The 55,000-nt window shown below is 40.3% G+C and carries 40 protein-coding genes, 2 rRNA genes and 1 pseudogene (1 of these 43 cut by a window edge); 24 read left to right on the top strand and 19 right to left on the bottom strand.

Annotated features, from left to right (window positions below; translation table 11 throughout):
- The 3 genes from ATE92_RS00220 to ATE92_RS00210 all read left to right on the top strand — a co-directional run.
- A 23S ribosomal RNA gene (locus tag ATE92_RS00220) occupies nt 1–2,632 on the top strand; it begins 212 nt to the left of the window's first position.
- A gap of 209 nt (nt 2,633–2,841) precedes the next feature.
- Nucleotides 2,842–2,949, top strand: a 5S ribosomal RNA gene (rrf, locus tag ATE92_RS00215).
- A gap of 1,111 nt (nt 2,950–4,060) precedes the next feature.
- A complete protein-coding gene (locus tag ATE92_RS00210) occupies nt 4,061–7,369 on the top strand; it encodes a VCBS repeat-containing protein (protein WP_198515577.1) in 3,309 nt (1,102 codons plus the stop codon).
- A gap of 5 nt (nt 7,370–7,374) precedes the next feature.
- Here ATE92_RS00210 and ATE92_RS00205 read toward each other — a convergent pair whose 3' ends face one another.
- The 12 genes from ATE92_RS00205 to ATE92_RS00150 form a co-directional block, all read right to left on the bottom strand.
- A complete protein-coding gene (locus ATE92_RS00205; protein ID WP_100801789.1) occupies nt 7,375–7,596 on the bottom strand; it encodes a DUF6095 family protein in 222 nt (73 codons plus the stop codon).
- Nucleotides 7,580–8,404, bottom strand: a complete 825-nt coding sequence (gene murQ / locus ATE92_RS00200) for an N-acetylmuramic acid 6-phosphate etherase (RefSeq protein ID WP_100801788.1) — start codon at nt 8,402–8,404, stop codon at nt 7,580–7,582. The genes ATE92_RS00205 and murQ overlap by 17 nt, the downstream gene beginning before the upstream one ends.
- A gap of 38 nt (nt 8,405–8,442) precedes the next feature.
- The gene (locus ATE92_RS00195; protein ID WP_100801787.1) at nt 8,443–9,249 is read right to left on the bottom strand and encodes a DUF4249 domain-containing protein; all 807 of its coding nucleotides are present in this window, start codon (nt 9,247–9,249) and stop codon (nt 8,443–8,445) included.
- Nucleotides 9,250–9,252: 3 nt separating this feature from the next.
- Nucleotides 9,253–11,619, bottom strand: a complete 2,367-nt coding sequence (locus ATE92_RS00190) for a TonB-dependent receptor domain-containing protein (RefSeq protein ID WP_369819729.1) — start codon at nt 11,617–11,619, stop codon at nt 9,253–9,255.
- 61 nt (nt 11,620–11,680) lie between these two features.
- Nucleotides 11,681–13,909, bottom strand: a complete 2,229-nt coding sequence (locus ATE92_RS00185) for an NADP-dependent isocitrate dehydrogenase (RefSeq protein WP_100801785.1) — start codon at nt 13,907–13,909, stop codon at nt 11,681–11,683.
- A gap of 572 nt (nt 13,910–14,481) precedes the next feature.
- Nucleotides 14,482–14,832, bottom strand: a complete 351-nt coding sequence (gene rplS / locus ATE92_RS00180) for a 50S ribosomal protein L19 (protein WP_100801784.1) — start codon at nt 14,830–14,832, stop codon at nt 14,482–14,484.
- Nucleotides 14,833–15,050: 218 nt separating this feature from the next.
- Nucleotides 15,051–15,728, bottom strand: a complete 678-nt coding sequence (trmD, locus tag ATE92_RS00175; RefSeq protein WP_100801783.1) for a tRNA (guanosine(37)-N1)-methyltransferase TrmD — start codon at nt 15,726–15,728, stop codon at nt 15,051–15,053.
- Nucleotide 15,729: 1 nt separating this feature from the next.
- On the bottom strand, nt 15,730–16,224 hold the full coding sequence (locus tag ATE92_RS00170; RefSeq protein WP_100801782.1) for a tetratricopeptide repeat protein: 495 nt from the start codon (nt 16,222–16,224) through the stop codon (nt 15,730–15,732).
- Between the two features lie 42 nt (nt 16,225–16,266).
- Entirely contained in the window at nt 16,267–16,707 is a 441-nt protein-coding gene (locus ATE92_RS00165) for an N-acetyltransferase (RefSeq protein ID WP_100801781.1), read from the bottom strand.
- Nucleotides 16,708–16,715: 8 nt separating this feature from the next.
- Nucleotides 16,716–18,347, bottom strand: a complete 1,632-nt coding sequence (locus ATE92_RS00160; RefSeq protein WP_157809508.1) for a cadherin repeat domain-containing protein — start codon at nt 18,345–18,347, stop codon at nt 16,716–16,718.
- A 95-nt stretch (nt 18,348–18,442) separates the two neighbouring features.
- On the bottom strand, nt 18,443–19,891 hold the full coding sequence (locus ATE92_RS00155; protein ID WP_100801779.1) for a glyceraldehyde-3-phosphate dehydrogenase: 1,449 nt from the start codon (nt 19,889–19,891) through the stop codon (nt 18,443–18,445).
- A 137-nt stretch (nt 19,892–20,028) separates the two neighbouring features.
- The gene (locus ATE92_RS00150) at nt 20,029–21,423 is read right to left on the bottom strand and encodes a trypsin-like peptidase domain-containing protein (protein WP_100801778.1); all 1,395 of its coding nucleotides are present in this window, start codon (nt 21,421–21,423) and stop codon (nt 20,029–20,031) included.
- A 135-nt stretch (nt 21,424–21,558) separates the two neighbouring features.
- Between ATE92_RS00150 and dapF the strand changes: the two genes are divergently transcribed.
- The 4 genes from dapF (at nt 21,559) to ATE92_RS00130 (ending at nt 25,032) form a co-directional block, all read left to right on the top strand.
- Nucleotides 21,559–22,332, top strand: a complete 774-nt coding sequence (gene dapF, locus ATE92_RS00145; RefSeq protein ID WP_100801777.1) for a diaminopimelate epimerase — start codon at nt 21,559–21,561, stop codon at nt 22,330–22,332.
- Complete coding sequence (locus tag ATE92_RS00140) at nt 22,329–22,853, top strand: GNAT family N-acetyltransferase (protein ID WP_100801776.1); 525 nt, start codon at nt 22,329–22,331, stop codon at nt 22,851–22,853. Before dapF ends, ATE92_RS00140 begins: the two co-directional genes overlap by 4 nt.
- A gap of 145 nt (nt 22,854–22,998) precedes the next feature.
- The gene (gene mltG, locus ATE92_RS00135) at nt 22,999–24,042 is read left to right on the top strand and encodes an endolytic transglycosylase MltG (protein ID WP_100801775.1); all 1,044 of its coding nucleotides are present in this window, start codon (nt 22,999–23,001) and stop codon (nt 24,040–24,042) included.
- 345 nt (nt 24,043–24,387) lie between these two features.
- Nucleotides 24,388–25,032 (top strand): peptidoglycan-binding protein LysM, encoded by a 645-nt coding sequence (locus ATE92_RS00130; RefSeq protein WP_100801774.1) that lies wholly within the window; start codon nt 24,388–24,390, stop codon nt 25,030–25,032.
- Nucleotides 25,033–25,038: 6 nt separating this feature from the next.
- Here ATE92_RS00130 and ATE92_RS00125 read toward each other — a convergent pair whose 3' ends face one another.
- Genes ATE92_RS00125 through dnaA form a run of 4 tightly spaced genes read right to left on the bottom strand, consistent with a single transcriptional unit; the run spans nt 25,039 to nt 29,120 of the window.
- Nucleotides 25,039–25,752, bottom strand: a complete 714-nt coding sequence (locus ATE92_RS00125) for an SAM-dependent methyltransferase (protein ID WP_100801773.1) — start codon at nt 25,750–25,752, stop codon at nt 25,039–25,041.
- A 9-nt stretch (nt 25,753–25,761) separates the two neighbouring features.
- Nucleotides 25,762–27,150, bottom strand: a complete 1,389-nt coding sequence (locus tag ATE92_RS00120; protein WP_100801772.1) for a PQQ-dependent sugar dehydrogenase — start codon at nt 27,148–27,150, stop codon at nt 25,762–25,764.
- 50 nt (nt 27,151–27,200) lie between these two features.
- On the bottom strand, nt 27,201–27,653 hold the full coding sequence (locus ATE92_RS00115) for a low molecular weight protein-tyrosine-phosphatase (protein ID WP_100801771.1): 453 nt from the start codon (nt 27,651–27,653) through the stop codon (nt 27,201–27,203).
- A gap of 39 nt (nt 27,654–27,692) precedes the next feature.
- Entirely contained in the window at nt 27,693–29,120 is a 1,428-nt protein-coding gene (gene dnaA / locus ATE92_RS00110) for a chromosomal replication initiator protein DnaA (RefSeq protein ID WP_100801770.1), read from the bottom strand.
- A gap of 206 nt (nt 29,121–29,326) precedes the next feature.
- Between dnaA and ATE92_RS00105 the strand changes: the two genes are divergently transcribed.
- Nucleotides 29,327–29,725: a thioesterase family protein gene (locus ATE92_RS00105; RefSeq protein WP_100801769.1), complete on the top strand. Its 399-nt coding sequence runs from the start codon at nt 29,327–29,329 to the stop codon at nt 29,723–29,725.
- 5 nt (nt 29,726–29,730) lie between these two features.
- Here the strand turns inward: ATE92_RS00105 and ATE92_RS00100 are convergent, their stop codons facing one another.
- The 3 genes from ATE92_RS00100 to ribD are packed head-to-tail and all read right to left on the bottom strand — an operon-like array spanning nt 29,731 to nt 32,269.
- On the bottom strand, nt 29,731–30,348 hold the full coding sequence (locus ATE92_RS00100) for a YigZ family protein (protein ID WP_100801768.1): 618 nt from the start codon (nt 30,346–30,348) through the stop codon (nt 29,731–29,733).
- Entirely contained in the window at nt 30,348–31,220 is an 873-nt protein-coding gene (locus tag ATE92_RS00095; RefSeq protein ID WP_100801767.1) for a DMT family transporter, read from the bottom strand. Before ATE92_RS00095 ends, ATE92_RS00100 begins: the two co-directional genes overlap by 1 nt.
- Nucleotides 31,217–32,269, bottom strand: a complete 1,053-nt coding sequence (gene ribD, locus ATE92_RS00090; protein ID WP_198515576.1) for a bifunctional diaminohydroxyphosphoribosylaminopyrimidine deaminase/5-amino-6-(5-phosphoribosylamino)uracil reductase RibD — start codon at nt 32,267–32,269, stop codon at nt 31,217–31,219. The genes ATE92_RS00095 and ribD overlap by 4 nt, the downstream gene beginning before the upstream one ends.
- Nucleotides 32,270–32,421: 152 nt before the next feature.
- On the opposite strand from ribD, the gene ATE92_RS00085 reads away from it, so the two are divergent.
- The 16 genes and pseudogenes from ATE92_RS00085 to ATE92_RS00005 all read left to right on the top strand — a co-directional run.
- Complete coding sequence (locus ATE92_RS00085) at nt 32,422–32,907, top strand: GNAT family N-acetyltransferase (protein ID WP_100801765.1); 486 nt, start codon at nt 32,422–32,424, stop codon at nt 32,905–32,907.
- Nucleotides 32,908–32,990: 83 nt separating this feature from the next.
- Complete coding sequence (prmC, locus tag ATE92_RS00080) at nt 32,991–33,848, top strand: peptide chain release factor N(5)-glutamine methyltransferase (protein ID WP_100801764.1); 858 nt, start codon at nt 32,991–32,993, stop codon at nt 33,846–33,848.
- Entirely contained in the window at nt 33,841–34,431 is a 591-nt protein-coding gene (locus tag ATE92_RS00075; RefSeq protein WP_100801763.1) for a TIGR00730 family Rossman fold protein, read from the top strand. Before prmC ends, ATE92_RS00075 begins: the two co-directional genes overlap by 8 nt.
- Before the next feature lie 244 nt (nt 34,432–34,675).
- Nucleotides 34,676–37,282 (top strand): T9SS type A sorting domain-containing protein, encoded by a 2,607-nt coding sequence (locus ATE92_RS00070; RefSeq protein ID WP_100801762.1) that lies wholly within the window; start codon nt 34,676–34,678, stop codon nt 37,280–37,282.
- A 109-nt stretch (nt 37,283–37,391) separates the two neighbouring features.
- Nucleotides 37,392–39,386 (top strand): NAD-dependent DNA ligase LigA, encoded by a 1,995-nt coding sequence (gene ligA / locus ATE92_RS00065; protein ID WP_100801761.1) that lies wholly within the window; start codon nt 37,392–37,394, stop codon nt 39,384–39,386.
- Nucleotides 39,387–39,444: 58 nt separating this feature from the next.
- Nucleotides 39,445–39,960: a hypothetical protein gene (locus ATE92_RS00060; RefSeq protein ID WP_100801760.1), complete on the top strand. Its 516-nt coding sequence runs from the start codon at nt 39,445–39,447 to the stop codon at nt 39,958–39,960.
- Complete coding sequence (dapA, locus tag ATE92_RS00055; protein ID WP_100801759.1) at nt 39,961–40,836, top strand: 4-hydroxy-tetrahydrodipicolinate synthase; 876 nt, start codon at nt 39,961–39,963, stop codon at nt 40,834–40,836.
- A 136-nt stretch (nt 40,837–40,972) separates the two neighbouring features.
- Nucleotides 40,973–41,794: an outer membrane protein assembly factor BamD gene (locus tag ATE92_RS00050; RefSeq protein ID WP_100804290.1), complete on the top strand. Its 822-nt coding sequence runs from the start codon at nt 40,973–40,975 to the stop codon at nt 41,792–41,794.
- Between the two features lie 4 nt (nt 41,795–41,798).
- Complete coding sequence (locus ATE92_RS00045) at nt 41,799–42,134, top strand: DNA-directed RNA polymerase subunit omega (protein ID WP_100801758.1); 336 nt, start codon at nt 41,799–41,801, stop codon at nt 42,132–42,134.
- Between the two features lie 5 nt (nt 42,135–42,139).
- A complete protein-coding gene (gene coaBC, locus ATE92_RS00040) occupies nt 42,140–43,351 on the top strand; it encodes a bifunctional phosphopantothenoylcysteine decarboxylase/phosphopantothenate--cysteine ligase CoaBC (RefSeq protein WP_100801757.1) in 1,212 nt (403 codons plus the stop codon).
- Nucleotides 43,344–44,234: a DUF4835 family protein gene (locus ATE92_RS00035; RefSeq protein WP_100801756.1), complete on the top strand. Its 891-nt coding sequence runs from the start codon at nt 43,344–43,346 to the stop codon at nt 44,232–44,234. Before coaBC ends, ATE92_RS00035 begins: the two co-directional genes overlap by 8 nt.
- 91 nt (nt 44,235–44,325) lie before the next feature.
- Nucleotides 44,326–45,978 (top strand): DNA repair protein RecN, encoded by a 1,653-nt coding sequence (gene recN, locus ATE92_RS00030; protein WP_100801755.1) that lies wholly within the window; start codon nt 44,326–44,328, stop codon nt 45,976–45,978.
- Between the two features lie 75 nt (nt 45,979–46,053).
- Entirely contained in the window at nt 46,054–46,872 is an 819-nt protein-coding gene (locus tag ATE92_RS00025) for an enoyl-ACP reductase (RefSeq protein ID WP_100801754.1), read from the top strand.
- Between the two features lie 171 nt (nt 46,873–47,043).
- Complete coding sequence (locus ATE92_RS00020) at nt 47,044–50,502, top strand: PA domain-containing protein (RefSeq protein ID WP_157809507.1); 3,459 nt, start codon at nt 47,044–47,046, stop codon at nt 50,500–50,502.
- A gap of 176 nt (nt 50,503–50,678) precedes the next feature.
- Nucleotides 50,679–53,840, top strand: coding sequence for a PA domain-containing protein (locus ATE92_RS00015; protein WP_100801752.1), 3,162 nt, complete (start codon nt 50,679–50,681; stop codon nt 53,838–53,840).
- A gap of 563 nt (nt 53,841–54,403) precedes the next feature.
- Nucleotides 54,404–55,000, top strand: a pseudogene (locus ATE92_RS00005) (glycosyltransferase family 2 protein); the annotation flags it as partial.

Here is a 55,000-nt window from a genome sequence, read left to right as displayed (position 1 = left end):
TAGTGATTCCGTCAGTAGCGGCGAGCGAACGCGGATTAGCCCAAACCATAGTTGTTACGGCAATTGTGGGGTTGTAGGACCACGAGATTTGATGCACAATGAATTAGAACACTTTGGAAAGAGTGGCCATAGACGGTGATAGCCCGGTATAAGTAAAGCGTGTTATTGATAGTGGTATCCTGAGTAGTGCGGGGCACGTGAAACCCTGTATGAATCAGCCGGGACCATCCGGTAAGGCTAAATACTCCTGAGAGACCGATAGTGAACCAGTACCGTGAGGGAAAGGTGAAAAGAACCCTGAATAAGGGAGTGAAATAGAACCTGAAACCATACGCTTACAAGCGGTCGGAGCGGCTTTAAGCTGTGACGGCGTGCCTTTTGCATAATGAGCCTACGAGTTACTGTTGCTAGCAAGGTTAATCCTTTAAGAGGTGGAGCCGTAGCGAAAGCGAGTCTGAATAGGGCGATATAGTTAGTAGTAGTAGACGCGAAACCGTGTGATCTACCCATGGGCAGGGTGAAGCTGTAGTAACATACAGTGGAGGCCCGAACCCGTTGACGTTGAAAAGTCTTGGGATGACCTGTGGGTAGGGGTGAAAGGCCAATCAAACTCGGAAATAGCTCGTACTCCCCGAAATGCATTTAGGTGCAGCGTTGATTTATAGTTTTATAGAGGTAGAGCTACTGATTGGATGCGGGGGCTTCACCGCCTACCAATTCCTGACAAACTCCGAATGCTATAAAATGTTGATCAGCAGTGAGGGCATGGGTGCTAAGGTCCATGTCCGAGAGGGAAAGAACCCAGACCATCAGCTAAGGTCCCCAAATGTATGTTAAGTTGAAGCAACGAGGTTGGATTGCACAGACAGCTAGGATGTTGGCTTGGAAGCAGCCATTCATTTAAAGAGTGCGTAACAGCTCACTAGTCGAGCGATCCGGCATGGATAATAATCGGGCATAAACATACTACCGAAGCTATGGACTTACATCCTTGAGATGTAAGTGGTAGGGGAGCATTCTATTTGCGCTGAAGGTGAACTGCGAGGTTTGCTGGAGCGGATAGAAAAGAAAATGTAGGCATAAGTAACGATAATGCGGGCGAGAAACCCGCACACCGAAAGACTAAGGTTTCCTCAGCTATGCTAATCAGCTGAGGGTTAGTCGGGACCTAACGCGAACCCGAAAGGGGTAGTGGATGGCCAACAGGTTAATATTCCTGTACCTGCTCACGTTAAAAGTGACGGAGGCGAAAAGATGGTGCGTGCTGACGGAATAGCACGTTGAAGCCAGTGGTAACACGGCGATAGTACACTAAGGCTACGGCTGCGGTGATAATCCATTGTATCGACTTCCAAGAAAAGCGAGTGAAGCAGCCCGTACCCTAAACCGACACAGGTAGTTGGGATGAGAATTCTAAGGTGCTCGAGAGATTCATGGCTAAGGAACTAGGCAAAATCGACCCGTAACTTCGGGAGAAGGGTCGCCCTCATTAAGTTGAGGGCCGCAGTGAAGAGGTCCAGGCGACTGTTTATCAAAAACACAGGGCTCTGCAAAATCGAAAGATGAAGTATAGGGCCTGACACCTGCCCGGTGCTGGAAGGTTAAGAGGAGATGTCATCCGACTTGTCGGAGAAGCATTGAATTGAAGCCCCAGTAAACGGCGGCCGTAACTATAACGGTCCTAAGGTAGCGAAATTCCTTGTCGGGTAAGTTCCGACCTGCACGAATGGTGTAACGATCTGGACACTGTCTCAGCCATGAGCTCGGTGAAATTGTAGTAACGGTGAAGATGCCGTTTACCCGCTGTGGGACGAAAAGACCCCGTGCACCTTTACTATAGCTTAGTATTGACTTTGGATAAGTAATGTGTAGGATAGGTGGGAGACATCGAAGCAGCGTCGCCAGGCGTTGTGGAGTCACTGTTGAAATACCACCCTTTACTTATTTGAAGCCTAACCCATGAATTTGGGGACAGTGCTTGGTGGGTAGTTTGACTGGGGTGGTCGCCTCCAAAAGAGTAACGGAGGCTTCTAAAGGTTCCCTCAATACGGTTGGCAATCGTGTGTAGAGTGCAATGGCATAAGGGAGCTTGACTGAGAGACCTACAAGTCGATCAGGTACGAAAGTAGAGCATAGTGATCCGGTGGTTCCGCATGGAAGGGCCATCGCTCAAAGGATAAAAGGTACGCCGGGGATAACAGGCTGATCTCCCCCAAGAGCTCACATCGACGGGGGGGTTTGGCACCTCGATGTCGGCTCGTCACATCCTGGGGCTGGAGAAGGTCCCAAGGGTTGGGCTGTTCGCCCATTAAAGTGGCACGCGAGCTGGGTTCAGAACGTCGTGAGACAGTTCGGTCTCTATCTACAGTGGGCGCAAGAAATTTGAGTGGATCTGACTCTAGTACGAGAGGACCGAGTTGGACTGACCTCTGGTGTACCAGTTGTTCCGCCAGGAGCATTGCTGGGTAGCTACGTCGGGAAGGGATAAGCGCTGAAAGCATATAAGCGCGAAACCCACCACAAGATGAGATTTCTTTAAAGGGTCGTGGGAGACTACCACGTTGATAGGTCACAGGTGTAAGTGCGGTAACGTACGTAGCCGAGTGATACTAATAACCCGTATGCTTATGTACGTCGTTTCCCTCCAATCTAGGTTGGGGGGAAGCTAACTCTTTTGCATACCTATAATGAGGATCAATTACCTTATTTACATGCATTTTCTTATTTCTTTTTTCAATATGTTAAGATATTTGTCCGCCAATAGCGGACAGTGAATAGTGAACAGTGAACAGTGAATCGAAATTACGACTCACACTTCACCACTCACCACTCACTTACAACTAAGGTGGTTATAGCGACGGGGCTCACCTCTTACCTTTCCGAACAGAGAAGTTAAGCCCGTTTGCGCCGATGGTACTACACTTGTGGAAGAGTAGGTCGCCGCCTTCTTATAAAGACTCAATCATGTAAATGGTTGGGTCTTTTTTTTTGGAGTAAATTTATGCGACGCTTCCACAAGGGGCGTGGTAGTCAAAATTGCCAAAGTGATAGTTTTAAGATACCACTTTGGCAATTTTGACTGTTTTAGTACTATTGAGCCGTCATCTATTTATCCTCATCATTTATTTGATGAGGGTCTTTTTTTTTTGACCCCGTGTCACTTCGACTATGCTCAGTGCAGGCCAGCACGGGATGACAGGACTAACTTCCACAAGTGGTGTGGTAACCAAAACCTTTAAAATTGTACATTCAAAACTACAATTTTAAAGGTTTTGGTTGTTTCATACTATTGAGCCGTCATCTATTTATCCTCATCATTTCATTGAAGAAGGACTTTGAATGGATTCTGAGTCAAGCTCAGAATGACAAAACATCATTGCGACTTCCTGTGAGAGGGATTTTGTACGCTAAATAAGTTGCAAAATCCCTGCTTTTAGCGTTTTATTCTATTGAGCCGTCATGTATTTACCCTCATCATTTATTTGATGAGGAACTTTTTTGTTCCCGTGTCACTTCGACTACGCTCAGTGCAGGCCAGCACGGGATGACAAGACTAAATTCCACAAGTGGCGTGGTGCCAAAATTCTGAGTTTTGTACATTTTATAAGATACAAAACTCAGGATTTTGATGTTGTATATTATTTAGAGCCGTCTACCCTCTTCGGGTTCGGGATGACAAACGTGTCACATCGACTTCACTTCGGCTACGCTCAGTGTGGCAGCTCAGTGTGGCAGCTCCTTGCAGGCAAGTGCGGGATGACGAGCGTATCACTTAGTTCCTAACTCACGGCAAAGGCAGGGCAGTTCATTTTGCAATAGGGATAGCAGCGACATCCCCCCAACTTGATTGGGGGATATAGCGAATAGCCCGACGCTTCGAAGCCGAGCTACTTGGGCGAAGGAGGCCGGCGAAGAAGGGAATTGCCCAAAACAAAATATTCATATCTTTATCATCCTTAAGAAGAAATCGACAAAATCGTCTTATAAGAATAAATTAGTTGCTTCTATTTCCCTATTTTTAGGCTTCAGTTTATGGATGAGATATCTAACCAAACAACTTATGAAAAGAATACTCTTACTTTTATCAATCTTGTGCATCATTTCTTGCGGTGAAAAAAGGTCGGAAGCTAATTTGAATAAAAATGCAGCAACCACCGAGGATGCTATAGCACCCCTTTTTGCGTTTCACGATTCGAACGCCACCAATCTCACCTTTAAAAACACGGTAGTAGAAACCATGGATGCTAATTATTTAAACTATGAGTTTATATACAATGGCAGTGGAGTGGCCACCGGAGATATTAACAACGACGGGTTGCCCGATATTTATTTTGCAGGAAATTCATCGGATGATAAATTGTACATAAATGAAGGGAATTTAAAATTTAAGGATATTTCTGAAACTTCGGGAATAGCCAAATTACAAGGTTGGAGCACGGGTGTGACGATGGTAGATATTAACGCCGATGGTTGGTTGGATATTTATGTATGCCGTTCGGGACCTTCAAAATCAGTGACAGACCTTACCAACAGATTATATATTAATAATAAAGACAACACTTTTACTGAGGCAGCAGCCGAATATGGCCTTGCCAGCGCCGAACATTCCATTCAATCGGCTTTTTTCGATTACGATCTCGATGGAGATTTGGACATGTACTTGTTAAATCATCCTCAGCCCGGTTTTAAGGCTAAAGATGCCAAGGCACATATGATGGAAATTAAATCGGGTAAAATTCAAACCGATGTCTTTTACGAAAATGTGAATGGGAAATTTGTAGACAAGTCTAAAGAAGCCGGTTTGGTCAACTTTGGGTATCGTCACGGAATTGCGATAGGAGATATAAACAAGGACGGTTACCCTGATATTTACATCAGCAGTGACTTTGAAGAACCGGATTTGTTGTGTATCAATCAAGGTAATAAAACCTTCAAAAACGAAATTGATAGTTATTTTGATCATATTTCCTTTAACAGTATGGGAAATGAAATGGTCGATATTAATAACGACGGCCTGTTGGATATTTATGTGGTAGATATGGCCCCCGATGATCATTTTAGATCCAAAGCCTATATGAAATCCATGGATGTTGTAAAGTTTCACGGTCTAAAGAATAATGGCTACCACTCTCAGTATATGTTCAATACTATGCACGTAAATAATGGGAATAATCGGTATAACGAAGTTGCTCAATTTTCGGGAACCGCGAAAACCGACTGGAGTTGGGCCCCACTATTTTTTGATATGGATCACGACGGAGATAAGGATTTGTTTATCACCAACGGAATCAAGGAGAATTTTCTTTTTAGAGATATTCAAATCGAAGTAAATAAGCGGGAACGCTCCGGCTTGCAAACCAGTCTTCAGGATTTATTGCAAATTGTGCCCAGTGATATCTCCGAGAATATTTTTTATCAGAATGATGGAAATGCGCATTTCGAAAATGTTTCAGGAAAATGGGCCCCACCAAGCCTATATAACTCCAACGGGATTGCCACTGCCGATTTCGACAATGACGGGGATTTGGACTTTGTGACCAATAACATGGGAACGGAAGCTACCTTGTACGAAAGTCTCGCAGCGAATTCTATAGGGAAAAACAGTATAAAACTCCGGTTAAAAGGCCCTGCGTTAAACCCTCAGGCGCTAGGCGCTAAAGTTGAAGTAACAACAGAGGTAGGAAGTCAGTGGCAGGAACTATACACCACTCGTGGATATCTTTCTTCTGTAGATCCGGCTATGGTATTCGGACTTAAAGACGCGGCAACTGCTTCGGTTACAGTAATCTGGCCCGATGGAAAAGTCACAACAATTCCTTCGGTAGAAGCCAATAAAACGCATGCTATTGATTACACTTCGGCACAAAAGAGCACAACTAACCTCGCTTCAAATACAGCTTCATTGTTGAAAAACGTTACAAATTCGGGTATTGGATTTCAACATATTGAAGACCGGTTCGATGATTATGCCAAGCAAATATTGTTGCCGCATTCGCAATCTAATGTGGGGCCGGCAATCGTAAAAGCAGACGTAAACGGGGATGGGAATGAAGACCTTTTTATTGGCGGAGCGGCCGGTCAGGCCGGAGTGTTATACATCCAATCTTCTAACGGGTTTTCTGAAAAAACGGGCGATTGGAAACAGGATGCAGCGTATGAAGATACGGGTGCAATTTTCTTTGACAGCGATGGTGACGGCGATATGGATTTATATGTGGTGAGTGGAGGGGCGCATCTTCCGGAAGGAAGTCCCAATTATCAAGATCGTTTATATTTAAATGATGGTGCCGGTAATTTTAAAAAGGCAATTGATAGACTACCTGCCCTTGCAGTGAGTGGACAAGCGGTAGTAAGCTCCGATATTGATGGCGATGGAGATATCGATCTGTTTGTGGGAGGAAGAATTATCCCCGACAAATATCCTTACGCTCCAAAATCCTATTTTCTTATGAATGAGAATGGGCGCTTTACTCAAAAAGAATTAGCAACCAATCAATTAATTGCAGATGCACTTTTCTCAGATTATGACGGTGATGGCGATGAAGATTTAATTGTAGTTGGAGAATGGTCACCCATCAAAATATTTAATAACAATAAAGGAGAATTTACCGAAGCAAAGATTGATGCATTGGCTAACACAACCGGACTGTGGTTTGGCCTGGCACAAAACGATATTGACGGTGACGGCGATATGGATTATTTTGTTGGAAATCTTGGGCTCAATGCAAAATTTAAAGTGAGTGACAAGAAGGAATTTCATATTTATGCCTACGATTTCGACAACAACGGAACCAATGATGTTGTCCTCAGCGGAACCTATCAAGGAAAGTTAGTTCCTTCTCGAGGGAGAGAGTGTTCCTCACAGCAAATGCCGTTTATTAAGGATAAGTTTTTGGATTACCGCTCATTTGCAAATGCAACACTGGAAGATGTTTATGGAGAAAAGCTGAAGGAAGCGCTTCATTACAAGGCAGATATGATGTACAGCGTATTCCTGGAAAACAAAGGAAACGGAAACTTTGAAATTAAGAAGCTTCCTTGGCAGGCACAGCTCTCACCTCTTAGTGGCTTTGCCTTTGCTGATGTGAACAATGACGGAAATAATGAAATAATCACCGTTGGGAATTTATACAATGTTGAAGTTGAAACCGTGAGATACGATGCTTCAAAAGGGAGTGTATTATCCTACGCCAACGGAAACTTTTCGGCAATTCCATTTAAAGAGTCGGGCTTTGCAACCTCCGGGGATGCAAGGGAAGTAATTACCATTAAAAATAAAGAAAGAACCTTGTTGGTGGTGACAAACAATAACGGAAAAGTGGATGTTTTTAGTCTGAATGGAAAAGGGAAGGAAAATCAAAGCATATAAGGATTCTATCCAAACATAGATTTTATAATGGTATTAATTCCTTTAAAACATAGATAAATAGCACCTGCTCCGGCAATAAGCCCCAAAATAAGAGCCAGATAGAACATATAATTATCCTTGTTTAAAAAGGAGAGCGTAAGCAAATACGGACTTAAAAACAGCAATGGCAGGGCCAAAGCCATTTTCTTAATTCCTTTAAGTAATAAGTCTTTATCGGTGTGTTTCATTTTGGTATGCATTTATGGCAGCACGCACATTTTTATGTGTATCCAGTAATTGTTGCGCCGCTGATTCTGAAATTCGGAGCTCATTCATTATCATTCTAATACCGCGATCTACCAGTTTATTATTGCTCAGTTGCATGTCTACCATCTTATTGCCTTTCACTCTTCCAAGCTGAATCATGGTAGCGGTGGATATCATGTTTAAAACCAATTTTTGTGCAGTTCCGGCTTTCATTCTGGAACTTCCCGTGACAAATTCGGGACCTACGATAACCACGACAGGAAATGTTGCGGTGAGTGCTAACGGACTTCCTTCGTTACAGGTTATACAGCCTGTTGCAATATGGTTGTCATTACATTTTTTAAGCGCCCCAATAACGTAGGGAGTAGTACCGGACGCAGCAATACCAATAACAATGTCTTTTTCTGAAATGTCATACTTTTTAAGGTCTTCCCATCCTTGCGTTTCGGAATCTTCGGCAAATTCGACCGCTTTACGTATAGCTCTATCACCCCCGGCGATGATCCCAATAACAAGCTCATGTGAAACACCAAAAGTAGGAGGGCACTCACTGGCATCCACAATTCCTAATCGGCCGCTGGTACCCGCACCAATGTAGAAGAGTCGGCCGCCATTTTTCAATTTTTCGGTAACTTTTTCCGTTAACGCGGTAATCTGAGGTATAGATTTTTCAACCGCAAGCGGAACAGTCTTGTCTTCCTTATTAATATGTTGAAGCAACTCAGGAATACTCATCTTTTCCAGATGATTAAAATTTGAATCTGCTTCGGTGGTTTTGGTAAAACTCATATACAAATTTACGATTCTTTGCAGAATAAGTAATCAATTTATTGAACAGTGTAGGTAAGTGTGGACACTTCAGAAATTCGAAAATAACCCAACGGGAAATTATCGGGCTGCGTCGTATTCACCAGATTTCCGCGAACCGTTGCAGCTTGCGTCTCGAACGGACCATCACTTTGATCAGAACTTTGTTGCAAGAGGACAAACATAAAATTGTAAAAAGAGGCATCTACGCCGTGAAGATAGAACGTTACTTCATCTCCCGCTGAAAGGTCTTCGACCAAATAGTACCCAAAAATGGTATTGCCATCAAAGAACTCATCGTTAAAGGTATCATAGAAATCTCCGCGTTCGCTTAGTCCTTCAAAAAAATAATAATTGTCTGTATTGAGAGGATCGGTAAAAAAAGCTTTCAATTCAATGTCTTCTCCCGAAAATCCACCATCGTTGCGCTGTTCCACGAAGTCTAAAGAAGCGACAGGTTCTAACATTTCTGTAGCGATATATGATTCTCCATTAAAGATTACTTCCAGGGTATACGCAATTCCTGGTTCCACGTTGAAAGGTTCAATCCCGTAATACCCATTTCCCGATCCGGGAAGCACATATACTACTCCGTTATCGTCGGTAATGGTCACTGAAGCATTATTCACATCGGTTGGGCCATTATCAAAGAAAGGTTTGGTGGTTGTGAGACGTACTCTGGCTACAGCATCATTGGTCTCAATATTTTTAGTTACAGACGCATCGATCACTAATTTTGGGGCGCTTTCATTTAGATCGATTTCGATCACCTCTTCGCAGGCGGTAAGGCAAAAAAATACAAGAAGTATAAAGAGGAGTTGCTTCATGATCTAAAATTTAAAATTATATGTGATAGCAGGGATAATGCCGAAAATTGACAAGCGTACCGCCTCATTTTTGTTGATGTTTGTATTCTCTCTGAAAGAAATTGAAGCGGCGTTCTTTCTATTGTAGACATTGTAAATGCTAAAGACCCACTCGCTCTTCCAGCTTTTCTTCGAATAGGGTTTGGGAACCCAGCTAGCCGACACGTCCATATGGTGATAGGAGGGCAACCTGCTGCTGTTACGTGCTTCATAAACCGGAACTACAATATCGTTGTAAACGTATTGCCCACTGGGAAAAGTAGATGGTTGGCCTGTTTGGTAGACCATGTTTGCTCCAAAGGACCATTTTTTAGATAGCTCGTATTGGGTCGTCACGCTAATGTCGTGTGTCTTGTCCCATGGAGAATTGTACCAGGCACCGTTATTAATTCCTGTTTCTGAAGGTGTTCTTCCGGGGGTTCGCTGCTCGCTCTTTGAGAGTGTATAAGCAATCCAACCTTTTAGTTTGCCTTCGGTTTTCCTGAAGAGCACCTCCAAACCGTAGGCCCTCGCCTTTCCTTTCAATAATATTTGTTCGACGGCATTATTAGCGATGAGATTGGCGTCGTCTACATAGTCCAATCGATTCTGCACAGTTTTATAGAAGCTCTCAACTTCCAGTGAGTATGACTCGAATGTTCTGAAATAACCCACTGCAACCTGATCGGCTAACTGCGGATCGATGTATTTCCCACTGGGGGCATAAATATCGAAAGGGGTGGGAGAAGTAGTATTACTAATAAGATGGATGTACTGCGCCATTCGGTTATAACTTGCTTTCACCGATGCGTTTTCATTTAATTGATAGGCGACGGCGAACCGCGGTTCCAGTTGTGCAAATGCTTTTATGGTAGTGCCTCGGGAAAAGGAAACTGTGTCTATAGGCGTGGCTTTTTGGTAAATCTTTAGAGCGTCGTCGTAGCGTATTGGATTGTCGTCTGCATAGATGTTTAACGCCTCCTGTCCCAGTCTGTTGAAGGTGGAAAGCCGAAGCCCCGCCTGCACTGCCAGCCTATCTGATATTTCAATTTCGGCATCTGCGTAAAGGGCATTCTCAAAAGCATACTTGTCTGTTAGTTTGAAGGGATTGATTCCGGAATCTTCGGTAGTGGGTTTTATATCACCGGGATTGAAGGCGTAGTAAATACTGTTAAGACCATAGCGAAGATCTATTTTTTCTGAAAGAAAATGGGTAAAATCATATTTTAGATTCATGTTTTGGATTCCACTGTCGAAATCGAATTCTACGAATTTAAGTTCCAGCCCGTAGAAATAATCCGAATAGATAAGCGAAAGGTTGCTAAACAATTTATCTGAAAAAAGATGATTCCATCGCAGGTTGAAAGTGGCATTTCCAAAACTATTCGCAAAGCTGTCTGCGATGCTGAAAACATCCCTTCCGAAGTAACCCGAAAGATATAATCTATTATTTTTATTAAGGTTATAGCTTATTTTAGTGTTGAGATCATAGAAATAGGCTATATTATCATTGTTGAATAAGGGTAAAAACAAATGCGCATAACTGCTTCTTCCTCCTACCAAGAAGGAAGCAGAATCTTTTTTTATTGGCCCCTCTAACAGTAATCGGCTTGCTACAAGTCCGATTCCACCATTGGCGCGAAACTCTCGTTTACTGCCGTCCTTCTGATAAATATCCAATACCGAAGAAATCCGTCCACCATAACGGGCCGGAATTCCGCCCTTATACAAGGTAAGGTCCTTAATAGCATCGGGATTAAATACCGAGAAGAACCCGAAAAGATGGGATGAATTATAGAGCGTGGCTTCATCCAGTAAGATCAAATTCTGATCGGCCGCACCACCTCGAACGTTAAATCCACTCGCACCTTCTCCGGCATTGGTCACACCCGGCAATAGCGTGATGGATTTAATCACGTCTGTCTCGCCCAAAACCACCGGGATTTGCCTGATAGTCTCCATGGAAAGCGAGTTGACACTCATCTGGGGTTTTTTGATGTTGAGTCTTTCCACATCAGTTTTTAGGATTACTTCATCCAACTCTTCAGTGTCTATTTTCAAATCGATATTCTGTTGGATATTTTGTCGTAGAGGGAGTGTTATTTTCTGGGTGGCAAATCCTAGGTTGCTATAGAAGATCTCATAATCGCCTTCGGGAAGGGTGATAGAATAAAAGCCATACTGATTTGTTACTGTACCGGTTTGCAGGCTTGGGATGAGTACATTTACACCAATAAGTGTCTCACCCGTATCCGCTTCAGAAACAGTGCCGCTCAAGGTATATCGTTCCTGGGCATGCAAAATTATAGTTCCGAAGCATACCAATACTATAAGAATTTTCTTCAATGCAATTTTTTCTTAAAATAACAATTAAAAAAAGCCTCCGAAGTTTCCGAAGGCTTTTTAACAATGCTTATTGAATAGCGGACAATATCTTATTAAAGGTCTCACTCGGGCGCATCTCCGCATAAACTCGCGATTCATCCGGCCAATAATAACCTCCAATGGAAACCGGATTGCCTTGTGCCAATTTTAATTCTTCAAGGATGCGCCCTTCATTTTCAGCCAGTTGTTGGGCGATAGGTTCGAAGCGTGCTTTTAATGTTGCATCCGTGTTTTGTGTCGCCAATGCCTGAGCCCAATACAATGCCAGGTAAAAGTGACTTCCACGATTGTCCAGTTCATAAACTTTACGCGACGGACCTTTTTTGTTTTCCAGTAACTTTTCGGTGGCTTGGTCTAAAGTTTCAGATAATAGAATTGCTTTCGGATTGTTAAAAGTAGTACCTAAATGCTCCAGGGAAACTGCAATTGCTAAAAATTCACCCAATGAATCCCATCGCAAATGCCCTTCTTCTAAAAACTGCTCCACGTGTTTGGGAGCAGAGCCTCCCGCACCGGTTTCAAATAAACCGCCGCCATTCATTAATGGTACTATAGATAGCATTTTTGCACTGGTTCCCAATTCGAGAATAGGGAAGAGGTCGGTTAAATAATCCCGCAACACATTTCCGGTGACTGAAATAGTATCTTTTCCTTCTCGTACACGTTCCAGGGTATATTCAGTAGCCTTTTCGGGAGAAAGAATTTTTATATCCAGACCATTTGTATTGTGATTTAGAAGGTATTTTTTTACTTTTTTAATGATTTGTGCATCGTGCGCCCTGTTTTCGTCTAACCAAAAAACAGCCGGATTTCCGGTAGCTCTTGCGCGGCTCACAGCAAGTTTTACCCAGTCCTGTATGGGTAAATCTTTTACCATACACATTCTCCAGATATCACCTTTTGAAACCTCATGTTGCATAAGGACCTTTCCATTTGCATCAATTACTTGTACTTTTCCATTTTCAAGGATTTCGAATGTTTTATCGTGCGAGCCATACTCTTCGGCTTTTTGGGCCATAAGGCCTACGTTGGGCACGGTCCCCATAGTTGTGGGATCGAAGGCTCCGTGTTTTTTACAAAAATCAATGGTGGATTGATAAACCGCCGCATAACTGCTATCGGGAATCACAGCCTTGGTATCTCTTTTATTACCTTTGGCATCCCACATTTGTCCCGAATTGCGAATCATGGCAGGCATGGAAGCGTCGATAATCACATCGCTGGGGACATGAAGATTGGTAATTCCCTTGTCACTGTTTACCATCGCCAGATCGGGATTGGAGGTCATTATTTTTTGAATTTCGTCTTCAATGGCCTTTCTTTGGTCTGAAGGTAATTCTTCCAACTTACTGGTTAAATCTCCAAAACCATTACGAACATCAACGCCTAATGCTTCAAATGTAGCTTGGTATTTATCAAACAATTCAGCAAAATAAACCTTTACGGCATGGCCAAAAATAATGGGGTCGCTCACTTTCATCATAGTCGCTTTCATGTGCAGTGAAAACAAAACCCCTTTGTCGTTGGCATCTTTTATCTGTGCTTTTAGAAAGTCTATCAAGGCCTTTTTACTCATTAGGGATGCATCGATAATTTCACCTTGCAATACGGCAACCGATTCTTTTAGTACAATTTCATGACCGGCATTGTCATGCAGAATAATTTTCACTGCACCTTCATTTTCAATAGTAACCGATTTCTCGTTGTGCATAAAATCACCATGGTCCATTGTGGAAACATGTGTTTTAGAATCGCTACTCCAGGCACCCATACTGTGTGGGTTCTTTTTGGCGTAATTTTTTACCGCTTTTGGTGCGCGACGATCACTGTTACCTTCTCGAAGTACCGGATTTACGGCACTCCCTTTAATTTTATCGTATTTGGCTTTTATAATTTTTTCATCCTGTGATTTTGGATCTTCCGGATAATCGGGCAGGGCGAAACCCTGTGATTGCAATTCGGTTATCGCTTCGGTGAGTTGCGGAATAGACGCGCTTATATTCGGTAATTTAATGATATTGGCTTCCGGTTTTTTGGCAAGTTCCCCTAGTTCGGTCAAGGCATCGGGTACTTTTTGTGCGTCGGTAAGGAATTCAGGAAAAACAGCGAGAATTCTTCCGGCCAATGAAATATCACGCGTTTCTATAGTAATATTGGAAGGGCCGGTAAAAGCTTTTAAAATAGGAAGTAAGGAGTGAGTTGCAAGAAAAGGAGCTTCGTCTGTTTTGGTATAAATTATTTTGGCGGTTTTTGTCATTGAGCTATTTTGTTTTTAGGGAATCTGCTTTGTCTGAGCTTAGGTATTTTGAGTTGCAAATATAACGATTTGCAAAGGGTTTTAAAAGCCGCATCGGATGATATTTTAAGAACCTCTTTTAAGCAAGAAAAGCCATAACACTGTATTGCTACATTGCTATGGCTTCTTGTGAAACACATCGTTACCAACTATCCGCCGAAGGCGAATCTAGGCAAGTTTATTATACCCTTGCAGTTGTGATTTGTTTCAAAGAGATTTGTTTTTTCAGAACGGCTAACCGAAGTTAACACTAGTCTCAAAATACAGTCTCCAACTCCTTTTAATCTCAACCCTAACCATTACAAGAATCGTTAGCGTCTCAAACAATTAAAAAAAGCATATAAAGAACGTTACTTTATTGTCAATCCGGCTGTAACACCATTTTGATATTGCTAATGTAATACAGAAACCGTAAAATGCAAGTTTTATAAGCCGGTAAATATTAACGATTTATAAACGAGGGTTATTAACATTTGTTCATAAAAAAAGCGGTCTGTGTAAGACCGCTTCTTTGTAGACTATGATGCAAAAAATTAGCTTCTTTTCTCTCTAATTCTCGCTTTCTTACCGGTAAGACCTCTAAAGTAATAGATACGTTTTCTACGAACGCTTCCGGTTTTATTGATTTCAATTTTTTGAAGTGCAGGTAAATTCACTGGGAAAATACGTTCAACACCTACTGTACCCGACATTTTTCTAATTGTAAAGGTCTGTGAGGATCCGGTTCCTTTAACCTGAATTACAACTCCTCTAAAGAACTGTGTTCTGGTTTTTTCGCCTTCACGAATTTCATAATACACAGTGATGGTATCCCCTGCGCCAAATTTTGGAAATTCTTTTCTCGCTACAAACTCGTCTTGTACAAATTTTATTAACTCTTCCATGATACTTTGATAAAGATTTATTTAAAACAACATTCACGTATCTCGCCAGTGGTTGAATTAAATCGGTTGCAAAAATAAGCAATTTCTACTATGATGCAATCTTTTAATTACTTTTTTTAGAGCGTTTCCTTGCATTGCTTTAGACAATGTAAGGACCAAGCTTTCGGCTGTATCTCCCAAGCAAGTTGGGAGGATGCCGCCTCTATCTTTAACGCATCTTAATCATCCAGTAAATCGGGGCGACGTTTTTCGGTGTGCTTATGGGCCTCATTTTCACGCCAGGCTTCAATTTTTGCAGTGTTTCCGCTTAGTAAAATTTCGGGAACCTTCCATCCTTTGTATTCGGCCGGACGCGTATAAATAGGCGGTGCCAGTAAATCGTCCTGAAAACTATCGGTCAAAGCGCTGGTTTCATTTCCCAACACTCCGGGAATAAGTCTAATAATCGCATCGCAAACCACTGCTGCAGCCAATTCGCCACCACTTAGTACAAAATCACCTACCGAAATTTCCCGGGTAATAAAATGATCCCGCACCCGTTGATCCACGCCTTTATAATGCCCGCAGAGTATGATTATATTTTCCTTCAGTGATAGCTCATTGGCAATCCCTTGAGAAAATGTAGAACCATCGGGCGTCATGTATATAATTTCATCGTAGTCTCTTTCAGCCTTTAATTGAGAAATGCATTTGTCGATAGGCTCAATCATCATCACCATTCCCGCACCACCCCCAAACTGATAGTCGTCAATTTGCTTGTAATTATTCGTAGAATAATCTCGTAAATTGTGGGTGTGTACTTCCACGAGTCCCTTTTCGATAGCGCGTTTTAAGATAGACGCCTCAAACGGACTTGCAAGTAATTCGGGCAAAACGGTAATGATATCAATTCGCATATTATAAAAATTCCTGTTTCATCTTACAACGCTCAATAGAGCCTTTAGCACGTTCCAAAACACTTTTATCCAAGGTGTTCATCGCCGCCTTTTTGTAATAATCAATGGCTTCGTTCAACTTGCCTTGTTGTTCATACATGATGGCGTATTCGTTATACATTGTGGATTTTGTGATCCCGGGAATATTAATGGCCTGATCCAACAATTCTTTTAATTCGTCATATTTTCCAAGTGTGGACAATAAAATAGAATAGTTATAATAGACAGCGGGATACATCGGACTCTTTTCTAGGCAAAGTTTATAAAGGGTTTCACCCTTTTCGTATTCCTTAAACTTTACTTCATACAAATACCCTAAATGGTTATAGGCTTTCCCAAAATTGGGGTCTATTCCTATTATTTCTTCAAGTTTGTTGGTCGCTTCGTCATAGTGACCATTTTTGATGTCGGTATTGGCTTGGTCCAATAACTCTTCCAATTTTGTAAGGTGATCCATAGTGCGAATTTTAGAATGTAAAAATACAAGAATTAACGTTAATTATACCTCCCATGTAAAGTGATTAACAGCCACATCTTTTTTCCAGCCCAGACGAGTATACAGTTTTTGCGCGGGATTGTCATGATCTGTTTCGAGCGTTAATCCTCTACTGCCTTTTTCAACAGCAAACTCTTTTGCTTTGTTCATCAATGCTTCACCAACTCCCTGTCCGCGGGCTTCAGGACTTACAAATAAATCATTTAGAATATAAGTGCGTTGCATGGCAACAGAAGAATAGCTGGGATATAATTGTGTAAACCCCAATCCGTTATTTTTTTCATCTAAAGCCAAAAAAATAACCGAATCATTTTTTTGAAAGCGTTCACCTAAGTACAATTTTGCGGCTTCGAGGTTGGACTGCTTTTTATAAAAAATTCGGTAGCCATCAAACAATGGAACTAGTTTGTCGATATGGGTTTGGGAGGCTTGGATGATTTTCATAAAAAAATTTATAAACTGCAGTTTCCATCTATGATGTCCTGTCGAGAAGGATTATATGCGTTATGCTGAAAGTGGTAATCTTCTCCCAAGCCATCTCCAATAAAAAGAGTAGTTAAACCGCAAAAATCGGATAATGAACTATTGGAAGTAATATTCAGATCTCTCTCAATGGTCGTTAGATTTTGAAATCCATTCAAGTTTGTTAAACTTGTATTATCACTTATTTGTACATAGCGCGCTGATTTAAGATTGGAAAGCGCATTAATATTGGTCATCACATCATTTCTGGATATAATAAAATTTTCTAATACCCAATTGAGGTTTGAGAGGCCGTCAAGATTTAATAAAGCTTGATTGTTAACTATAATCATTAAACTGACCGTACTAATTTGATTTAACTCGGTTAATTGCAAAACACCTGTAGCTGAAATCGAAATATAGTTAACAGTAGTAATATTTTCTAGACCTTGAAGATTAGTCAAAGCAGGAGTTTTGTTAATACTAAGATGTTCAACAGTTGAAATGTTGCTAATCCCTTCAAGACTATTCAATGAAATCAAATCATTCAAAAAAATATTGAAGGGTTGAATAAATTCATTAATATTTAATAGGACATCAACATTGGTAATTAGTGGGTTTTCTGCTAAAGCAAAATGATCCCCAATTGTTTGGAGATTAAATAATCCATTGATATTTGTCAATGAACTACATTCGCTGATTGTAATACCCCCTACTAATGAATTCAGATTACCCAATCCATCAATATTTGTCAATGCATTGTTCGAATCAATTACTATAGAATATACGTCTTCCAGACTAGATAGACCATTTATATTTTGCAATGAATGATTACGCATAATTGTAACGCGCCTTGCTGACCCAATCCCCGTCAGACCGTCCACATTTTCTAAACTTGGATTGTAATTAAGATATAACTGATTCTCTAAAGTAGTTATATTTTCCAGACTTGAAATTTCTATAAGCGCATCATTATGATCTATAAATAAGGTGTTTATTCCACCAGAAATATTTTCAAGTCCATTTAGTGATTTTAAATTGTTTGTGTAGCTAATAATTATGTTTTTTCCAACTCCTGTCAATGAGTTCAAGGGGCTTAGATCTGTAATGTCTGTATATGTCGAGTTTAACCAACCCCCAATACCCAAAGTTCCTGTGATATGTGTATAATTATTTGCGCCAAATTGTTCTATTTCTTCTTGACTTGTTAAGTGGATGATGCCTTCATACACATTATCTTCATTAATATCGTTCAATGAAATTGAAATGGTTGCATTTTGAGAAATAGCTCCATTAGCAATTTTGATGATACCGGTTATCAATGGATTTACTTCAAAATCAAAATGAGTTGCATTAAGCACTGAAACAACACCGGTAGATGAATCAATTGCGAAAGATTCACTTGGTGTTTGTTGAACGATAGAAAAAGTAACACTGCCTTGATTTGTAGATCCTACTACAGTTCCAATAATTTGACCATTTATGGGATTCTCATTGATCGTAATATTGAGATCGGCAGTTGAAACTACTACTTCTGTTTCTGAATCTTTACTGCATGAAAACAATATTACTGATAAAAAAAGCGTCAAAAATTTAAGACTATAGAAGAGAGCAGACTTCATAAAGATTATTTTTTAATTTTTGGGTACGTAAGATATTAAAATAAAAAAGCCCATCGTTTTTTCAATGGGCTTTTTTTAAGTTATTGAAGAAACTACTAATAATACGTGTATCTTCTTACCTTCGATATATACTTCGCCAATCTAATTACCTGATGGCTGTAGCCATATTCGTTGTCGTACCAAACATACAACACCACATTTTTCCCGTCATTGGCAACGATGGTTGCATTGCTGTCGTAGATAGAAGGAGCCGAAGACCCTACAATATCACTTGATACCAATTCGTTGTTTAAAGAATATTTAATCTGCTCGACCAAATCCCCTTCCAAAGCGTATTTCTTCATCACCGAATTAATCCCGTCGATAGAAGTTTTCGCCTCCAGTTCCAGTTTTAAGATTGCCAAAGATCCGTTGGGAACAGGAACCCGAATAGCGTTCGATGTTAACTTACCTTCAAAAGATGGCAATGCCTTAGATACGGCACTTCCTGCACCGGTTTCGGTAATTACCATGTTTAATGCAGCAGCACGTCCACGGCGGTATTTCTTGTGCATATTGTCGACCAAGTTCTGATCGTTGGTATAGGCATGGATAGTTTCCAAATGTCCTTGAACCACACCAAACGAATCTTCAATCGCTTTTAATACAGGCGTGATGGCATTGGTGGTACAGGATGCGGCCGAAAAGATATCTACCTTGTCCGGGTTGTGCTCCTTATGATTTACACCATGCACAATGTTAGGCACTCCTTTTCCGGGAGCAGTTAACAATACTTTGGAAGCACCTTTGGCTACCAAATGCCTGCTCAAGGCTTCGTGATCTCTAAAAGCACCTGTGTTGTCAATAATTAAGGCATCATCAATTCCGTATTCGGTGTAATCGATGTCTTCAGGCTTATCTGCCGAAATGATATGAACTGTAGTCCCGTTAATTATTAAGGCTTTATTTTCTAAATCGGTACGCACAGTTCCCGGGAAATCTCCGTGAACCGAATCGTACTGAAGCAAAGAAGCTCTTTTTTCTAATATTGTTTGATCAATAGGCCCACGAGTAACTATAGCGCGTAATCGCATCTGATTCCCTTGTCCGGTACGGGTCATTAATTCTCTTGCCAGCAAACGACCAATACGCCCAAAACCATATAAAACCACGTCTTTTGGTGTAATGTTATTGGTTTGCTTTGCATCTTTTAATTTATCACTCACAAAGGCGATAGCATCAGGGTATCGGTTGTCTTCCAAATGATACTCAAAGGTTAATTTACCTATGTCCAGCTTTGCAGGAGGTAAATCCAGAGTCTTGATTGCTTGCGCGATTTCTACAGAATCGAAGATAGAAATGGGCTTTTGTACAAATTCGCCGGCATATTCGTGAAGGTTTAAAATTTCACTTACGTTTCTATCAATTAATTGATTTCTGAAAAGCACCAATTCGATGGATTTGTCGTACCATAGGTCACTAACAATCTTAATAAATTCTACGGTTGCTTTTCGGCGGTCGGTTTGAAAAGACAGTTCTTTTTCATAAACGTCATCAAAACTCATAGTTGTGTGGTTTAAAGGGGTTAAAATTTTTTGCAAAAGTAACTATTTCCTGTATCCTACTGAAGCATATTTGTAAAAATAAATACCCCTCTATAAAATTGATTTAAAGAGGGGTATCTTCTTCAGAAAGAAACAGACTACCTGAAGATGAACGAGTTTAATTGTCCTTGATTATCCACAAAGGTCATTTTAATAGGGGAGTTGTAATCCCTATTACTAATAATGCGCCGTACATCGTCTATATTGTTTACGTTTTCATCGTTTATTTTGGTAATTACAGTCCCGGTTAGGTTGTACTGTGACATTTCACGGGTAATGGGTCGGGTTACAATAACTCCGTTTGAAAGGCCACGATTATTTAACTCGGAAGCGTTTGCATTTTTTACTTCCAGGCCTAAATCGTCAATTTCCAATGTTTCCAACTTAATTAGGGTTACAGGAATGTGTTTTACCTTTCCATTTCGCAATACGGTAACATCGACCACATCGTTAGGGCGCTTGGATCCTAAATAGCCCGAAAGATCGGAGAATTTACTCACCTTATATCCATCCAATTCTGTGATAATATCTCCTTCCTTAAGACCTCCTTTTTCGGCACCACTTCCTTTTTCAACGCCACCAACATATACACCTTCGGTTTCATCTACACCTATCTGATTGGCCACAGCCGAATTTAAAGTACCTCCTGTAATACCCAGAATTCCGCGTTGTACATTACCATATTCCATAATGTCTTCAATCACTTTTCGAGCATTGTTAGACGGCACAGCAAAGGAGTAACCCACATACGATCCGGTTTCGGAAGTAATGGCTGTATTAATCCCAATTAATTCTCCCCGGGTATTAACCAGGGCACCTCCGCTGTTACCACGGTTTACCGCCGCATCGGTTTGTATAAAGGATTGCGGATTGCCGTCAAATTCATTTAAATCGCGAGCTTTGGCACTAATAATTCCGGCAGTTACTGTTGAAGTTAAATTAAAAGGATTCCCTACGGCCAGTACCCATTCGCCTAATTTTACATCATTGGAATTCCCGAAAGGTACATAAGGAAACTCTTCATTGCTCTTCAACTTAATTAAAGCGATATCGGTTTTTGGATCGGTTCCCACCAATTCGGCACTGTAGGTTTTATTATTATTGAGGGTGACAGACAACTCCGAAGCATTGGCAATCACATGATTGTTGGTTACAATATATCCATCGGCGGAGATAATTACGCCACTTCCCGAGCCCACCATCTCTCTGGGAACACCTCTTCCGCTAAAATATTCCATCATACTTCTGGGCTGGGTGGTAATAGTTTTGTTTTTTACGTGAACAACCGCATTCACTGTTTTTTCGGCAGCTTCTGTAAAATCGATACCGGCAGAGGACATAGCATTATTCGAATAATTAACGGGGATAAACGATGGGGTTTCTGTTTCAGAAATTATTGAAACGTCATTTGATTCAACAAAAAGTTTATAACCTCCCAATGTTAAAATGCCGGCGAGAGCGGCGACCATAAATAATCGAAGTGTTTGTTTCATCTTAATATTACTTTACATTATACATTACTTAACTTATTAATAGACGATTCTATTTTATGAATATTTCATATTTAACGTGCTTTTAACAACCTTAAAAAAACGAAACTAGCCGCGGCTTTTCATACCTTTGCCTACATGGAGTTCGGCTTTTTTAAATATCAAGGAACCGGGAATGACTTTGTCATACTCGATAATCGTCTGCAAGTATTCCCCAAAAATAATACCAAATTGGTGGCACAGCTTTGCGACCGCAAATTTGGCATAGGAGCAGATGGCCTTATCCTGCTGGAAAAGCATCCTACGGCTCATTTTACAATGGTATATTACAACGCCGATGGCAACCCAAGTTCCATGTGTGGGAATGGTGGACGCTGTATTACGCATTTTGCAAAATATCTAAATATTATTGATAAGAAGGCAGTTTTTGAAGCAGTAGATGGAATGCATGAAGCGACTATTGATAATGACATTGTATCGCTTAAAATGAACAATGTTCCCTTTGTTTCTGTTGCCGATGGTTATACTTTTCTCGATACAGGATCTCCGCACCATGTACAAATTGTCAGTAATTTAGATACTTTCAATGTTTTTTCTGAAGGAAGAAGACTGCGGAATGATCTCTACGGAAAAGAAGGAGCCAACGTAAATTTTGTGGAAGCCATTAAAGATGACATTTTCGCCGTACGTACTTACGAAAGAGGCGTGGAAGATGAAACGCTATCCTGTGGGACAGGAGTTACTGCCGTGGCAATTGCATTGTTTGAAACAGGTATAGCTTCAGCAAATAAGGTACAATTGCAGACACCGGGTGGAATCCTTACCGTAACATTTACCAAGACCTCCTCGGGATACGAAAATATATATTTAATAGGACCGGCAGTACAGGTTTATAAAGGAACCTGGTCATGAAAACATTAACCGGAAAAAAGATTATACTACGTGCGTTGGAGCCAACCGATTTAGATTTCCTGTATATTTTGGAGAACGACGAAGAGGTCTGGGAAGTTAGTAACACAACAACTCCGTATTCAAAATTCGTTTTAAAACAGTATCTGGAGAATGCTCATCGTGATATTTATGAAGTAAAACAATTGCGATTGGCAATTTGTATGACAGCATCAGAACGTCCGTTAGGGTTTGTCGATTTGTTCGATTTTGACCCTAAACACAATAAGGTAGGAGTGGGAATAGTTGTATTTGGAGAAGAAAACAGACGAAAAGGTTTTGCGTGCGAAGCGTTGCAGCTTATCTGTAATTATTGCTTTACGCATTTAAATATGCACCAGGTCTATGCCAATATTACGGAAGATAATAAAGGAAGTATCGTGTTGTTTGAAAAGGCAGGCTTTGTACAATCCGGCGTAAAAAAAGACTGGATTCTTTCGGAAGGATCCTACAAAAACGAACTGCTTTTTCAATTACTTCGTTAAAAGAAATTGATAAAAAAGAATGATATTCTTACCGGTTAAGTGTTAACTTTTACTTTTTTCGTAAATCGTAAATCGTAAATCGTAAATCGTAAATCGTAAATCGTAAATCGTAAATCGTAAATCGTAAATCGTAAATCGCAATCGCATGTATTTAAAAAAAATTATTTGGGGAATTGTACTGCTGGGATTGGTTGCCATGGCTGCCTTCGCCTACTTTGTATACAGTAGTGTATTTGTCTCAAATACAGGTTTTAATAATGAAGAGGCACATGTTTATATAGCCACGGGTTCTCGCTTTAGTGATGTGATAGACGAATTACGCCCCTTAATAGACAACCCAATTACTTTTGAAGCGGTTGCAAATAGAAAAGGTTATCCGGCCAATATAAAACCGGGGCATTTTATCATCACCAAGGGAATGAACAATAACGATATTGTAAATACCTTACGATCCAAGAACATTCCTATAAAGGTGAAGTTTAACAATCAGGAACGCTTAGAAAATCTGGCGGGTCAAATTGCCAATCAGATAGAAGCTGATAGTATTTCTTTACTTGAAGCCATGCGGGATACAACCTTTCTGAAGGATACCGGTTTCAATGAGCATACCGCATTGGGGATGTATATTCCCAACACCTATGAGTTTTATTGGAATACTTCAGCCGAAGGATTTCGCAATCGTTTGCGTACAGAATACAACGCGTTCTGGACCGAAGAACGGTTACAAAAAGCAAAGGCTATTAATCTCACCAAAGATCAGGTGTTGTCCTTGGCAGCCATTGTTCAAAAGGAAACTGCCAAGGTTGAGGAACGCCCTCGTGTTGCCGGTGTTTATATCAACAGACTAAAAACGGGAATGCTCCTACAAGCCGACCCTACAGTTATATATGCCAAAAAGAGAGCAGAAAAAGACTTTGATCAGATTATAAAACGTGTTTTGTATGTCGATTTGGAAATTGACTCACCCTACAACACCTATAAATATCCGGGAGTACCACCCGGTCCCATTGCAATGCCCGATATCACTTCCATAGATGGTGTACTTAATTACGAAAAACACGATTATTATTATTTTGTAGCCGATGTTACCAACTTTGGATATCATAAATTCGCTAAAACGTATGCCCAACACAATGTAAACAAAGCCGAATATGTGCGATGGGTAAATGCCAACGGGGTGAATAGATAATAAATACCTCATTGTCAACGATTATATTGCAATAGGTTTTCAACAAAATTATAAGTGACTTTTCTTTCGGGTGGGTTCTGACTTCCATTTATCTCACCTTTTCACAAATCTTCAGCAATTTTATACTTTAAAAATTTTGTTAATTACTCCCTACTTCCTTTTGAAAAACAGACAGCTTTTTTTGTAAATTGTATTAACAAATTGTTAAAGAAATTAGAATATTAACCCAATTTATTGACGTTTTAACAATATTTAACTACTTGGGTAGTTAATCTTTAAAAAAAGCCGTACTTTTGCAGGCTAAAATCTAAGGTGTAAGAAATTACCCCGAAATTTTGTAAAATAATGAAACAAAGTCATTTACGCGTTACCGTTTTACTGCTCGTTGCGTTTTTTGTTGCAACAGGTTTCTCGTTTAACAAACGAATGGACCTTTCTCATTACAGATTAAATGGCATGGAACTTTGCTTTAATGTTCCCAATGAATTTGATCTTATTGAATTGAGAACATCACCTGTTTCCTACAACTTATTTTTAGGAAAAACTTATGTGGGTTTTAAGGAAGCTCTGGGCTTTAAAGAATCGAGAGGTGATTATGCTATCATAAACCAATTTGGTTATATGGGTAAGTATCAGTTTGCAAAAGCAACTTTGCAAATGATAGGGATTAAAAATTCGGAAAATTTTCTTGAAGACACCTATATGCAGGAAAAGGCTTTTGAAGCCTATACTTCTCGCAACAAATGGATCTTGCGCAAGGATATTAAGCGATATAAAGGTCGTACAATTGGTGGTGTATATATTACCGAATCGGGAATTTTGGCTGCTGCTCATTTAGCAGGCGCCGGTAATGTGAAAAAATTCTTGAGAAGTGAAGGCGCTGAAGGTTTTGCCGATGCAAATGGCACTTCAATACGCTATTATCTTAAGAAATTTTCGGGATACGATACCTCCTTTATAAAGGCAAACAAAAAAGCCAGGGCGATATAAAAAATTTTATTTCTGAATAATAAACAAGGTGGGTCTTTTATTAAGATCCACCTTTATTTTTTTCCAGAGGGCAATGGTTGTTGTTTTTATAAATTCAGTTGGCAACGTTATATCACAGGCAATACACAGTCTTGTGTCGTCATGCAATACCGCTGTTAGACTTTCCAACATCTGATTGTTTCGGTAGGGAGTTTCAATAAAAAGCTGAGATTGATTACTTTCCGAGGATAGTTTTTCCAATCGTTTTATTTCGTCCTTCCTGTCCCGTTTATCAATAGGAAGATAACCGTTGAATGCAAAATTCTGCCCGTTAAATCCGCTGGCCATCATGGCCATTAAAATGGATGAAGGTCCAACCAATGGTACAACTTTAATACCATTTAAGTGTGCCTGTTCCACTACGGATGCTCCGGGATCGGCAATACCGGGACATCCCGCGTCCGATATCACGCCCACATCATAGCCTTCGAAGCAGGGGCTTAACATGGCCGGAATTTCTTCCGTATTGGTGAATTTATTTATAAGCTGAAAATGTAAACCGGGTTGCGACTTTTTCGGAACAATACTTTTTATAAAATGTCTGGCACTTTTTTCATGCTCAACAATATAATGGTCTATATGTTCCACCGCCTTTATTACCAATAATGGCAGTACTTCAAATGGAGAAGTGTCACCGAGCGTACAAGGTATTAGATAGAGATTACCCTTTTTAAGCTTCATTGAAACACATTAATTGATCACCAATTTCTTAATGCTCAACGCACCGCTTTCGGTGGTAACTTTTACCAAATATATTCCCGGAGAGTATCCCGAGGTTGAAATATTTTTTTCTGAAGTATTGCTATTATTTTCAGAATAAAGAACACTTCCTTTCAAATCCATAATTTCAATAGAAATAATTTTATCTTCCGCTGTACTGAAGGTAACGTTATCAGTAGCCGGATTGGGAAACATTACTATGGATGCTTCGTCAAAATCGGTTGTGCCTATTATTACTGTTGTTCCATCCACTTTATAAATGCTGCCACCAATGTCCACAATATACATTTGTTCATTACTATCAACTCCAAATGACACCCAGGAACCGTTAAAGCTCCCGTGATTTATCAAATTATCTGTTGCCAGATCATAGGTAAAAATCCTTCCGCTACACACATCTGCAAAATAGTAAATTCCATATTCGTCCGGCCAGTCCGGACTTCTATTAACTCGTCCGCCGGTCACCGAGCAGTTGCCGCTTCCGGTTCCGGATGAATATTCGGTAACAGGAAAGGTTAGTAAACCAGGATCCGGACATCCTGCGGTGTTGTAAGGAACAGAGCCTTCATAGCATCGCCATCCGTAATTGAGACCCGCCTCAGTTAAACCGGCATGATCTATTTCTTCAACATCTCCCTGACCCACATCTCCAATCCATATATCACCGTTGAGACTGTCAAATGAAAATCGCCATGGATTTCGCAATCCATAGGCCCAAATTTCTTCGGCATCATTAATACTTCCTTCAAAAGGATTGTCGGCCGGAATACCGTAATTGTTTGGAGCTTCAGGATTATCAACATCGAGACGCAATAATTTTCCCAACAGCAATGTGGTGTTTTGTGCTCTGTTTCCGGGATCACCTCCGCTTCCTCCATCACCGCTGGCGATGTATAAATAGCCGTCGGGACCAAAGGCAATACCACCTCCATTGTGATTGCTGAAAGGCTGTTCATAATCGATTATAGTTAGTTCGGAGCCTGATAATGCGATATCAGGATCTGCCGGATCTACCGAATATCTGGCGATACGCGTATCTCCATTTGTTTTTGTATAATTCACATAGAAATAACCGTTGTTGGCATAATTGGGATGAAAGGCCAAGCCCAACAGTCCTTGTTCACTTCCGTTGGAAACCAAGATTGAGATATCTAAAAAAAGAGTAGGGTTGGTGGTTCCGTCGGGATTTAAAATCTTAATTCGTCCTCCTTGTTCTACTACAAATAGACGTTCATCACCGGCATTTTGCAAATCGACGGGAGAGTTAAATCCGTTTGCAAAAAGATTAAGCTCAACTGTCTGGGATTGAAGAGTAGCAATAAAGAACAGGCATACTAGGTAAGGGATATATTTTTTCATGGCATTTTTTTGGTAACTACTAAGGTACTGAAAACCCCTCAATAATAAAACTATAACCGCTGAGCTATTTTCTCACAGGCATCGTTTAACATCTGGAAGACATTTTCAAAGCCGAAGTCTCCTCCGTAGTAGGGGTCGGGGACATCCACATTCTCACCCGGAAAAATTTCATCGAGTATGAGCTGTACTTTTTGTTTTTCAGTTTCGTTTTGAGCCAATTGAATCACATCCCTAAAATTCGAGTTGTCCATCACAAAAATATGATCGTAGATTTCGAAATCGTAGGTAGAAAATTTTTTACCGCGCTGGTCTGTAATATCCAAACCGTGTTTTTTTGCAATTGAAATGCTACGGGGATCGGGGAGTTCTCCCACATGCCAACCACCTGTACCGGCGGAGGCTACTTCCACTTTATTCGAATCTACCTTCGATTTTAAAATACCTTCGGCCAATGGCGACCTGCAAATATTTCCGAGGCAAACCATTAAAACTTTAGTTTTCATGAAAAGTAAATCTTGAAGAAAATATACGGTAAAAGGAAATTATAGGGTCAGTTTTTTATTGAGATCCTCTACGTATTTCCTGAATTGTTTATCGGTACTTGACAGATTATCTACTGTTTTACAAGCATGCAGCACGGTTGCGTGGTCGCGTTGCCCAATCTGTGACCCGATAGAAGCCAAGGAAGCCTTGGTCAATTTTTTGGCGAAAAACATGGCCAATTGCCTGGCTTGCACAATATGGCGCTTTCTGGTTTTCGACTGCAATGTGTCTACATCCATCTGGAAGTATTCACTCACTACCTTCTGAATGTAATCGATAGACACCTCACGTTTTGTATGCTTTACGTAATTGTCTACGATCTTTTTGGCAAGATCGATAGTGATTTCTCTTTTGTTGAAGGAGGAATGGGCAATTAATGAAATAATAGCACCTTCCAACTCACGTATATTTGTTTTGATATTGTTTGCTAAAAACTCTACGATATCTTCGGGCATTTCGACACCGTCCCGATATAATTTATTTTTAATAATAGCAACACGCGTATCGTAATCGGGGTGATTCAATTCGGCCGAAAGTCCCCATTTAAAACGAGATAATAGGCGTTGCTCAATATCTATCATATCAACAGGAGCTTTGTCACTCGTTAGGATAACCTGCTTCCCGTTTTGGTGTAAATGATTAAAAATATGAAAGAAGACATCCTGAGTTCCTGCCTTTCCCGAAAGCAGTTGGATATCGTCCACAATAAGTACGTCTATTATTTGATAGAAGTGTATAAAGTCATTCCGATTGTTCTTTTTAACCGATTCGATATACTGTTGCGTAAATTTTTCGGCAGAAATATATAAAACTGTTTTTTCGGGATATTTATCTTTTATTTCAACACCAATGGCGTGCGCCAAATGTGTTTTCCCCAATCCAACACCTCCAAAAACCAACAGTGGATTAAAAGATGTACCTCCGGGTTTATTGGCAACGGCCATTCCTGCAGATCGTGCCAAGCGATTGGACTCGCCTTCCAGAAAGTTGTCGAAATTGTAATTGGGGTTGAGCTGTGATTCTATTTTTACATTCCGTATTCCGGGAATGACAAAGGGATTTTTAAGCTCCGGACTTTTATTTTTTAACGGTACATCAACCTCTTGAGATTGCACCTGACTTCTATTCGAACTCGGAATTTTCTCGGTAAAGGGTTGTTTGTTACCGTAGGTATTTTCCATTTTGATAACGTACACTAATTTTGCTGTAGTACCTAATTCTTTGGTAAGGGCAACCTTCAATAATTTCACATAATGTTCTTCCAACCATTCGTAAAAAAACTTGCTGGGAACTTGAATACTAAGAGCATTATCTGTAAGTTTTACTGCTTTGATAGGCTCGAACCAGGTTTTATATGCTTGCGAAGTGATGTTATCTTCTATAAAGGACAAACAATTTTTCCAAACCGATTCCGCAGTTTTGCTCATAAGAGAATTTTGAAGTATTAGTTAGTTAAATGATACTAATAAAAATGGAGAAAAAGTGTTTCCTCTAACATTTTATTAACATTGCAAATATGTGAACAAATAACTGAAAAAAAAAATAGAAAGGGTATTGAATTTGTAGTTTTTTTTTTCGCATACTGTACCTACTTCAAAGCTACAAAAAAAGTTCCCCTTTAAATACTAAAAATTTGAAAAAAAATCTTACAAAATTAAGAGTTCGTTACGGAGAAACCGATCAAATGGGTATAGTTTATTACGGAAATTACGCTCAATTTTTAGAACAGGGAAGAACTGAATGGCTGCGTGAATTGGGGTTTTCCTACAAATGGATGGAGGAGAATAATATACATTTACCTGTGGTAAATTTAAACATAGACTATAAGGCTCCTGCTTATTACGACGATATATTACTGATAACCACTAAGTTAAGGAAAATTCCTACATTTAAAATTGAGTTTGACTATGAAATCCACAATGCAGCAGACCAACTTTTAATTACTGCCTCCACCACTTTGGTATTCGTAAACAGTGCTACTAAGAAGTTGCAAAAGGCACCCGATTATTTGTTGAAGAAACTGGAAGATTAGTTAAACTAAATTTCAATTTTTTTGATGCCCACCTTAAAGATATTTTCAAAGAGTTGAAAAATGCGTTCCGAATCCTTTTTTCGAACAGAAATAACCAGTTCACAATCCAGATTCATTGTTTGAGAAGTAACCAAAAGATTTTCATCTTTTACAATACGCATGACGGTATTAATTTCGGGATAGTCAAATTTCAATAAAAATTCCTCATCGATCGTTCTTTCCACAATTCTTGAAGCTTCCAATGCCATTTGAGCAGCTGTTTTATACGCCTGAATCAAGCCGCCTACTCCTAACTTCGTTCCGCCAAAATAACGCACTACCACAACCAGCACGTTGGTAACATCGAACGACTGCAGCTGACCGTAAATTGGCATTCCCGCACTGTTTGAAGGCTCCCCGTCATCATTGGCTCTATAGCTCTCATACTCTTTTCCCAATTGCCATGCATAACACCAATGGCGCGCATTGTAATGTGCTTTTTTTAGATTTTCTAAATACTCCTTTATTTGGTCTTCGGTGGTAACAGGATAGGCAACCCCAAAAAACTTACTCCCCCTGTCTTTAAACAAGACTTCTTTACCGGGCTTTGTTATAGTTTTGTACGTGTCTTTTTCTATATCCATTAAAGTCCGGATAAGGTTACCAAAAAGATACTGAGCACCGCTAACAGAATTCCTATCCAATTTTTTGGAAGTAATTTTTCCTTGAAAAGTAAAATGCCTACTAGGGTAGAAATCATAACTATTGCAACATTGTTGACTGTAAATATGCCTGAACTATCCAGCAAATCGCTTCGCAATGCTTTTACCAAAAAGTAAACCGAAAAGTAATTAGGAATCCCCAAAACGATTCCCCCTATCACATTTTTTAGCTGAAGCTTTAGCTTTCCGCGGAGCGCTAGAAAAACGAGAATAAGTATTCCTATAATTGCAGCCGAACCAAATACCGTAGCTGAAAATATTGGGACATCATTTTCGGCAACAAACGAATTCTCCAGGTATTTGATACTCGTATCAATGATCCCGCTTCCCACAAAAACCAGTAATGGAAAAATTAAATTACTCCGCTTAATTACCAGCCCGTCCTTCGATTTAATAGAAGCAAGATAAACTGCGAGCAAAGCACATACAATTCCAACAAATTTTAAAAGTCCCAGGCTTTCTTTGTAGTAAAGTAATCCGAAAACAATAGGTATCACCAAACTCATTTTGGTAGCGACCGAAACCACCGAAAGTCCGCTGCGCTGAGTGGTGATAGCCATAAGGTTAAACACCGTGATAAACAAAGCCCCTAAAGCAGCAGTATAATAAAACCATGGGAGGGTCGTGATTTCAGAAAAGTGTATCGGGTTTTTATAAGCTATCAAGCCACAGGTGCAGGCAACCACATAATTGACCACGATGGCCTGCATGATATTTACATTGTACCTGCTGAAAAGTTTAAAGACTGTAAAAATTACAACAGAAGCTAAAATGCTTAGGACTAAATAAATCACCGGCGTGTAGGTTTAAAGTGTTGTAAGGTATCGTTACCTATTTTTTCTTCTGAAATCAGGCTACCTGAAATCATCGGAGCTGTAACTCCTTCTCCAAATTTCACATTTCCCGTAAAGACAAAGGCTTCATCCCAGCAGTTGGCATCTAAAAATGTTTGAAGCGTTTCCGCACCCCCTTCCACAATCACAGATTGTATCTTATGTTTATAAAGCACATCACAAATTTGATTTAAAATCCCTTCGGAAAAATCTATGGTCTCGTAGTATAAAGTTTCGTTGTTGACATGCGACTGCTCTGTGAGGACGATGGTTTTTGTACTTCCGTCAAAAACTGAAGCGGTTTTCGGAATTTGTAAGTTTCGGTCCAATACAACGCGAACAGGGGATGGACCCGTCCATTCACGCGTAGTTAAACTCGGATTATCCCGCAACACGGTAGTTGTTCCAACCAATATGGATTGTTCTTCGGCCCGCATTTTATGTACTCTTTGTCTTGAATTGTTGTTTGTAATCCAAACCGGTTCCTTTTCTTCAGAACGATTTGCTTCAGAAGGGGCTATCAATCCATCTTGAGTCTGTGCCCATTTCAAAAAAATATAAGGGCGGTGTTGTTGATGATAGGTAAAAAATCGTTTGTTTAGCTCATCACATGCTTCTTCCAAAACGCCAACCACCACATCGCATCCTGCAGCGATTAATTTTTTTATTCCGCTGCCGGCGACTTTCGGATTGGGATCGGTACTGCCAATAACAACCTGCTTGATACCACTGGAAATAATCAAATCGGCACAAGGTGGGGTTTTTCCAAAGTGACTGCAAGGCTCCAGAGAAACGTATAAAACGGCATCCCTCAATAGGTCTTTATTTACAACACTTGTAATTGCATTTACCTCGGCGTGCGGTAAACCTGCCTTGTAATGCCAGCCTTCGCCAATAATTTGATTGTCATAAACCACAACACAGCCTACCATCGGATTGGGATACGTACTTCCAAGTCCGTTAGCAGCCAATTGCAGGCAGCGTTTCATATATTTTTCGTGTAGATTCAAACGTCAGTTATGTTCCTTTTTGCAAAGCTTTTTTTTGAACAGTTGTTGATATGTTAGTTGCAATTTCAGAATTTAAAATTCTACCTTTACAAAGAAATAATTTAATTTCTGAATTTTCGTTTCGCATCGCAAAAATACAAGTAAATAGTTAGATGAGCAGCCCAATAATTAGACCCATTGAAAAAAAGGATAATGTGCAAATTGCCAAAATTATCCGCTCTGTTTTGGAAGATTTCGGAGTGCCGAAAATAGGTTCTGCCTATGCCGATGTATCCCTAAATGCCATGTACGAAAATTACGATGTACCGGGTGCTGCTTATTTTGTTTTGGAAGAAAACGGCAGGCTAATTGGTGGTGGCGGCGTAGCCCAACTTGCTAATTACGACGGGAAAGTATGCGAATTGCAAAAAATGTACTTTCTTCCTGAGGCTCGAGGCAGGGGAATGGGAACCAAGATGATCGATACCTGCTTACAAGCGGCGCAGGATTTGGGCTACGAACATTGTTATTTAGAAACGATGTCCTATATGGAAGCTGCACAGAAATTATATAAAAAGTACGGTTTCGAATATTTGGAAGGCGCAATGGGTGATACGGGACATTATGCCTGCGGGGTTCATATGATTAAAACACTATAACTAGAATCCAACAACCTGCCCGTACCGAACTTGTTCGGGCGGGTCTAACAATCCAACAATTTAAAAATCTAACCATCCAGTCATTGACTATTTCAGACTTAAAAAACGATTTTCTACAAAAACTTTCGGGACTATACTCCGAAGAGGAGCTACAGTCTTTTTTTGTCTTATTATCGGAAGCTTTTCTGAAATTAACCCGGTTAGAAATTGCTTTGGAAGGGACAAAAACAGTTTCCGAAGAAGCCAATTTGAAGTTTTCCGAAGCAATACATCGCCTCAAGAATCATGAACCCGTTCAATACATTCTGGGGGAAACCGAATTTTACGGAATGGTTTTCAAGGTAAATAAGAATACCCTAATTCCACGCCCGGAAACTGAAGAATTGGTTGCATGGATTCTGGCTACCGTTGAAACTCAAAAACTGAAACCAAAATCCATTTTGGATATTGGAACGGGTTCGGGATGCATTGCAATAGCTTTGGCTAAACACCTGCCGGAAAGCACTATTTCGGCATTGGATATTTCTTCAGAAGCACTTCAAACGGCGCAGCAAAACGCTTTTGACAATCAGGTTGAAGTAGATTTTTTTCAGCGGGACATACTGCAAGCAACAAACGAAGCACACAAATATGACTTTATAGTTTCCAATCCGCCGTATGTACGTGAACTTGAAAAGGGGGAAATGCAACCCAATGTTTTACAATACGAGCCTAAAACGGCCTTATATGTACCTAATGAAGACCCTTTACTTTTTTACCGCCATATTGCACGCTTTGCAAAAAAGTCTTTAAGGCCCAAAGGATTCCTTTTCTTGGAGATTAATGAGTATCTTAGTGAGGAAATGATGTCACTTTTGAAGCTGGAAGGTTTTGTAGAAGTTGAATTGAAAAAAGACATTTTTGAAAAGTATCGTATGATTAAAGCTACACTCAATGCCTAAACTTAATAAAATATGTGTTTTCTGCGGAAGCAGTGACGGAAATGACCAGAAAATTACCGATATGGCGATATCACTCGGCACTCTTTTCGCACGGGAGAACATCACCCTGGTATATGGGGCTGCTAAAATTGGAGTGATGGGGACGCTGGCAAAGTCCGTTCTTGAAGGAAACGGTAATGTAATTGGAGTAATTCCGGGGTTTTTAAAGAAAAAGGAAGTCGTCCACTTAGGACTTACAAAACTTATCACTACAAAAAACATGCACGAACGCAAATTGAAGATGCACGAATTGTGTGACGGATTTATTGCCTTGCCCGGCGGAATTGGTACTCTGGAAGAACTTTTTGAGATGCTAACCTGGTTGCAATTGGGGCTGCATACCAAACCAATTGGGTTATTAAATTGCAACGGTTTTTACAACGATTTGTTACAACTACTGGAAACCATGGTGCGAAAAGGATTTGTATCCATGGAAAATTATGAATTGCTACAGGTGGATAATACGGTATCCGGATTACTTCAAAAAATGACCGACTTTAAAGCTCCCAACATTCCTAATTGGTTAAATGAAGACCGTACGTAAACTTCAATACTTATAACAAGAATCTAATAAATTTAATACATGATCACACGAGTAATGAGTCGTGATCATTGAGTACTCCGTATATACTATAGTTACGTTAGTTCTTTAATAGCGATCTATTTGCAATAAAAATAAGTTTCAATTTTGAAGCCTTATTGTATTTCATCGAAAAGTAAACTGCATCTGGGGTTTCATTTATTTTAAATTGTACATTGAACAACTATTAACATCTAACTTAATAAAAATGATAACTAAAAAACTACTTATTATTATGTTTTTGGCCGTGTTTTCATGGACAATTCATGCGCAGGAAAATGTGGTAGCTAAGGCTGTATATTCTGGGACCGTCTCCTCGGTAGAATATGTAACTCCAATGCTATCAAGACTTAATGATCTTACACCATCTGATAATTCAGAAAAGGAAGCAAAAGATAAAAGGTCAATCGCCAATCAAATCGTTTCGGGTCAAGATCCCCAGACCGAAAATGATTTTTTTGTTCGAAACCGAAACGAAATGGAACAAAGCGTTCGTATGGCACCTGCAAGTCTCGTTTTTGATGCGTATACTTCGGGTTCTCAGCCTACCGATCCATCACTAGCAGTGGGACCAAATCATGTTATGGTGGTTTTTAATACCGGATTTGCTATTTATGATAAATCGGGTAATCAATTATTAGGGCAAACATCTCCCAATCCTGCAATTTTTCCATCGGGCGGTTGTTGCGATTTAACAGCTTCTTACGATAATGCAGCCGACAGATGGGTGCTTACTTTTTTAGGAAGTGGCGCTCAAATAGCTGTGTCGGATGGACCAAATCCCTTAACAGCCGGTTGGTATGTTTATAATATCGCTGCAATTCAAGATTATCAAAAGCTTTCGGTTTGGAGTGATGGCTATTATATTACTGAAAACACTAGCGGCTCAAACAAAGTATGGGCATTGGAACGATCTGCAATGTTAGCGGGAAGTCCAAGTGCGAAAATTCAAGGATTTAATCTCCCTGGACTTGTTACAAGTGGATTTTTTAGTCCGCAAGTATTAAACGTTACAGATGACAATTTACCAGCAGCTGGGGGTGCCACAGTGATTTACATGCAGGACAATGCGTGGAATGGAGTAACTACAGATCATATTAAGCTATGGACAATCAATGTAGATTGGGCAAATACATCCAATTCGACAATATCGTCGGCCCAACAAATTACTACTACTCCCTTTATAAGTGTCTTTGACAATGGAAGTTTTTCCAATTTAAGACAGCCTGGCAGTGGAAGACCCATAAATGTGGACGCCCTACAAGCAACCATTATGAATCAAGCGCAATTCAGAAAATTTGCCACTCATAATTCGGCCGTGTTTAATTTTGTAGTCGATACAGACGCTAGTTCTGAAGAACTCGCCGGAATACGTTGGTATGAATTCCGTCAAAGCAGTGATAATCAGCCCTGGTCTTTGTATCAGGAAGGAACCTATACAGCTCCCGATGGAAGACATGCATGGCATGCAAGTTTGGCAATGGACGGCCAAGGAAATATTGGAATGGGTTATACTTCTATGTCAGGACCAACAACACCATCAACCGTTTATATAAGTTCTTATTTTACAGGAAGATTAAGCACAGATCCGCTGGGAACTATGACCGGCGCGGAAGAGCTTATTTCTAACGGAACCGGAAAAATTCCGGGAACACGTTATGGTGACTATAGTAAGATAGATGTGGACCCGTCTGATGATAGTACTTTTTGGTTTATAAATGAATATTATAAAAGTGGAAGAAAAGGAGTAGTTGGAGTCTTCCAAATTGAAGCCGGACCGGCCGATACACAGCCTCCTTCAACACCAACTAATTTAACGGCCAGTAACATCACTGCCTCGGGAGCTACATTATCATGGAACGCTTCTACAGATAACGTAGGTGTAGATCACTATAATATATCAATTAATGGAAGTGTCGTAGGAACCTCTGCTACTACTAGCTTTAATGTTAGCGGACTTGCTCCCTTAACTCAATATAGTGCTTCGGTAAATGCACAGGATGCTGCGGGCAACACTTCAGGAAGTGCAAATACAACATTTACGACCATAGCAGGAGGTGGTGGGAACCCCGGAGAAATTGCTGCCTACTATTTTGAAACCGGATTAGATGGATGGATAGATGGAGGTAACGATTGTGCCAGACAGCAATCTTCAAACTCGTATGAAGGTTCCTATTCGATTCGTCTTAGAGATGGTTCTTCAACGTCAAATGCAGTTTCGCCTAGCTTGAATCTTTCTGGAAACACTCAGGTTTCAATAGAATTTCACACAAATTCAAGTGGAATGGAAAATGGAAAATCCTTTTTTGTTGAATTTTTTGACGGAACTTCCTACCAGACTATTGGTCAATACATAAGTGGAACTCATTTCACCAATGGGACATTTTTTAATGGAAACATCACGTTAAACTCCGGTTCCTATAGTTTTAATTCAAATAACCGAATAAGATTTAGAAATGCCGGAACATCCAATAACGATCAACTTTGGTTCGATCAGGTAATTATAACCGGTGATAATGCATTGGCTGGATCAAATGAACCCGCCAATAGAGATGTTGTAAAGTCGTTTGCTGAAAATGCAAGTGAGGCCATAAAATTACACCCAAACCCAACAACATCTAATTTAACAATCGAAATGCTGGATATGAAATTTGATGAGATTATAGTGTTTTCATCACTCGGAACCGTTATTAAAACAATCGATCCTGATTCGGATAATTTAACAATCGACGTGTCCAACTTAGCTTCAGGAATGTACTTTGTACGATTTGTTTCTGAAGGTTTGGCAGTGACAAAACGATTTATCAAAGAGTAAATTTTTATTTTATAATTTGAAAAGACCGCCCTCACGAGGCGGTTTTTTTTGTTTATAAACTGTCCACGGAAGCACCGTACATTTTAAGAATGAATTTTATATTTGTTGTATGAATGCCGAACAAAAAATACAAATACTTCGCGAAGAACTTAGAGATCACAATTACAACTATTATGTGTTGGATAATCCTACGATATCCGACTTCGATTTTGATCTAAAGCTGAAGGAATTACAGCAGTTAGAAGCGGCTCACCCCGAGTTGTACGACCCTAATTCACCAACCCTTCGGGTAGGAGGGGAAGTAACCAAAAACTTTGAAACAGTAGCACATACCTACCGCATGTACTCGTTGGATAATTCCTATTCGAAAGAAGATATAGAAGACTGGGAAAAGCGCATCAAAAAACAAGTAGATGGCTTGGTGGAATATACTTGCGAACTAAAATACGACGGTGCTTCCATGAGCCTCACCTACGAAAACGGAAGATTGCTGCGTGCAGTAACACGTGGCGACGGATTTAAAGGCGACAATGTAACCACCAATGTGAAAACAATTAAGTCGGTGCCTCTGCAATTAAAAGGCGATTACCCGCCTTTGTTCGAAATTAGAGGTGAAATTGTATTACCCTTTGCAGGCTTCGAAAAGATGAACGCCGAACGCATTGACATAGGCGAAGAACCCTATCGCAATCCCAGAAATACTGCTTCAGGAAGTTTAAAATTACAAGACAGCAGTGAAGTGGCAAAGCGTCCCTTGGAGTGTTTATTGTATAGTTTGAAGGGAGAGCGGCTGCCTATTGCAACGCAGTTTGAAAGTCTGGAAAAAGCCCGACAATGGGGATTTAAAGTCCCTGAAGCTGCAAAACTGGCCAAAAATATTGAAGAAGTGTTTGCATTCATTGCGTATTGGGATGTACATCGTCATGATTTACCTTACGAAACCGACGGAGTGGTGATAAAAGTGAACAATCTTCAGCAACAGGAAGAGTTGGGGTATACCGCCAAATCTCCCCGCTGGGCCATGGCATATAAATTCAAAGCCGAACAGGTTTCTACTATTTTAAATGAAATTACCTATCAGGTGGGACGCACCGGCGCGATTACTCCTGTGGCCAATTTGCAGCCGGTAGAACTCGCCGGAACAATTGTGAAACGTGCTTCTTTGCACAATGCCGATCAAATTGCGAAGTTGGATATTCGTGAAGGTGATACCGTTTTTGTAGAAAAAGGAGGAGAAATAATTCCGAAAATCATTGCGGTCGATATGAAATATCGCAACCCCAATTCGGAACCCACAAATTATATAACGCATTGTCCCGAATGTAGTACTCCTTTAGTTCGCGCCGAAGGAGAAGCCCAGCATTATTGTCCCAATGATATGGGTTGTCCCCCACAAATTATTGGTCGGATACAACACTACATTTCCCGAAAAGCCATGGATATTGAAGGGCTGGGAGGTGAAACCGTGGCGCTTTTGGTGAAAAATGGTTTGATAACAAATTATGCCGATTTGTACGATGTTACTGCCGAATTAGTAATTCCGTTGGAACGCATGGCTCAAAAAAGTGCCGAAAATCTGGTGCTGGGGATTGAAGCCTCCAAGCAAATTCCTTTTGAGAGAGTTTTGTTTGCGTTGGGAATTCGATATGTTGGCGAGACAGTGGCTAAAAAATTAGCCAAACATTTTAAAACCATCGATGCCGTGGCAAATGCTTCGGTGGAAGAATTGGTTTCGGTAGATGAAATTGGGGAGAGAATTGCACAAAGTGTGGTTGCTTTCTTTTCAGAAGAAAAAAACAGATTAATCATTGAACGACTTAAGCAATACGGGGTTCAGCTGGAGATTTCAGCCGAAAAACTTGCCAATCAGACTAACAAATTGGAGGGTAATATCTTTGTGGTTTCCGGGGTATTTGCCAAGGTTTCCCGTACTGAACTGAAAAAATTAATTGAGGACAACGGCGGCAAGGTTTCCGGGTCTATTTCGAGCAAAACTAATTATGTTGTGGCGGGCGAGAATATGGGTCCGAGTAAGAAAACCAAGGCGGACGATTTGGGAGTTGCAATTATTAGCGAGGATGATTTTTTACAAATGATTTCTTAAACTTCAATAAATAAATAAGCGAAAAACGTATTTTTGCACCCTAGGTCGCAGGGGACTCATGTTCAAAAAGTTAAAACAAAAATCACTTCAAAAGCAAACCGAAAAAAACATTCGGCAGCGGGACATTTCGCAAATAAATGAACCGCTTAAACGGCTGGGTTTTTTGGTAGATGAAAGTGAGTTTCAGGATTTTGAAGAGTTGTATGATTTTTCGGCAGCCCTTGGAATTCAACGAAAGGATGTAAAAGTCTTTTCATTTTTGGAGTATCGAAAAAAGTTACCCACTTTGCAGCAAAATCAGATTCACAACAAAGATTTTAGCTGGAATGGAGAAATTCACAACCTTAATGCGCAGGAATTTCTGGACGAACCTCTGGATGTTTTAATAGGATTCTACAAGGGTTCACATGAGTTTTTAGACCTGATGGTTTCGGCAAGTAAGGCTAAATTTAAAGTGGGAGTTGCCAAAGCCGACCCGCGATTGTACGATTTGATTATTGAAATTCAGCCACAGAAAGTTGTAGAGTTCAGAGAAGAATTAAAAAAGTATTTACAGATATTAAATAAAATTTAGATGAAGGAATTAATTGGAACCGGAGTAGCTTTGATCACGCCATTTACCGAAAATTTTGAAGTAGATGTGGACGGTTTAAAGCGTGTGGTGAATTTTAATATTAACAACGGAATTGATTATTTGGTTGTGTTGGGCACTACGGCCGAAAGCGTTACACTCACCAAGAAAGAAAAACAATTGGTGATAGATACCATTATTGAAGCCAGTGCCGGAAAGGTACCTTTGGTTCTCGGAATTGGTGGAAATAACACTCAAGAGGTTATCGACGAAATGCAAACCAGGGATCTTACAGCTTTCACAGCTATTTTGTCGGTTTCTCCCATGTACAATAAACCCACACAGGAAGGAATATATCAGCATTTTGCCGCCATCGCACAAATGGCTCCCAAACCCATTATTTTGTACAACGTTCCCGGTCGTACGGCATCTAACATGCTCCCGGAGACTGTGATTAGGCTGGCGCACGATTTTGATAGCATAGTGGCAATTAAAGAAGCAGCCGGCGATATGGTGCAAGCCATGCGACTTATTGCGGGATGTCCGAAGGACTTTCTGGTAATTTCTGGAGACGATATGATTACGCTACCCATGATTTTAGCGGGTGGGGCGGGAGTAATATCGGTGATTGGAGAAGGCTTTCCGAAGGAATTTTCAGAGATGGTGCATTTGGGGCTGAATAAAAAAGCCGACGATGCCTATAAAATTCACTATAAAATTGCCCCGGCGATCGACTATATTTTTGCCGAAGGAAACCCTGCCGGAATCAAGGCAGTTTTCAGTAAATTAGGAATTTGCGGAGATACGGTTAGACTTCCATTGGTAGGAGTTAGTACAACCTTAAGAGCTAAAATTGATGCTTTTGTCAATGCTTTTTAAGACTAAAAAAAGAAAACTTCCGTTAAACTTTTCAGAAAGTCAATAACTACCGATGGTTATTGCCATATTTTAGTGAGATAATAAGTTTTTATAATCACGTTTAATTCACTACTTTTGCACGATGTTTTTTAAATATATGAGAGCAACTCTTTTAATTTTATTGGTCGGATTATTTTTTAGCTCTTGCAGTCAGTACCAGAAGGTATTACGCGGTGAGGACACCGGGCTTAAATACAGCATGGCCGATTCTTTGTACAACAAGGGAAAATATAAAAAAGCGTTGCAGCTTATGGAACAAATTGTTCCGGCATATAGAGGCAAGCCTCAGGCTGAAAAGTTGATGTTTATGTATGCCAATACATTCTATAATTTAGAAGACTTTTATTTGGCGGGATATCAATTTGAACGATTTGAAACATCCTACCCTAAGAGTGATAGTGTCGAAGTAGCCTCCTATCGTTCTGCCAAGAGTTATTACCAATTATCACCGCGCTATTCTTTAGACCAGAAAGATACCGATAAGGCACTGGAAAAACTTCAGGAGTTTATAGACAAATACCCGAACTCTGAATACCGTTTGGGGATAAATGACTTGGTTTCTGAATTGCGATACAAAAAGGAAAAAAAGGAATTTGAAATTGCAAAGCAACATTTAAAAACTGCTGAAGCTTTAGGAAGCTGGAGACCGGCGATTGCTGCTTTCGACAATTTTATTTCAGACAATCCCGGATCCCCGTTTCGGAAAGAAGCGTTCTATTTGCGTTTTGTTGCGGCCTATGAGTTGGCGATAAACAGCGTGCCTCAGTTGGTTGATCAACGACTAGAAGAAGCAAAAGGGTATTACAACAGTTTTACAAAATATTATAAAGATTCCGATCTAAAAGCAGATGCCGATAAGATTTCTGAAGAAATCGAAAAAAGATTGAATTCAAACAAAGAAACTACAAGTTTAAATTAGGATTATGAGCGATATTAAAAATTCTGAAGCACCTATCAATACAACTACTATCGATAAAAATTTAGTAGATGCGCCTACCGGAAATATTTACGAGGCCATTTCGATTGTTTCAAAGAGAGCAATTCAAATTAACAATGATATCAAGAAAGAACTTCTTGAGAAGTTGGACGAATTTGCTACCTACAACGATAGTTTGGAAGAGATTTTTGAGAACAAGGAACAAATTGAAGTTTCCAAGTTCTACGAAAAGTTGCCAAAGCCACATGCCTTGGCTATCCAGGAATGGTTGGAGAACAAAATATACCATCGTAATACACAAGACGGCGAACTAGATAAATAATAAAAATGTCTGTTCTAAGCGGTAAAAATATACTACTGGGCGTTACTGCCGGTATTGCTGCTTATAAATCGGCTTTTTTAGTAAGGCTGCTGGTGAAAGCCGGAGCCAATGTGAAAGTAGTTATGACGCCTTCGTCCAAGGATTTTGTAACTCCCTTAACGCTTTCCACACTTTCTAAAAACGAAGTTTTTTCTTCTTTTACCAATGAAGAAGATGATAATGCCCAATGGAATAACCATGTTGAGTTAGCCCTTTGGGCACATTTATTTGTAATAGCCCCGGCAACTGCCAACACCTTATCTAAGATGGCGCACGGAACGAGCAACAATCTGCTTCTGGCTTGCTATCTTTCGGCCAAATGTCCTGTGTATTATGCGCCGGCAATGGATTTGGACATGTATCAGCACCCTTCAACGATCGAAACCTTCGAGAAATTGAATAGCTTCGGAAACATTCAAATTCCGGCTACACATGGCGAATTAGCCAGTGGTTTGGTAGGACAAGGCAGAATGGCCGAACCTGAAGATATTGTTTCATTTCTTGAAAAGGACATTCTGAAATCACTTCCGCTTCGCGGGAAAAAAATCGTAATAACAGCAGGTCCAACCTATGAAGCTATTGACCCGGTCCGATTTATTGGAAATCATTCCAGCGGGAAAATGGGGTATGCCCTTGCTGAAGCTTCGGCCGATGTAGGTGCTGAGGTGGTGCTTATTTCGGGACCTTCTTCCTTGCATCTTGAAAACAACTTGGTGAAGGTGTTGCACGTTACTTCAGCAAAAGAAATGTACGATGCAGCTCACGCTTATTTTGATAATTGTGACATTGCCATTCTTAGTGCCGCGGTAGCCGACTACCGACCGGTACAGGTGGCTGCACAAAAAATCAAGAAGAAAGATAGTACGTTAACGTTGTCCCTCGAAAAAACCGATGACATCCTCGCGTCGCTGGGAAACATCAAGAAAAAACAATTCCTGGTGGGTTTTGCTTTAGAAACCGAAAACGAATTGGAAAATGCAAAAACCAAACTCAAAAAAAAGAATTTAGATTTAATTGTATTAAATTCGCTAAATGATAAAGGTGCCGGTTTTAAAACCGATACCAACAAAGTAACTCTGGTAACAAAGGACAATAAAGTAATCCCTTTTTCAGTTAAACCAAAAACAGAAGTTGCCAAAGACATTTTACAACATATTATAAAACAATTGCATGCGTAGAGTTCTCATTATAGTTTCGATTTTAATTTCAACATTGTCTATAGAGGCACAAGAGCTAAATTGTACCATAGTAATTGATGCTCAGCAAACGGGTCAGCCCAACCAGCAGGTGTTCAATACCCTAGAACAACAACTTACCGAGTTTTTGAACAACACCAAATGGACGGATAAGGTCTATAAAAATCAGGAGCGAATCGATTGTAACATGTCTATTATTATTTCGGAATACAGTGGAGATACCTTTACAGCTACCCTCCAGGTACAGTCGTCACGCCCTGTTTTCGGGTCGACCTACGACAGTCCGATATACAATTACAACGACAAAAACTTCAATTTTAAGTATACCGAGTTTCAACCCCTTACTTTTAATATTAATACGTTCGACTCTAATTTAATCTCTGTTTTGGCGTATCATGTCTATACTATTATCGGACTCGATGCAGCTACCTATTCACAAAACGGAGGTGCGGAGTATTTTGAAATTGCAAAGCAAATTGTAAATACTGCTGCATCCAGTGGTTTTATTGGTTGGCGTCCTACCGATGGGGTGCAATCGCGTTACCGTTTTAATGATGCGGTGTTGTCTAATGTATATGCCGAATTCCATACAGTAATGTACGAATATCACCGTCTTGGGATGGATGTGATGGTTCAGAATCAACGGGACGCAAAGCTGAAATTAATAGATGCCTTGGCCAGAATGAAAAATGTAAACGACCGAAGACCTAATTCGTTTCTGGTGCGCACCTTTTTTGACGCCAAAAGTGATGAAATTCAGGCAGTTTTTAGCGGAGGACCTTCGGTTGATATCGTCACTTTAGTTGAAAATCTAAATAGAATGGCACCCACCAAACGTTCTAATTGGACCGAAATTAAGTTTTAAACAACCCTCCTTTTTTCTTGCAGGAATAATAAAACTCTTCTATTTTAGAAGTTGTCAAGCTATTGTGCTTTTTCTAACTTAATTTGCGGTTGTGATTACCACACTTTCCATAAAAAACTATGCCTTAATCGATGATATCCGTGTTGATTTCAACAAGGGACTTACTATCATTACAGGGGAAACAGGAGCCGGTAAATCTATTTTATTGGGAGCCTTGGCATTGGTGTTGGGAAAGAGAGCAGATTTGAGCAGTGTAAAGAATTCTTCAAAAAAATGTATTATCGAAGCCGAATTTGCCTTGGATGGATACAATCTACAATCGGTTTTTGATGAAAACGATCTGGATTACGAGTCGCATACAATTATCCGTCGGGAAATTTTGCCCAATGGAAAATCGAGAGCCTTCGTAAATGACACGCCGGTGATGTTGCAACAGTTGCAGGCATTGGGGCCGCATTTGGTCGATATTCACAGTCAGCATGAGACCCTGACCCTTTCGTCTGAAACATTTCAGTTGGAAGTGATAGATGCGTTGGCAAATACTTCGGAAGAGCTTCAAAAGTATTCCCAGAAATTAGAGCAATACAAAGCACTTTCAGAAGAACTTTCGGCGTTAAAAAATACCCAGGAAAACGCTACGAAGGAATTAGATTACAATACCTTTTTGTACAATGAACTGAAAGAAATAGAGCTCGAAAAAATAAATCAGCAGGAGTTGGAAGAAACCTATGAAACGCTTTCCAATACCGAAGAAATTCAGGAATCTCTTTCAAAAATAGTTCAATTACTTTCCGAAGAACAAATAGGGAGTCTCACTACGCTGAAGGAAGCGCGAATTGCCTTGGGGAAGTTGAGGCCTTTTTCTTCGGAATTTGAATCGCTATGGAATCGCTTAAACAGTGTTGTTATAGAGTTGGAAGACATTTTGGAGACAGCCGAAGATAGTGCAGCTACCATTGAAGCCGATCCCGAAAAATTAACGCTCATCAATGAAAAGTTGCAAGCCCTATACAAACTGCAGCATAAACACACTGTGGGCTCGGTGGACGAACTCAAAGTCATTGAAACAGATTTAGAACAAAAAATTGAGATGACATTACATCTGGAGGGGCGTATTAAAACCACGGCCGAAGCCCTTGCGGTTTGTAAGATGGCGACCTCTCAACTGGGACAAGCGATACATGTAAAACGCAAGGAGGCTATTCCTGTATTAAAGGAAAAGTTGGAATCGTTTTTAAGCGAGTTGGGTCTTCCTAATGCGCGATTTAAATTTGAGCTAACATCTGCCGAAAACTTTCGAAAAAACGGAACCGATTCGTTAGAACTTTTGTTTACCGCGAACAAAGGACTGCCTTTTGGTTTATTAAAAAAAGTTGCTTCGGGAGGGGAATTAAGTCGGATAATGCTTGCTGTTAAAGCCGTCTTGACGAAATACAAAAAACTCCCTACTATCATCTTCGATGAAATTGACACGGGAGTTTCGGGGGAGATTGCGCACAAGATGGCAACAATTTTAAGCGGGATGAGCCAATCCATGCAATTATTCAGCATTACACATTTACCGCAGATTGCGGCAAAGGGGGAACATCATATTAAGGTATATAAGGAAGACCAAGATGCGATAACGGTTACACGTTTAAAGACACTGGACGAGGAAGAGCGTATTCTGGAAATTGCGCAGATGATTGGAGGTATAAAAGTTACGGATTCGGCTTTGGCACACGCCAAAGAATTATTGAATTAAATGTATCTTTGTTTTTTATCGTTTACATATATTAAACAAGAATTCAACATAGTATAGACATAAAATTGGAACAACATGGCATATAACTTACTAAAAGGGAAAAGAGGAATTATTTTTGGGGCTTTGGATGAAAATTCGATTGCCTGGAAGACCGCAGAGCGTGTTCATGAAGAGGGTGGAAGCTTTGTGTTAACCAATGCTCCAATAGCTATGCGAATGGGACAAATTAATGCCTTAGCTGAAAAAACCGGGTCACAAATAATCCCTGCGGATGCTACAAGTATGGAAGATTTGGAAAATTTAGTGGAAAAGGCCACAGAGATTTTAGGAGGAAAATTAGATTTTGTGTTGCACTCTATTGGAATGTCTGTAAACGTGCGTAAAGGAAAACTCTATACCGACCAGAATTACGACTGGACACATAAAGGATGGGATGTATCTGCAGTTTCCTTTCACAAGACCATGAGTGTCTTATACAATAAGGACGCCATGAATGAATGGGGGAGCATTGTTGCTTTAACCTATATGGCAGCACAACGTGTTTTTCCTGACTATAATGATATGGCCGATAACAAGGCGTATTTAGAATCTATAGCGCGCAGTTTTGGGTATTTCTTTGGAAGAGACAAAAAGGTGCGTGTAAATACCATTTCACAATCACCAACACCAACTACTGCCGGGCAGGGTGTAAAAGGTTTTGATGGTTTTATAGCCTATGCCGAAAAAATGTCGCCATTAGGAAATGCAACGGCCTTGGATTGTGCAAATTATACGGTTTCATTATTTAGTGATTTAACCAAACGGGTTACGTTGCAAAATCTTTATAATGACGGCGGATTTTCCAATATGGGAGTAAGCAATGAGGTTATGAAGACGTTTATGGATGGCCAATAATAGCTAGCTGTAATTCCCTGAATGCTTTAGAAGGCGCTCGGATTAAGGTTTTTACTGTTTTTGCGGGTGAATTCCGACTTCGTCGAAAAAAAACTGTAGCTTGTCGAAATTTGTATGAATGGTAATGTTTTTTTTCCTATTTTTAATAGAATATTAACTAATCTATTAATTATGAGAAAAATTACTTTCCTATGGTGCTTATTGATTTGTCTCACGACAACTTTAAGTGCGCAAGAATTACGTCCATCGTCCACGATGGATGATTTGTTAAAAAAGTATTCCCAAGTCGGGAATCAAACTGGAAGTATTTCCGATTTTTTTACAGCCTCTGAGCAGCAAAAGCTCAAGGAACACTTTTCAAAAAGAAAGGTTATTCCTAATAGTAGTCCGGTAATTTATGCTCCTACAGGAGGAGATTCTTTCTTAGGATCTCGAAGAACGGGCACACCAATTTTTAATTTACCAGCCGGATCGGCTACACTTGGTGACGGGCTGCAAGAAGCAGCTGCTGTTGTGATTACACATAGTGTTACGCAAACTATTAATCCGGGTGATGGAATTACTTGTAATACAGGAGGTATTGCAAATAATAATAGCTTTTTCAGAGATTTTGATCTATCGACCTTTGGAATTAGCGGAGATTTTGAAGTAACTAGTGCAGAATTTGGGATTGAAACAATTTCTTCAAATTTCCCTGTTACTGTAAATATCTATTCAATAGTTGGAGCTTGGCCAGGAGGTGCATTGACACTTGAGGGAACAACCGTTTATAATGCAGTTCCCGGTGATGCCGGTACTGTTGTTTCAGTTCCTATTAGTGCAACTATTCCTGCCGGTTTACATATGATTTACGAACTAGCAATTGTAGGTAATGGCTCTACTTCATTTTTCCTTGGATGTAATTTAGATGGACAAACAGGTCCTTCTTGGATTACGGCTCCGGATTGTGGTGCCAATACCCCAACCGATTTATTCGCTGCTTTTGGATTGAATAATTCATTTGTTATGAATATAGTAGGAGACGAAGCCGGTGGCGGCGGTGGTGGCACAGGATTGGCTTATGGAGCACTTACGTTCCCGGCCCCTGAGATGTTCATTAATTTTGATCCTACCACTCCTGATGTTTTAAACAATGTTGGTCCGGCTGGTACAGTAGGTCCAAACTTCGAAGGATCAGGTGCGATTGATCCTAATAATCCAAATACCGCTATCGTAGTAAATAATGTTGGAGGTATCTTTTCCGTAGATATTACTACCGGAGTTTATACTTCTCTTGGAAATGTTGGATTACCAGGAGGATTAAATGGTCTTGAATTCAATCCAGTTGATGGAGTGCTATATGGAGTTGATGGAACTACCTTATATACGGTAGACCCGGGCGTTCCTTCTGCTACGGCCGTAGGCCCATTAGGAAGTGCAGGACTTGCAATTGCATTGGCTATTAATGGTGCAGGAGAGGCTTATACTTACGATATTGTTGATGATAATTCATATTCAATAAACCTGGCAACAGGAGCTGCCACATTATTAGGACCTACCGGCTTTGACGGTAACTTCGGTCAAGGAATGACTTGGGACCCTAACACCGATACAATTTATCTGGCAGCATTTAATAATGGAGCATTTTTAGGAGAATGGAGATCATTTAATACAGGAACCGGTGCAACCACACTTCTAGGTGTTTTAGGAGGCACTACTCCGGGAGGAACCAATCAAGTTGCTTGGGCAAGTATTTCTGGTGCAGGTCCGGTAGCGGATAACGATGATTGTGCTAATGCTACTGAAGTTTCATGTGGTAACACCTATTTAGGTGATACTTCCGATAATACAGATCAAGGTGGATTTGATACCTCTCCCGATGAGTGGTTCGAGTTTACCGGTTCTGGTTCTTTTGAGTATGTTACCTTATCACTTTGTGATGGCGGTACCGGATTCGATTCACGATTAACTGTGTTTGATGCCTGTGGCGGAGCTCAGGTAGCTACTAACGATGATTTCTGTGGCTTACAGTCTGAATTGACATTTACCTCTAACGGTACTTCTACCTATTATATAGCTGTTGAAGGATTTGGAGGAGCAACCGGAGCCTTTAGTATGGCAGTATCGTGTGTTCCTGCACCACCACCACCATCAAACGATTTATGTGCTAATGCAATTGCCGTTAGTTGTGGTGATTTTATTTCAGGTACTACTATTGATGCGACCATCGATTCAGCTGTAGCACCATTGTGTGATACAGGAGTAACTTCTCCTGGTGTTTGGTATGTACTTACAGACAACACAGGTTTAGTAACCGATATTACCATTACAATGTGTACGGGTACAACGGACTATGATGCTAAACTATCTGTGTATACAGGAGACTGTGGTGCACCACCGTTAACTTGTGTTGTAGGAAATGATGATACTTGTGGATTACAGTCTGAAGTTTCTTTCCAAAGTGATGGAAATACGACCTTCCTTATATTAGTACATGGATTTGGTGGCGCAACCGGAAACTTTGAATTAGATATTCAGTGTACTCCAATACCACCACCGAATGATGAAATTGCTAATTCTATTGATGTTGATGAGATAGGATGTCCTTATACAGACCCAGCTGTGGCTATGCCTGCTGCTACTAGTGAAGCCGGTGGTACACCAGCTGGCTGTGATAATGCAGGTGCAAGAGGGGTATGGTATAACTTTACACCGACAACTGATGGAACTGCGTCAGCATCTATTCAGAACCAACCGACTCCTCAAGTGAATTTAATTGTAAATAACGGGCCTTTAGCAGGTTATTACGCAGCAGTCCCGGCGAGTTTTGGAGGAACATTAACAACATTCCCATTAACTCAGGATACAGCTGTGGTAATTGATGATAATTCCGGCGGAGGAACAGATGAGAATGACGCTTGTGATCCAGTTACTAATGGAGGAGCCTTAGCAGGAAAGATTGCTATTGTTCGACGAGGAAGTTGTGAATTTGGTGCTAAAGCTTTAGCAGCTGAAATGGCAGGTGCAATTGCCGTAATTGTGGTGAACAATAATCCAGATCCCCCAATTGTTATGGGAGGTGGTGCCGTTGGAGACCAAGTTACTATTCCTGCCGTAATGGTTGCTGATGTTTTTGGTGAAGCACTTATTGCTGAAGTATTAGGCGGCGGTACTGTGAATGCTACTTTGGTGATGTTGTTTCAACAATTTAGCTCTATTACATTCTATACCGCACCAGACGAAAATGCAGTTGAGACTGATCTTGTTTTGGTAGACTATTGGGATAATCAATGTGCTCCTGGAACTTCAGCTTCTATACCAACTGTAGCTGGTCAAACATATTATGTTTATGCTGTAAATCATGGAGGAATTGCGGATATTTTTATTGAATGTGATGTCCTTGACGTAGAAGATAATGTTATTGCTGGATTTAGTTTCTATCCAAACCCGGCAGATGATGTTCTTAATCTAACTGCGGTAAACATAATTGAAAGTGCAACTATATATAATATGTTAGGTCAAAAAGTAGTAGACCAAAATATAGAAGCCACCACTTCTCAGTTGAATATTTCAAATCTTGCCACCGGATCTTATGTAATGAAAGTTACAGTGAACGGCCACGTTGGAACTTACAAACTTCTGAAGAAGTAATATTTTTCAAATTGATTAAAAACCTCCCGATTTGCAAAAGCAAATCGGGAGGTTTTGTTTTTATGAAGATTGGAAAGACAGATACAATTATTATTTCTGCATGAGCCCGTTGAATAAAATATTAATGTCTATATTTATGAGATAAAACTAATTATTCAATAAATTAAATTCAAATTATGAAAAAATTTACTTTTCTATGGGGTTTATTGCTTTGCCTATCGGCAACTTTAAGTGCCCAAGATTTACGTCCATCGTCATCAACGATGGATGATTTGTTACATAGGTATTCTCAGGTTGGGAATCAAGCGGGAAGTGTCTCCGATTTTTTTACTGCCTCCGAGCAGCAATTACTTAGAAATCATCTCAACAATCGGGTTCTTCCAGTTCCCTCTCCGCAGATAGCGGCTTTGTTGGATAGATTGGATGAAGTGGGTATATCTGCGGGTATGGAAGCTGCGGGATTATTTACCGACTATGAAAGAGGCCTGTTAAACAGGTATTATGCACAGGCATATGATGCTAATAACCAACGCTCGGCTCCCGGAGATGTTTATGCGCTTAATTTAAGAGTGTCATGCGGGAATGATTTTGGTATTTTCCCATTAGCAGGGCCCTACAATATTGCGCCTATAACAACTATCACAACTTCGATATTCGCAGGTGATTTAGACGGAAGTGGGACACTTTATGCGCTCGATAACACTGCGCTTACCTTACTTACCATTGACAAAACTACCGGTGCTGAAACGACCGTTGGTCCGTTAACCAATATCGTACCAGGAGATGGAACCAGAGGTCTTGCTTGGAATGAGGCAGATGGTACTATGTATATGATGGGAGGACAAGGAGAAAATGCCAGTATATATTCAGTTAATTTGGCTACAGGAGAATTAACACTTGTTAGTACTGCAAACGTTACTGGATGGTTGCCAATTTGGCTTGCTATAGACAATAACGGTAATGCTTTTATGGCGGATATTGCGCTGGATAATTTGTATTCAGTCAATTTAGCCACCGGAGCTGCAACTCTTGTAGGTCCTTTAGGGGTTAACATCAATTTTGCACAAGATGCAGATTTTGACCCGGATACAAACACACTTTATATGGCTGCCTATTTAGGAGGTGGTGTAAATCAATTTTGTTCAGTGAACACAGCAACAGGCGCCGCCACTTCATTAGGGTCTGTAAATGCAGATTGTGCCGAAGTTGGTATTGTTGCGATAGAAGGAACCACTATAGTTCCACCTGGATCAGGCCTAGCTTATGGAGCACTTACGTTCCCGGCCCCTGAGATGTTCATTAATTTTGATCCTACCACTCCTGATGTTTTAAACAATGTTGGCCCGGCTGGTACAGTAGGTCCAAACTTCGAAGGTTCAGGTGCGATTGATCCTGCTAACCCAACAACAGCTACTGTAGTAAATAATGTTGGAGGTATCTTTTCCTTAGATATTACTACCGGAACATATACTTCTCTCGGAAATGTTGGATTGCCAGGAGGATTAAATGGTCTTGAATACAATCCAGTTGATGGAGTGCTATATGGAGTTGATGGAACTACCTTATATACGGTAGACCCATCTGTTCCTTCTGCTACGGCTGTAGGCCCATTAGGAAGTGCAGGTCTTGCAATTGCATTAGCTATTAATGGTGCAGGTGAGGCTTATACTTACGATATTGTTGATGATAATTCATATTCAATAAACCTGGCAACAGGAGCTGCTACATTATTAGGACCTACCGGCTTTGACGGTAACTTCGGTCAAGGAATGACTTGGGACCCTAATACCGATACAATTTATCTGGCAGCATTTAATAATGGAGCATTTTTAGGAGAATGGAGATCATTTAATACAGCAACCGGTGCAACCACACTTCTAGGTGTTTTAGGAGGTACTACTCCGGGAGGAACCAATCAAGTTGCTTGGGCAAGTATTCCTGGCAGTGGACCAGCAGCGGATAACGATGATTGTGCTAATGCTACTGAAGTTTCATGTGGTAACACCTATTTAGGTGATACTTCCGATAATACAGATCAAGGTGGATTTGATACCTCTCCCGATGAGTGGTTCGAGTTTACCGGTACAGGATCTTTTGAGTTTGTGACCATATCACTTTGTGATGGCGGTACCGGATTCGATTCACGATTAACTGTGTTTGATGCCTGTGGCGGAGCTCAGGTAGCTACTAACGATGATTTCTGTGGCTTACAGTCTGAATTGACATTTACCTCTAACGGTACTTCTACCTATTATATAGCTGTTGAAGGATTTGGAGGAGCAACCGGAGCCTTTAGTATGGCAGTATCGTGTGTTCCTGCACCACCACCACCATCAAACGATTTATGTGCTAATGCAATTGCCGTTAGTTGTGGTGATTTTATTTCAGGTACTACTATTGATGCGACCATCGATTCAGCTGTAGCACCATTGTGTGATACAGGAGTAACTTCTCCTGGTGTTTGGTATGTACTTACAGACAACACAGGTTTAGTAACCGATATTACCATTACAATGTGTACGGGTACAACGGACTATGATGCTAAACTATCTGTGTATACAGGAGACTGTGGTGCACCACCGTTAACTTGTGTTGTAGGAAATGATGATACTTGTGGATTACAGTCTGAAGTTTCTTTCCAAAGTGATGGAAATACGACCTTCCTTATATTAGTACATGGATTTGGTGGCGCAACCGGAAACTTTGAATTAGATATTCAGTGTACTCCAATACCACCACCGAATGATGAAATTGCTAATTCTATTGATGTTGATGAGATAGGATGTCCTTATACAGACCCAGCTGTGGCTATGCCTGCTGCTACTAGTGAAGCCGGTGGTACACCAGCTGGCTGTGATAATGCAGGTGCAAGAGGGGTATGGTATAACTTTACACCGACAACTGATGGAACTGCGTCAGCATCTATTCAGAATCAACCGACTCCTCAAGTGAATTTAATTGTAAATAACGGGCCTTTAGCAGGTTATTACGCAGCAGTCCCGGCGAGTTTTGGAGGAACATTAACAACATTCCCATTAACTCAGGATACAGCTGTGGTAATTGATGATAATTCCGGCGGAGGAACAGATGAGAATGACGCTTGTGATCCAGTTACTAACGGAGGAGCCTTAGCAGGAAAGATTGCTATTGTTCGACGAGGAAGTTGTGAATTTGGCGCTAAAGCTTTAGCAGCTGAAATGGCAGGTGCAATTGCCGTAATTGTGGTGAACAATAATCCAGATCCCCCAATTGTTATGGGAGGTGGTGCCGTTGGAGACCAGGTTACTATTCCAGCCGTAATGGTTGCTGATGTTTTTTGGAGAAGCACTTATTGCTGAAGTATTAGGCGGCGGTACTGTGGAATGCTACTTTGGTGATGTTATTTCAACAATTTAGCTCTATTACATTCTATACCGCACCAGACGAAAAATGCAGTTGAGACTGATCTTTTTTTGGTAGACTATTGGATAATCAATGTGCTCCTGGAAACTTCAGCTTCTATTACCAACTGTAGCTGGTCAAACATATTATGTTTTTGCTGTAAATCATGGAGGAATTGCGGATATTTTATTGAATGTGATGTCCTTGACGTAGAAGATAATGTTATTGCTGGATTTAGTTTCTATCCAAACCCGGCAGATGATGTTCTTAATCTAACTGCGGTAAACATAATTGAAAGTGTGTCTATATATATATGTTAGGTCAAAAAGTAGTAGACCAAAATATAGAAGCACCACTTCTCAGTTGAATATTTCAAATCTTGCCACGGATCTTATGTAATGAACGTTACAGTGAACGGCCAAGTTTGGAACTTACAAACTTCTGAAGAAGTAATATTTTCAAATTAATTTTAGAGCATCCGTCTTAGGCGGATGGCTTTTTTTTGGAGTAACTTTGCCTGATGAATCTCCATTTTTCATTTATCATACCGGTCTATAACCGTCCCGAAGAAATAAAGAACTTCTGGAAAGTTTTTCGCTGCTTGATTTTAAAGGGCAGTTTGAAAATGTTATAGTGAAGATGGTTCAACAATTACTTCAGAAAAAATAGTAAACTCGTTTAAAGACTTACTCAGTATTTCATACTATACGAAAACAAATTCCGGGCCGGGTGCATCAAGAAATTTTGGAATGCAAAGAGCAAAAGGGAATTATTTTATTATACTGGATTCAGATTGTTTATTACCCTCTCATTATCTTACTACCGTTCAGAATTTTCTTTCTGAAAACTATTTTGATTGCTATGGTGGCGCCGATGCTGCTCATAACAGCTTTAGCAATCTTCAGAAGGCTATCAACTATGTAATGACCTCATTTCTTACCACAGGAGGAATACGAGGTAATAAAAAATAGTATTAATAGATTCGAACCCAGAAGCTTTAATATGGGAATCTCTAAAGAGGCTTTTGTTACAACCGGAGGGTTGCCAAAATTCATCCGGGGAAGATCCAGACTTGTCTCAGCGAATTCTAAAAGCTGGTTTTACCGCTACTTTTTTG

Origin of the sequence: Ulvibacter sp. MAR_2010_11, from assembly GCF_002813135.1 — a bacterium.
Lineage (GTDB): Bacteria > Bacteroidota > Bacteroidia > Flavobacteriales > Flavobacteriaceae > Altibacter.
This window is presented reverse-complemented; position numbering and strand designations above follow the sequence as displayed.

Excerpts from the sequence above, each read along its gene's own strand:
- dapA (WP_100801759.1), top strand. The coding sequence starts at position 39,961 with ATGAAGGAATTAATTGGAACCGGAGTAGCTTTGATCACGCCATTTACC.
- ATE92_RS00015 (WP_100801752.1), top strand. The coding sequence starts at position 50,679 with ATGAAAAAATTTACTTTTCTATGGGGTTTATTGCTTTGCCTATCGGCA.
- ATE92_RS00205 (WP_100801789.1), bottom strand. The coding sequence starts at position 7,596 with ATGAAACACACCGATAAAGACTTATTACTTAAAGGAATTAAGAAAATG.
- ATE92_RS00170 (WP_100801782.1), bottom strand. The coding sequence starts at position 16,224 with ATGGATCACCTTACAAAATTGGAAGAGTTATTGGACCAAGCCAATACC.
- ATE92_RS00020 (WP_157809507.1), top strand. The coding sequence starts at position 47,044 with ATGAGAAAAATTACTTTCCTATGGTGCTTATTGATTTGTCTCACGACA.
- ATE92_RS00060 (WP_100801760.1), top strand. The coding sequence starts at position 39,445 with ATGTTCAAAAAGTTAAAACAAAAATCACTTCAAAAGCAAACCGAAAAA.
- rplS (WP_100801784.1), bottom strand. The coding sequence starts at position 14,832 with ATGGAAGAGTTAATAAAATTTGTACAAGACGAGTTTGTAGCGAGAAAA.
- ATE92_RS00150 (WP_100801778.1), bottom strand. The coding sequence starts at position 21,423 with ATGAAACAAACACTTCGATTATTTATGGTCGCCGCTCTCGCCGGCATT.
- ATE92_RS00130 (WP_100801774.1), top strand. The coding sequence starts at position 24,388 with ATGAAACAAAGTCATTTACGCGTTACCGTTTTACTGCTCGTTGCGTTT.
- murQ (WP_100801788.1), bottom strand. The coding sequence starts at position 8,404 with ATGAGTTTTACCAAAACCACCGAAGCAGATTCAAATTTTAATCATCTG.
- ATE92_RS00115 (WP_100801771.1), bottom strand. The coding sequence starts at position 27,653 with ATGAAAACTAAAGTTTTAATGGTTTGCCTCGGAAATATTTGCAGGTCG.
- coaBC (WP_100801757.1), top strand. The coding sequence starts at position 42,140 with ATGTCTGTTCTAAGCGGTAAAAATATACTACTGGGCGTTACTGCCGGT.
- ATE92_RS00070 (WP_100801762.1), top strand. The coding sequence starts at position 34,676 with ATGATAACTAAAAAACTACTTATTATTATGTTTTTGGCCGTGTTTTCA.
- ATE92_RS00195 (WP_100801787.1), bottom strand. The coding sequence starts at position 9,249 with ATGAAGCAACTCCTCTTTATACTTCTTGTATTTTTTTGCCTTACCGCC.
- ligA (WP_100801761.1), top strand. The coding sequence starts at position 37,392 with ATGAATGCCGAACAAAAAATACAAATACTTCGCGAAGAACTTAGAGAT.
- ATE92_RS00160 (WP_157809508.1), bottom strand. The coding sequence starts at position 18,347 with ATGAAGTCTGCTCTCTTCTATAGTCTTAAATTTTTGACGCTTTTTTTA.
- ATE92_RS00185 (WP_100801785.1), bottom strand. The coding sequence starts at position 13,909 with ATGACAAAAACCGCCAAAATAATTTATACCAAAACAGACGAAGCTCCT.
- dapF (WP_100801777.1), top strand. The coding sequence starts at position 21,559 with ATGGAGTTCGGCTTTTTTAAATATCAAGGAACCGGGAATGACTTTGTC.
- ATE92_RS00035 (WP_100801756.1), top strand. The coding sequence starts at position 43,344 with ATGCGTAGAGTTCTCATTATAGTTTCGATTTTAATTTCAACATTGTCT.
- ATE92_RS00025 (WP_100801754.1), top strand. The coding sequence starts at position 46,054 with ATGGCATATAACTTACTAAAAGGGAAAAGAGGAATTATTTTTGGGGCT.
- dnaA (WP_100801770.1), bottom strand. The coding sequence starts at position 29,120 with ATGAGCAAAACTGCGGAATCGGTTTGGAAAAATTGTTTGTCCTTTATA.
- ATE92_RS00120 (WP_100801772.1), bottom strand. The coding sequence starts at position 27,150 with ATGAAAAAATATATCCCTTACCTAGTATGCCTGTTCTTTATTGCTACT.
- ATE92_RS00125 (WP_100801773.1), bottom strand. The coding sequence starts at position 25,752 with ATGAAGCTTAAAAAGGGTAATCTCTATCTAATACCTTGTACGCTCGGT.
- ATE92_RS00100 (WP_100801768.1), bottom strand. The coding sequence starts at position 30,348 with ATGGATATAGAAAAAGACACGTACAAAACTATAACAAAGCCCGGTAAA.
- ATE92_RS00155 (WP_100801779.1), bottom strand. The coding sequence starts at position 19,891 with ATGAGTTTTGATGACGTTTATGAAAAAGAACTGTCTTTTCAAACCGAC.
- ATE92_RS00050 (WP_100804290.1), top strand. The coding sequence starts at position 40,973 with ATGAGAGCAACTCTTTTAATTTTATTGGTCGGATTATTTTTTAGCTCT.
- ATE92_RS00045 (WP_100801758.1), top strand. The coding sequence starts at position 41,799 with ATGAGCGATATTAAAAATTCTGAAGCACCTATCAATACAACTACTATC.
- ATE92_RS00075 (WP_100801763.1), top strand. The coding sequence starts at position 33,841 with ATGCCTAAACTTAATAAAATATGTGTTTTCTGCGGAAGCAGTGACGGA.
- ATE92_RS00210 (WP_198515577.1), top strand. The coding sequence starts at position 4,061 with ATGAAAAGAATACTCTTACTTTTATCAATCTTGTGCATCATTTCTTGC.
- ATE92_RS00140 (WP_100801776.1), top strand. The coding sequence starts at position 22,329 with ATGAAAACATTAACCGGAAAAAAGATTATACTACGTGCGTTGGAGCCA.
- trmD (WP_100801783.1), bottom strand. The coding sequence starts at position 15,728 with ATGCGAATTGATATCATTACCGTTTTGCCCGAATTACTTGCAAGTCCG.
- mltG (WP_100801775.1), top strand. The coding sequence starts at position 22,999 with ATGTATTTAAAAAAAATTATTTGGGGAATTGTACTGCTGGGATTGGTT.
- ATE92_RS00165 (WP_100801781.1), bottom strand. The coding sequence starts at position 16,707 with ATGAAAATCATCCAAGCCTCCCAAACCCATATCGACAAACTAGTTCCA.
- ATE92_RS00085 (WP_100801765.1), top strand. The coding sequence starts at position 32,422 with ATGAGCAGCCCAATAATTAGACCCATTGAAAAAAAGGATAATGTGCAA.